Here is a 56,219-nt window from a genome sequence, read left to right on the forward strand (position 1 = left end):
CGGGTCTGGGCACGCCGGTGATCCTATGGCGGCGTGACACCATCTCGTACGTGCTCGACATCGGCTATGCCCTCTCCAACCGTTTCCCGGACCCTCCGCAGACGGACTACCGCCGCGCGGACGTCCACGCCCTGCGGCACGATCTGTTCTGCGGGGACGTCTATCTCGCCGACACCAAGGCGGACCGGGAGCTGTCCACAGCCTGGGGATGGGTGCCGGTGCTCGACTTCGCGTGGGCGCTGTGCGACATCGTGGAGCGCATCGACCGCGACCCGGCGGGCTCCCGCGCCTCCCGCCCCCAGCGCGCCGAGCTCGACTTCACCGAGTCGACCGACCGCATGCTCTTCGAGCGCCGCTTCGGGTGGGTGGACGTGGAGGCCGACTGGATGCCGGCGGAGGAACCGCCGCTCACCTTCTCCCACGGTGAACTGCGCCGCGAGGCTCGGGACTTTCTGCACGACCTGATTGCCGACCTGGTCGATCTGCATGAGTCTCTGGGCGAGAACCCGGCGATCTGGACGTTGCAGGCGCGGTTTCCCAGGGTGCCGTGAGTCTCGGTGACCGTCTGCTGGGGGCTGCCGCCCCCAGACCCCCGCTGTCGGCCTGAACGGCCTCGTCCTCAAACGCCGGACGGGCTGGATGGAGCTGACCGGCACCGAAGAGTCCCCGTCCCGCAGCCCTCCACCCCGATTCAACCCTCCACCCGAATCCCCACCTCCGCCGCCAACACCGGTGCCAGATCCATCAGTTGGGCCGGACTGATCACCGCCCCCGCCAGGCGGTCCACCCCGCGTGCGATGCCCAGCTCGGCCGCCGCTCTCAGGTCCACGTCCTTCAGGACCGCCGCGGTGAGGTCCGCCTCCTTCAGGACGCAGTCCACGAACTCCACGCGCTCGAGCCGGGCGCCCCCGAAGTCCGGCTCCACCAGCACGCAGCTCTCGAAGACGACGTCCTTGAGTCTGGCCGCACGCAGGTTCAGGTAGTCGATCTTGCCGCCGCGGACGACCACCCGCTCCAGGACCGCGCCGTGCAGCTGCACTCCGCCGAGGCGGGCGTCGATCACCTCGACGTCACGCAGGGAGGCCTCGGCGAGGTCCGTGCCGACCCCGCGCAGCCCCGTCAGGACCGAGTCGAGCACCCGGGCGCGCTGCAGCCCCGTCTCGTCCAGCGCGCACCCCGTCAGCGCGCAGTCCATGAAACGGGCGCCCCCTCCGTCCTGCCCCGCGAAGTCCACCTCCCGGAACTCCAGCCCGTCGTAGTCCCCGTCCGGCTCCAACTCCCCGCCGCCGAACGGCTCCAGCGCAGGCAGCCGCACCTCCGGCCGCCGCGCCCCCTTCACCGCCGTACCGCTTGAACCGCCCATCCCACCCGCCGCTCTCCTCGCCATGCCCCCATGGTGCATCCCGCCACTGACAATCGCCCCGACCAGCCAAAACGCACCCCATGTCACATTCCACCGCCGAAATCAGTCGTACTCACAGAAAGGCGCCCCCGGCCCAGGACCCAGGCCCACCCAAGGCCCCAGGCCCGGCCCAAGGACCCAAGGGAGACCCGACCCATGCACCGCATCACCGTCATCGGCGGCGGCTTCGCCGGACTGACCGCGGCCGTCACCGCCGCCGAGGCAGGCGCCAAGGTGACCGTGTTCGAAGCCCACCACACCCTCGGCGGGCGAGCCCGGACCGCGGAGGGCCCGTACCGGACGAACGACGGACCGCACGCCCTCTACAGCGGCGGCCCGCACTGGACCTGGCTCAAGCAGCGGAATCTGATCGGACCGCTCGCCCCGATCCCGCCCCTGGAGGCGGCCCGGCTGCGGCTCCGCCACCACGGCGCGCTCCGCCGCACCCCTCCCTTCGCCATGCTCAAACTGCTGCGCCCCGGCCTCCAACAGGCGCCCATCGACGTCGACTTCATGACCTGGGCCACCGGTGTCGCGGGCGAGGAGGCAGCCCGGGCCGCCGCCCACTACTCCGCCGTCGCCCTCTTCCATCACGACCCCGGCTCCCTGTCCGCCGCGTTCGTGCAGGAGCGGCTGCGCCGTGCCACCAAGCTCCCGCCGGAGGCGCACTATCCGCGCGGCGGCTGGGCGAACGTCATCGACCGGATGGCCGCCCGGGCGTGGAATCTGGGCGTCCGGATGGAGACCCTGTCCCGCGTCGACACCCTCGACGCCCTTGCGGCGACCGGCGGCCCCGTCATCGTCGCCACCTCCCTCGACGCCGCCCGTCGGCTCCTCAGGGACGACTCCCTGGCCTGGACGAGCGGTCGTACGACTCTCATCGATCTCGCCGTGCGGACCCGGCGCGGAGACGCCTTCGCCGTGTGCGACCTCGACTCCCCCGGCTGGCTCGAGCGGTTCACGGCGCAGGACCGCTCGCTCGCCCCGGCCGGCGAGCAGCTCGTTCAGGGCCAGGTCCCCATCGCCCCGCACGAGACGAAGGCCGACGGCGTCGCCCGTGCCGAGGTCCTCCTCGACCTGGCCTTCGAGGGCTGGCGCGGGCGCGTCACCTGGCGGCGCGAGGCTGTCGCGAACGGCCGTACCGGCGCCGTCGACCTGCCCGGCACCAGCTGGCGCGACCGCCCGGCCATAGACCGCGGCGACGGCGTGTACCTGGCCGGCGACCAGGTCGCGGCCCCCGGCGTCCTCTCGGAGGTCTCCTTCAACAGCGCCCTCGCCGCGGTGTCGCTGGCCCTCGGCCGACGAGCCTTCGACCCTCTTGACCTCAAGCAAGCTTGAGGTTGAAGAGTGGGTCTCCTGACAAGCAAACGATGGGGGATTCACCATGCACGCCATCCGTCTCCATGCCTTCGGCCCGGCCGAGAACCTCAGCTACGAGGAGGTGGCGGACCCGCTGCCCGGGCCCGGCCAGGTCCGTATCGCCGTAGAGGCGGCGGGAGTGCACCTGCTCGACACCGCCCTCCGGGAGGGCGAGCAGGGTCCGCTGCCCGAGCCGACACGGCTGCCCACCGTCCCAGGCCGCGAGGTCGCCGGCGTCGTCGAGTCGCTGGGCGAGGGCGTCGCCGCGCTGTGGCTCGGCAAGCGCGTGGTCGCCCACCTGGGCTTCTCACCCGGCGGCTATGCCGAGCTGGCCGTCACCGATGTCGACCGTGTGCACGAGGTACCGGAGAACCTCGACTTCGCCCAGGCCGTCGCCATGATCGGCACGGGGCGTACGGCGATGGGGATCCTGCAGTTCGCCGAGCTCGGCCCGGACGCGGTGGCCGTGATCCCGGCGGCCGCCGGCGGCATCGGCACCCTGCTGGTGCAGTACGCGAAGAACACTGGCGCCGTCGTCATCGGCCTCGCCGGCGGTCCGGAGAAGGCCGCACGCGTGCAGGCGGGCGGCGCCGACCTCGCCGTCGACTACAGGGAACCGGGATGGCCGGACAAGGTCCGCGCCTATCTGGGCGGACGCGCGGCCACCGTCGTCTTCGACGGCGTCGGCGGCGAGGTCGCCCGCGAGGCCGTCGCGCTCCTCGGACCCGGCGGCAGGCATCTCGTCTTCGGCTGGTCGGCCGAGGGCATCCGCGGCGGCAAGCCCCATCTCGTCGACGGCGTCTCGGAGGAGGTCCTCGGCCCGGTGATGATGCGCAAGGCCGGCGGCCCCAACCCCATGCAGACCCTTGAGCTGCGCGCTCTCGCCGAGGCCGCCGCGGGGCGCCTCACCCCCGCCGTGCAGCGCTTCCCGCTCGCCGAGGCGGCGGCTGCGCACCGGGCGCTTCAGACGCGCGGCACGATCGGAAAGGTGGTACTGGAGCCGTGACCAGGCACAAGGCATCCGAGGATGCGATACGTACCGATTCATGGTCTGCTGACCGGGTGAGTGCCACCCGGCCAGGTGAAACTCCCGTGGACACCGACCCCCGCCGCTGGTGGGGCCTGGTGATCATCGCGCTCGCGCAGCTCATGGTCGTCCTCGACGCGACCATCGTGAACATCGCGCTCCCTTCCGCACAGCGCGACCTGGGCATGTCCGACGGCAACCGGCAATGGGTGATCACCGCCTACACCCTCGCCTTCGGCGGTCTCCTCCTGCTCGGCGGCCGCATCGCCGATCTGGTGGGCCGCAAGCGGACGTTCATCATCGGGCTGATCGGCTTCGCCGCCGCCTCCGCACTCGGCGGCGCCGCCACCACCTCGGGCATGCTCTTCGGCGCCCGCGCGCTGCAGGGAGCCTTCGCGGCCCTCCTGGCCCCCTCCGCCCTGTCCCTCCTCACCACGACCTTCACCGACCCGAAGGAACGCGGAAAGGCCTTCGGCATCTACGGCGCCCTGGCCGGCAGCGGATCGGCGATCGGGTTCATCGTCGGCGGGCTGCTCACCGAGTACCTGGACTGGCGCTGGTGCCTGTACGTCAACGTGCCCATCGCGATCATCGCCGTCTTCGGCGCCTTCGCCCTGCTCCACGACCGCCCCGGCCAGGCGGGCGCCCGCCTCGACGTGCCCGGCGCAGTGCTGGGCTGCGGCGGTCTGGTCGCGATCGTCTACGGCTTCAGCGAGGCCGAACCGCGGGGCTGGACCGACCCCCTGGTGCTGGCGCTGTTCGCGGTCGGCGTGGCACTCCTCGTCGCCTTCGTGTGGTGGCAGAACCGGGCCCCGATGCCCCTGCTGCCCCTCCACATCGTCAAGGACCGCAACCGCGCGGGCTGCTTCCTGACCATGATGCTCGCCGTCATCGGCATGTTCGGGCTGTTCCTGTTCATGACCTACTACCTGCAGGTGGTGCTCGACTACTCGCCGGTGAAGACCGGCCTGGCCTATCTGCCGCTGACCGCCGCGATCATCACCGGCTCCACGCAGATCTCCGCCCGGCTGCTGCAGCACGTGGCGCCGCGCATGCTGATGGTCCCCGGCATGGTCCTCGCGTCCGGCGGCATGATGCTCCTGACCCGGATGACCGTCCACTCGTCGTACGCGACCGAGGTCATGCCCGGTCTGATCCTCATGGGCCTCGGCATGGGCCTGACCTTCATGCCGGTCTTCGCCACCGCGACCGCGGGCGTCGCCCCGCACGACTCCGGTGTGACCTCGGCGACCGTCAACACCTCGCAGCAGGTGGGCGGTTCGATCGGTACGGCCCTGCTGAACACCATCGCCACCACCAGCAGCGCGAGCTACATCGCCGCCCACCTCCACAACCCCGCCCAGAAGGCCCTGATCGCCAAGGAGGGCGTCGTCCACGGCTACACGGTCGCCATCTGGTGGGCCGCCGGGATCATGCTGCTGGCCGGGCTGGTGGCAGGCCTGATGGTGACGGCGAAGGCGCCGGGGCGCGGGGCGCAGGAAGAGGCGCCGGTGCCCGAGCCAGTGGGATAGGCCCCGGGGCGCACAAGCCGGGCCGGGGGCACAAGAGCGGGGAGGGGCCGCCCGGACCGCGGGCCCCTCCCCTTTTCCCTTCAGCGCAGTCGCTCAGCCGCTCACCTCAACCGTCGTACGTCGATCGCCCAGATCCCCCGCCCGTGCGTGGCCGCATACAGCCGCCCGTCCGGGCCGGTCCGCAGCTGCAGCACCGCCGTGGTCGGCAGATTGCCCCCGGCCGCCTTCCAGCTCGCCGAGCCAGGCATCCGCACCAGCACCCCGAGATCCGTGCCGAGCGCGATCGTCCCGCCCTTCAGCAGGGCCACCGAGTTGGCCGGTACGTCGGGCAGGTTCCCGGAGATGTCCTTCCAGGTGACCCCGCCGTCCCGGGTCTCGAACAGGTGCCCGACACCCGCGCCCGGCCCCTCCGTCCACTTCCGCGAGAAGCCGTTGACGGCGAGCAGGACGTGATCGGAATTCGCCGGGTCGATCGCCAGTCCGGAGAGGTAGCGGTTGGGCACCGTCCCGTCCACCGGCAGCGTCAGCTGGTGCCAGCCCGTGCCGTCGGCGTTGCCGACCGCGATGCCGCGCGTGAAGCCCTGGTTGTTGCAGGGCCCGCACCAGGCGGCGTACACCTTGCCGCCGGAGGAGGCCACCGCCGTGGCCGTGTGCCCCGCACCCAGGTCGTACGCACCGACCCACTCGCTCCCGCTGCGGATCGCGTACCCCTTGCTGTTGATCCACACATGCCGGCCGCCCGCGACCCAGACCTTCGGGTCCTTGATGTCGGCGTTCAGCGGGGCGATGAACCGCGCCTCGCCCGTCGCGTTGTCGGGCGGAGCGACGGAGTACGTCGTCGCCTTCGACGGGTCGGTGACCCAACTGCCGTCGTTCACTGCGCAGTTGTTGGTAACCGAAACGGCCAGGTACACATACTCCTGGGCGATGTTGCACCCGTTCGCCGGGTCGGTGATCGTGTCGCCGCCGTCGCCGCCGAAGTTGGAGCCCATCACACGGTCGCCGGACCGGAGCTCCGACTGCCCGTTGTCCTGCAGCCCACCGGTGATCGCGACACCGCGCCCCGCCGGGTCGTTGCCGACGCCGACCGAGTAGTACTGCAGGGCATCCATCGTGCCGTCGTTCAGGGACGTCCAGTCGGTCGCGTGTCCGTCGGCGTTCGCGCTGCCGTTCAGCGGCCGCTTGAAGACACCGCCGTCGTCACCGACGATCACGTACGGCGCACCGCCGTCACTGCCCACCGCCACCGAGTGCTGATCGGCGTGCGTGGTCGCCGGGCAGTCACCGGACTGCTTCGACGGATCGATGGACCAGCAGGGGAACCCGAAGTTCCAGTACGGACCGGGCACCGACCACGACTTGCCGCCGTCCTTGGTCTCGAAGACCTCCTCCAGACCGGCGTACACATGGTCCGGGTTCTTCGGGTCGACGGTGAGGAACTGGTCGTACCAGGACTGGATGCCCGGCTGGTATCCGGCACCGGTGAGCGCGGAGCCCGAGTCCCGCAGCTGCTTGTAGTCGGCAATCTTCGTCCAAGGGCCGGTCGGCGAGCCCGACTTGGAGACGAAGATCCCCTCCAGCCCGCTGTCCGGGTTCTCCGCGGTCTGCTCCGGCGACTGGTCGATCGCGTAGTACCGCGACCCGTCCGCACTGCGTGCGAAGGTCACGTTGCCGACGTCCTCGGCGTTGCTCGGCAGGTCACCGAGACCGGTCAGCCGCTGCCAACTGCCCCCGGACTTCACATAGAAGCCGTTGTACGTGTCCCCGCCCCGCCAGCCGACAGCGAGGACGACCTTGCCGGGGTCCTTCGGGTCGATGGCGATGTCGTTCGCGATGTTCTTGTAGGCGGCGCTCGGATCGCTCGCCTTCGAACCCCCCGGCAGATAGTCGGGGTTGGGCGCGAACTCCAGCTTCCAGGCGCCCTTCAGGGTCCTGCTGCTGTGGCTCCACACACCTCGCGTGGTCGCCGCCCACACCTTGTCCCCGGCGAACCGGAGCGCGTTGATCGACGTCGATTCGAGTTCGTCCCCGCCGACCCGGTCACGCCGGCTGAAGCTGTCGTCACGCGGGTCGTCGAGGACGTACACACCCGTCCCCAGGAAGGACGTGGCGCTGGTGTTGGCCTCACCCGTGGCGTACCAGAGCCGCCCCCGGCCGTCGAGCTGCAGATCACCCGTCGACAGCGCGGGCAGCCCGTCGGAGATGTTCGTCCAGTGACCCCCACCCGTACGCGACCGGAAGACACCGCCGTTGGCCGACCCGGCGTACACATACCCGTGCCGGTCCGCCGCGAGCCCGGTCACCCGGCCGGTCACCTTCCCCGACCCGCCACTGGAGTTGGAGTTGATGTCCCGGTACCGCGGATCGTCGGAGTCGTAGGGCAGCCGGGTCAGATCGCTCCAACTCCCCTTGGTGTGCGGCAGATCCGCCAATGCGTCGTACGCCGCCCCGTACGCCCCCGGCGCCACGATCCCCGGCGAGGTGCGCGCCTCGGCGTACTGGTCCGCCTGCTCGGCCTCCTCCTGTGCCTCTCCCCCGTCATCGTCGTCCGCCGCCGTGAAAGCCGACAGGCCCATCTGCTGATGATGCAGATGGGCCTGCGGCTGTGCCTGAGCCTGGGTCACCGTCAGACCCAGCGCAGCGGTGGTGGCAAGGACCACCCATCTCCGTCTTCTTCGCCAGCCGTTGGCCGCCATGAAGTGCCCTCCCCTGGGAGCAGTGGCGTACATGACACGAGCTGGCCAACAGCATTGGCGGGAATGCAGCGCTGAGAGGTTCCTGTGAACGCAATCAGAGGGTAAAAAATCGTCAGTGCCGCCCCGCCACCCGGTCCGCGAACTGCGCCAGCTTCGACGACTCGGCGCTGTACGTGGCTCGTTCCCGCCGGTCCGCCGCCCGGTAGGTGGCGTACATCCCCTGCACCCCGAGCCACCGAAACGGCTCCGGCTCCCACTTGCGCACCTTGTGCCCGACCCACGGCAGATCGGTCAGCTCGGTCCGGCCGCCCTGCCCCGAGTCGAACTGCACCAGATCCCTGAGCGTCCGCGCCGCGAGATTGGTCGTGGCCACCCCCGACCCGACATAACCGCCGGCCCAGCCGAGCCCCGTCGACCGGTCCAGGGTCACCGTCGCGCACCAGTCCCGGGGCACCCCGAGCACCCCGGACCAGGCATGCTCGATCCCCACGCCCGCGAGCGACGGGAAGAAGCGCACCAGAATCTCCCGCAGCGCCTCGACCGTCGCCGCCTGCGTCCGCCCGTCGTTGTCGGTCTTCGACCCGAAGCGGTACGGCACTCCGCGCCCGCCGAGCGCGATCCGCCCGTCGGCGGTCCGCTGCGCGTACATGTACGCGTGCGCCATGTCGCCCAGCGCCTCGCGCCCGTCCCACCCCACCGACTCCCACTGCTCGTCGGTGAGCGGCTCGGTCGCGATCATCGAGGAGTTCATGGGCAGCCAGGTGCGCCGCTGCCCCTTCAGACTCGCGGTGAACCCCTCCGTGCAGCGCAGGATGTAGGGCGCCCGGACCGTCCCGTACGGCGTCACCGCATGCTTCGGCCGGATCTCCGCCACCGGCGTCAGCTCATGAATCGTCACCCCGAGCGCCTCGACGGCAGCCGCCAGCCCCTTCACCAGCTTCACCGGGTGCAGTCGCGCCCCGTGCGGGGTCCAGGTCGACCCGACCGCGTCCGCGACCCGGATCCGCCGGGCGGTCTCCCCGGCTCCGTACAGCTCACGGTCCTTCTCCCCGTACGACAGCTCGAGCTCATGAAAGGCCTTGAGCCGCACCAACTGGGCCGGGGTGGTGGCGACTTCAAGCACCCCGCCCTTGTGGATGTCGGCCTCGATGCCTTCCTCGTCCGCCGCCCGGACGACCTCGTCCACGGTCTCGTTCATGACCTTCTGCAGCCGTACGGCGGCCTCGCGCCCGTGCAGCTTCGCGTACCGGTCGCGCCCCGCGATCCCGTTGTACAGCCAGCCGCCGTTGCGCCCCGAGGCCCCGTACCCGCAGAACTTCTGCTCCAGGACGGTGATACGGAGGAAGGGCACCGCCTTCTTCAGGTAGTACGCGGTCCACAGCCCCGTATACCCGCCCCCGACGATCACCACGTCCGCGGAGGCGTCACCGCCGAGCGGCTCCCGCACCGCAGGGAAACCGTCGTCCGCGTACCAGAAGGAGATACCGCCGTTCACGACACTGCTCACCGAGCTGCTCATGGCCGGAAAGCTAACCCCTCAGGGCCGAAACTGTCTCCCTCGGATCCCACGCCTTCCCCCGCCCCCTGACCAGCGGATAACACGCGAGCCCGATCAGCACTGACACAAAATGCCCGATGTCGGTGAAGGTCGGCGAGTCCGCGAGCGGAGCCCCGTACACGAAGAACACGCCCGCCAGATACAGATACCGCCAGGGCGCCGCGATCCGGTACGTCAACACCCCGACCACCCCCGCCAACGCATAACTCACCCCGAAATCAAGGGTGTTGACGACGGAGTGCGACACCATCCCGTCCCGCACCCGCTTCAGCAGCGCAGCCTCGCTGATCAGCGTCGCCAGCACATGCGCGGCCACGCACACCATCAGCCACCGCACCGTCCCCAGCCACCGCTCGGCCTGCGCATGGAAGACGGTGTACTGGACGGCGGTGTACAGGAAGGCATACGGAAACCAGTCGCCACCGTCGATCCACATCGCACTCTGCACCAGCACCCGCACGGGGTCGTTCGACAGCTCGTGGATGTTCGTGGACCGCTGCCGCAGGAACTCGTGCTCGAACTCCGGCGACATGTGGTGCAGCGCTACGGTCGTGACGAACAGAATGGCCAGCCAGATGTACGTGCCTGGAGCACTGCGGACGTACGCCCACACCCTCTCGCCGAGCCCCCGGTCAATTCGCATGAAGCGATTCACGCACGCAAGTATCGTCGCCCGGGTGATCGACATCCCGAGCGGGCTGGCGACGGCCCAGGAGAAGTTCAACGGCGAGGCGGGCCGGGCCTTCATCGCGGGGCTGCCGGACCTGGCGGAGGAGTTCCTTCACCACTGGGACCTACGGCTGGACGGGCCGCCGATGTACGGCATGTGCGCCCTGGTGCTGCCGGTCGTGCGGGCGGACGGCGTCCCCGCCGTACTGAAGCTGCAGCTGCTGGACGAGGAGACCAAGGGCGAGCCGATCGCCCTGCGCCTGTGGGACGGCGACGGGGCGGTACGGCTCCTGGACCACGACGGGACAACCGGCACGCTGCTGCTGGAGCGCCTCGACCCGGCCCGCATGCTCAGCCACCTCCCCGACTCCCGCGAGGCCGCCCTGATCATCGCCCGCCTGCTGACCCACCTCACCGCCACCCCTGCCCCACCCGGCCTGCGCCGCCTCGACGACATCGCACAGGCCATGCTGGACCGGACGCCCCGGACACTGGAGCGCATCCCGGACCCCGAGGACCGCCGCCTCGTCACCGACTGCGCGGCCGCCGTACGAGAAGTACTGGACGAACCCGGCGACCGACTCCTGCACTGGGACCTGCACTACGAGAACGTCCTCGCCGCAGACCGCGCCCCCTGGCTGGCGATCGACCCCAAACCGCTGGCCGGTGACGTCGGCTTCGAGCTGTTCCCCGCCCTCGACAACCGTTTCGAGGCCGACGAGATCACCTGGCGCTTCGACGCGATGACGGACGTACTGGGCCTGGACCGGGCACGGGCCCGAGCCTGGACACTGGGCCGGGTTCTGCAGCACTGCCTGTGGCAGACCGAGGCCGGCCGGCCGCTGGTCCCGGACCACCTGGAAATCGCCCGGCGCCTGCACAGCGCCCCTTCAGGGGCGCGGGGAACTGCGCGACCAGCCACAACGGCGCAGCAGACAACAGACGACCCGTCCCGGCGTAACCTCACGGAGTGATCCGCACCGCAACCCCCGCCGACATCCCCGTCATCCACGCCCTGATCCGCGAACTCGCCACCTATGAGAAGGCCCCGCACGAGGCAAGGGCCACCGAGGCCCAACTCCACGAGGCCCTCTTCGGCGACCACCCCGCCGCCTACGCCCACATCGCGACCGACGACACCACCGGCACCCCGGTCGGCCTCGCCCTCTGGTTCCTGAACTTCTCCACCTGGCGCGGCGTCCACGGCATCTACCTCGAAGACCTCTACGTCCGCCCCACCGCCCGAGGCGCCGGCCACGGCAAAGCCCTCCTCACGGAACTGGCCCGCATCTGCGTGGAGCGCGGCTACGAGCGCCTCGAATGGTCCGTCCTGAACTGGAACACCCCGGCCATCTCCTTCTACGAGTCCCTCGGTGCCCGCCCGCAGGACGAGTGGACGGTGTACCGGCTGACGGACGGCCCGCTCAAGGAGCTCGCTGGACAAAGCAGCTGACGGTGTGAAGCACATAACGGCATGAAGCGGATGACGTCGTGAAGGTGTGAAGGCACCCCGCATGACCCCTCACCGAATGGGCACGGCTTCCTGGCATGAGCACTACGAATATGCCGCCCTTCGTCCCCGGCCTCGAACTCTCCCGCCGCTTCTACACCGAAGCCGTCCGCTCGTTACTCGAGGAGGCCGCCCCCGGCATCCCCCACTCGGCCGCCCGTCTGGGCAGCGGCTCCGAAGTACTCGGCTTCGACACCCCGCGCCCGGCCGGCCACGAACGGGGCCCGCGCCTCCAGCTCTTCCTCCACCGCCGGGACGTCTCCCGCCACGCGGGCCGCATCAGACACATCCTCGCCGCCCACCTGCCGAAGACCTTCCACGGCCACCCCGTCCGCCACGAGGTCGAAGTCACCCACATCTCCGCCTGGTTCACCACCGAACTCGGCTTCACGCCCGCCCCGGACATCACCCCTGCGGACTGGCTCGCCACCCCCACCCAGCTCCTCGCCGAGGTCACCGCGGGCGCCGTCTTCCACGACGGCCTGCGCGAACTCACCCCCATACGCCACGAGCTGCGCTGGTACCCCCACGACATCTGGCTCCACGTCCTGGCCTGCCAATGGCAGCGCATCGCCCGGGAAGAGCCCTTCGTCACCCGGTGCGGCGAGGTCGGCGACGAACTGGGCTCCGCGGTCGCCGCCGCCCGCCTCGTCCGCGACCTCATGCGCCTGTGCCTCCTCATGGACCGCCGCTACCCGCCGTACGGAAAATGGCTCGGCAGCGCCTTCGCCCGCACCTCCGCGGGCCACCACCTCACCCCGGTCCTCATCGCCACCCTCGCGGCCACGGACTGGCGCACCCGCGGGAAACACCTCGAGCAGGCGTACGAGGCCGTCGCGGACCTGCACAACCAACTCGAACTGACCGACCGGGTCGCCCCGGTGAGCCGGCCGACACGGTTCACCGAGGCGCTGATCGCCCGCATCTCCGACCCGGCGATCAAGGAACTGCCGACGGCAGGCTCCGTGGATCAGTTCGTCGACGGCACGGAGGTCCTGACCCGCCCCGAGATCGCCCGTGCCGTGTACCAGGAAACGCGAAAGCCCAGGCCGGATTGCTCCTGACCTGGGCGAGAAGCGGTAGCGCGGCTACTCAGAGGGCCTTGCCGTTGCAGCCCATGTCCGAACCGAGGTGGGCCGGCTGCGCACCCGGGTCGCCTTCGCCGTTCAGCGCGCCGCCCAGCAGACCGTTGAGGGCGCCGAGGCTGCCGATGACGTCGACGTTCATGTCGTGCGAGCGACACTCGATGTCCTGCGTGACGTCGATGTCGTGGCCCGGCTCGTGTGCGAAGGCCGGGCCGGCCCCGAAGGAGCCGATGCTGCCGAGGACGGCGGCGGTCACGATGGCGACCTTCTGAAGCTTGCGCATTTCTTCTCCATTGATCGAGCGGAAGTGGTCTGCAGCAGATCGAGTTGGGACGATGGACAACTACGAACAGGCCATCAGCCGAGCCGGGGCAGTCCCAGGTTCCCGACGGGAGGCGCCGCGACCTGTCCGAGGCCGAGCCCGGGCACCTGCGGTGCGGCGCTGGCAGGCGAGACCAGCGGGTCGATGAGCGGGTTCACCTGAGGGTTGAACTGAGGGTTCACCTGCGGGGCGACGTGCGGTGCGGGCTCGGGGTTGAAGACCTGCGGCATGGCGACCTGCGGGGCGACCTTCGGCATGACCTCCGGCGACGACTGCGGGGCGACCTGCGGCTGGACCAGCGGCTGCTGCTGAGGAGCGGACTGCGGGCCGTACGACGGCGAGCCGGCCTGCGCGCCACCCTGCGACGAGGCAACGGCGGTGGCCTGGCTCGGCTGCGGGGCGGCCTGCGGGGCAGGAGCAGGCGCCGGGGGTGCGTACTGCGGCGCCGGCTGGGAGTACGACTGCGGACCACCGGACTGTGCGGTGCTGTCCGCGGTGGACGCGGCGATGGCATGCGCCGGCTGCGGCTGGGGCGCCTGGTAGTACTGCGGAGCGGGTGCCGGGTAGTACTGCGGCTGGGGCGGCGCGTACTGGGGGGCGGGCGCCGGGGGTGCGTACTGGGGCGCTGGGTAGTACTGAGGAGCCGGCGCCGGGGGGTAGTAGGGAGCAGCCGGAGCGCCACCGTAATACCCGGGGTACGTGTCGGCATGGCTGACGCCGGCGCCGATGGCGGACAGACCGCCGGCCGCTGCTACGACGAGCGCGGCCTTGTGAATCTTTCGCATGGAACCCTCGGCCCTTCAATACCTGTGCAGGGAAATCCGTTGTATTCAGTGCTGTGTTGCGTGCGCTCAGTCTGATTTTCGTACCGCGACCCAACAGGGGTAATCCTGGGCTGTCTTGTGGACTTCACGCCGGAGTCGACAGCCGATCCCCTTGCCCCTCTCACCGGTTCATGGTCGCTGCCCTCTCCCAGCTGGCAACGACATTTCCTCCGGTACGGTCACGGGATCCAATATTCCGTCACCCATTTGGCATTGATCGGATTAGCAGCCCACTGGCCGACGATTCACGCCCTCCGGCAAATGGGTGACCACACACCGACTCCCGTGACTGGCCCGGTATTTACTTCGTTCCCCACAGGGACAGAGCGATGACCCAGCACCCTCCGCAGCCGCACAGTGCAGCAAGAAACAGCCACAACTCCACTGGCTCATCTGCCATTTCAGTACGTTCCATGCACAGGTCAATGAAGGGCCGAGTTCCATGCGCAAGTTTCAGCACGTCGCGCTCGTCGTAGCAGCGGCCGGCGGTCTGTCCGCCATCGGCGTCGGTCCCAGTGTCGCCGATGCTCCTGTCACCTACGGCAATAGCGCACCGCCTCCGGGTCCCGCCATGGCCGGCGCCTTCACCGCGACTCAGGCCACCGCCCACACCTCCGGCTCGCCCACCGCCCCGCGACAGGCGGCCCCGCAGCAGCCCGCCGAGGTTGCCCCGCAGGTCAATCCTCAGTTCAACCCGCAGCTGAACCCGCACATCTCCTCGCCGTCGGCCCCGACGCAGTCCGGAGGAGGAGCGGCGGACCAGCTCAACCTCTTCCGCCCGGCCCAGGAGTGCAGCCCGCAGTCCGTGCTCAACGCGAACCTCCCGGTCGCCGTGCTCGCCGCCGCCGAGACCAAGGGCGTCAACTGCACCCAGGCCAACAGCCAGGCGAACGCCCTCGCCAAGGCCCACTAGGACCGCAGGCCAGGACCACCGGACGACTTCAAGGAGCTGCGGCAACAAGATCACACAACACGGCGCGTCGCTAGGTGATTGTCGGAAATTTCCTATTATTCTCCGTAACTGTAAGAAGTCGATCTGCCACAGATCGCAACGACTCACTCCACCGGAGATGACATGCACCAGCTTCGCAAGGCTGCCGTCCTGGTCGCCGCCCTCAGCACCGTCGGACTCCTCGGTGCCGGCACCGCTCAGGCTCACGACGACGGCGGCAAGGGCGGCAAGGGCGGCGACAAGTTCAACGTCCTGCAGAGCTCCAACTGCAAGTCGCACGACCTGAACGTCGACGTCCTCGGCCAGGTCGGCATCCTGAACGGCCTGCTGGGCAACGCGCTCAACGGCGAGGGCAACGCCGGAGGCCAGGACACCCACATCGGCTCGAGCATGGGCTGCAACAACAGCGCCTTCTAGTCGAATGGCCGTCACATAGGCGGCCGAGAGCGGGAAGCAGGTCCCGGCACCGAGCTCCAGACTCGGTGCCGGGACCCCATTTTTTTGTCACGGCGAGGTATTTCCCGACATCGACCAGGGCAGTGAGGATTCCCCCGAATTCGGCGCGCCGCACAGTCTTTTACGGGTATTTCTTATTAGCCTCCGTAACTGCACGAAGTCGATCCGTCACGGATCGCATCCACTTCACTCCACCGGAGATGTCATGCACAAGCTTCGCAAGGCTGCCGTCCTGGTTGCTGCCCTCAGCAGCGTCGGACTGCTGAGCGCCGGCGCCGCCCAGGCCGATCAGGGCGGCTTCGGCTCAGGCGAAGGCGGCCATCGCGGCGGCTTCAACATCCTGCAGAGCACCACCTGCCGGTCGCACGACGCCAACGTCGACGTCCTCGGTCAGGTCGGCATCCTCAACGGTGTTGCGGGCAACCTGCTGAACGGCGAGGGCAACCCGGGCGCTCAGGACACCCACCTGGGCTCGGACATGGGCTGCAACAACACCGTCGGCAAGTAAGTCGGAACCACCCTTGGTGCCCCGGCCGGTCGGCCGGGGCACCAAGGCTTTCATCCGCCGGAAAGCCGAAATGCCGGATCGGGAACAGTCCCGGTCCGGCATTCGCCGCTCGCACCTCAGAAATCGAAGTGGGGCGGCGTGATGTGCGGCTTCTTGAAGTGCAGCTTGAAGTGGGGCGCCTTGACGTGGGGCCGCTTGAACCCCTTGGGCAGCGGCGACGTGTTGGAGCAGTCCAAAACCGGCCCGACGTGCGTGGACCCGTTGTTCAGCATGCCGTCCTCCGGCAGCACCAGGCGCGGCCGGGCGGTCGTCGAGCAGTTCTGCGACTGCTTGACGACAAAGGTGCCGCGCTTGTCCTTGCGCACGATCTCGCTCTTGTGGACGCAGGTGGTCTCCCCCGCGGCGTTGGTCTTGCAGCCGCGCGGATCTTCATTCGCCTGCGCATGCGCGGCGCCGAGGCAGATCACGGCGAGACTTCCGATGATCCCCGAGACGGTTGCGATTTTCTGCCGACTGAACATGTGCTGTGTTCCTTTGCAATCGAGGCCCGGCATTGGTACAGCCCGGACGCGCACCCTGATGGGTTTACTGCGCGTCCGGGCTGCCTTTTGCCGTTGGGGGGTTGTTCAGCACGCCGTTGAGCAGCCCGACCCGGTCCAGGACTTGGACGTTCGGCTCGTGCAACTTGCATGAGGTGCCTACGGTGTTCTGACGGATGTCGTTGCGCCTGGCCGTTCGGGGTGCGGGCTACTACGCGATTACCTGCGAAACGGCCGACGGGGTGGGGCTTCTTTACCGGGAGCCGTAGGGAGCGGCGTACTGGGGGGCAGCCTGCGGCGCGTACTGCGGGGCGGCCTGGGGCGCGTACTGCGGCGCAGCCTGGGGCATGTACTGCGGCGCGTACTGAGGCGCGTACTGCGGGGCGGCCTGAGGCGCGGCCTGCGGGCCGTAGCCGTAGTCCGGCGCGTAGTTGAAGCCGTTCGTCGGCGCGAAGTACGGAGCCGCCTGCGGAGCCGCCTGCGGAGCCGCCTGCGGTGCGGCGTGCGGACCACCCCACCCGCCGCCTCCGTAGGCCACGGCGTTGGCCTGCGAGGAGGCCACCGCGGTGACCCCGTCGCCCCAGCCGTCGGTGGCGCTGCTGACGCCGGCCCCGAGGGCGGAGAGGCCCGCGACCGCCGCAATTACGGCCGCGGCCCGCTGAAACTTGCGCATGATTAGACCCTTTCCTAGCTGGGCGGGAAGCCCTGGCTTGACTACTTAATGTGAGCATATACACACGAAACGTAGCCATTTGGGATCTTGGGTCCTTCCATGCACCGTGTCGGCTTATGGCAAAGCAACCTTCCGCCCGCTCGACCGCGGACTTGGAGGGGATATGGGAGAGACAGGGGAGTTGGCGATGCAGTTCTGTCGCGCACTCGGCGCTCACCCGTAAAACGACGATTCCCCGGGCCGAAGTCACGGGCGGCGAGAGGCAGTCACCCATTTGCCGCCGGACGCAGAAACACAGACGTAGAGACACAGACGTAGAAACAGCGGATGGCCGGTCCGGGTCGCCCCGGTCCGGCCATCCGCTGCTGGGAACGTGCGGGCCTCAGCCGAACAGGCCGCCGGGCAGCTCCGAAGGGTGGTCGTTGTCCTGGGGTCCCGGATCATTGGGGGAACAGGTCACCTGGGGGCCGATCTTCGTGCTCCCGCTGTTCAGAAGGGGGATGACGGGCAGTTCCATGGGCGTCTGCGGCGTGCAGGTGTTTGCCCGGCGGACGATGTAGTCGTCCCCGTCTGCCGTCTTGCCCGCGAACCCCTGGATGCAGGTGACGTCGCCGGACGCGGCCACGGTGCAGCCGCCCGGGCCTGCTGCGGCATACGCCTGCGTGATGCCGGCACAGGTCACGGCGAGGCCGTACAGGAGCCCCGAGACGGCCGCGATCTTCTTCCTACTGAACATGTGATCCGTTTCCTTTGTGAGGGGCACCCGGGCGCCGTGCGCCGCGAACCGGCCCGTTTCGCCTACGAAGTGAAGGGCTGACCTGCTGAAGGAACTTCCAGAGCCATCACGAACGCATGCGGGCCACAGGAGCGGCCTCGCGCTCCGGGCGGCCACACGTGAACGGGCCCCTGCGGGGGGTGACCCCGAGGGGCTCGCGGAAAGCGTCGCGCACGATTACGCAGTGAAGGCGTTGTTGAACTGACCGCAGGTGGTGTCGAAGGTCTCGGAGAGGCCGAGCACGCTGACCGGGAGGCTGCCGTCCGCCACCGTCTGCGGACTGCACTCCTGGTACGGGCGGTAGTGCTCGGTGGCCTTCGGCCCGGCGCCGTTCGCGTGACCGTGCTCCTGGTGGGCGCGATGGGGCGCGGCCGCCTTCGGCGCACTGCGCTCGACGACCGTCGACACACTGCGGTGGCTGGCAGTGTGGCTGTGCCCGTGGCCGGCGCTGTGGCTCTGCCCGTGCCCATGGCTGTGCCCGTGACCGTGGCCATCGGCGTAGGCGGTGCCGGTGCCGGCACCGATGACGGAGAGACTGCCGGCCGCCACTGCTGCTGCGATCATGGCCTGTTGAAGCTTGCGCATGAAACCCTCGGTCCTTCATTGCCTGGATGTCGAGGCAGATTGCCTACTGTGACTGAACGAACACTAGCAGTAACAACTAGGCATTCCACACCGACGGATATCCCGTGTCCACTCGACTCGCGGTAACTCCGGCTTCCGCAAAGTCCGTTCGCCGGACCCGAATGAACTCCGTTTTCCCGAGCGCGACTTGTTCGTATGTTGAAATGCCCGGACCGGCAAATACCGAGGTCCGGCAGCCCGATTGGCTCACATCCGCCGATCACTCAATCCACTCAAAAGTGGGAACACATCATGTTCCGGGTATCTCCTTTCGCGGTCGCGGCATTCCCTTGATCGGGTCCGCCCGATTCGGGCTCCAACTGCGAACGGAGACGCCCGTGCGAATCACCGACATCCAGCGCTGCGAGGTCCGGCCCGGACGGCTCGTCGAGTGGGCGCTCAGTCCGGCGACCGTCACGGTAGCGGCGGGCCTTCCGGAGGACCCCCGGCCGCCGGCGTACCTCCAGGAGTCGCACATCAGGACCGCCCGGACGGTGCACGAGGACGGTCTGTTCGTGCCGACCTGGATCGGTACGGCATTCGACATCCCGGGCAGCGTCGACCTCGACGCGCTGCAGGACGCACTGCGCAGCTGGACACTTCGGCACGAGACGCTGCGCAGCGGTTTCCGCTGGGAGGGCGACGAGATGCGCCGCTTCACACTCGACGCCGACGACGTGTCACTGCATCGCGAGGACATCGGCGACTTCACCGACGCGGGCAGGCTCGTCCAGCACCTCCAGGACCGTTTCGACGCCGTCGCGAGCGCGCTGCGCTGGCCCAACTTCCTCTACGCGGCGGTGATCAGGGACGACGGCACCAGCCTGTACATTGCGTTCGACCACAGCAATGTCGACTCCTACTCCATCCAGCGCATGCCCGCCGAGATCCACGAGCTCTACACCGCGGCCGTCGAGGGCCGCCCCGTGGAGGAGCCGCCGGTCGGCAGTTACGTCGACTTCTGCGAGATCGAGCGCGCGGACGCGGACCGGATCGATGTGACCCACGAGATCGTCGGCCGCTGGCGGGAGTTCATCCGCAGGGGCGACGGACGGTTCCCCAACTTCCCTGTCGAGCTGGGCCTTGAGCCCGACTGCGCGCTGCCCAGGCAGAAGATGATGCGCGAGCTGCTCGTCGACTCGGATGCCGCCGCGGCCTTCGAGTCGTACTGCCGGCCCTTCGGGGGCAGCCTCGTCGGTGTCCTGGCCGCCACCAGCCTGATCGTCCACGAGATCGGTGGACAGCCCGTCTACCGCTCGGTCGTGCCGTTCCACACCCGGGTGAAGTCCAAGTGGTCCAACTCCGTGGGCTGGTACGTCGGCGGCGCGCCGATCGAGATCCCCATGGACCAGGCGCCCGACCTCGCGAGCGCCCTGAAAGCCGTGCGCGCCGAGTTGCAGGCCAACAGGGCGATGGCACGCATGCCCCTCGCCCGCGTACTGCGCCTGCTCGGCGAGGACTTCCGCCCGACGTCGCCCGACGCGTACTCGATCGTCTCGTTCGTCGACGCGCGGGGCATCCCCGGCTCGGAGCGCTGGGACGAGCTGGCGGCCTACGGCCTCGTCAGGGTGTCGTACGGCGACAAGGTGTGCATCTGGCTGAACCGGCTCCACGAGGGCCTGTGGTTCACCTGCCGCTACCCGGACACCGACATCGCGTACAAGAACATGCGGCTGTACGTCGAGCGGCTGCGGGACGTCATCCTCACCGTGGCCGCCGAGCAGCGCGCCAGCGAACTCGCGCCGCACGAGCTTGCCGGGTGAACGACACGAACAGGGGCAGCCCGCTCGGGGCTGCCCCTGTTCATCGAGCCCCCTGTGCGGCTCCGACAGCATGGACAACGCCGCCCCGTGACTTTTTCCTCGCCCGGCGGGTGTGGTGGGGCATGGCGTCGGTGATCCTTTCGGCTGTGTCCGCTGCCCTGGGCACGTAGTCCGCAGGCAACCTGATGGTGAGTGTGATGTGGTCGCTGTCGTCGTGCAGTTCAATCGTGAGCTGGGTGAGCTCGAACAATTGTCGTAGCAGCGGCTCGGGGGCAAGTGCAAGGTTCATTTCCAGGTAGGGCAGGGCGTTCAGGAGATCGACGGTGTCGGCCGTGGGGCGGGCGGGCTCGGCGGTGTCGGCGGCATCGAGGGCGCTGACGGCAGCGAGAGTGGTTTGACGCTCTCGTTCAAGGTCGTTGTAGCGGTCTCGGAGCCCTCTCGCGAAAGAGTCGCCGGGGTCGCTCTCCTCCACTTGCCGCAGGATGTTCGCCTGGCGGCGTTGGACGTCAGCGAGAGTGTGCCGCAGACGCTCTCGCTCGTCCTCTCGCTGTCTCGCTGCCCTGTCGTCCTGGCTCGCCAGATCCGCGGCGAACAACTCTCGGCGCTGGGGACCGAAGACCCGGTCCGCGAAGAACGCGCTCACGGCATCGATAAGCGCTGTCTCTCGGATGTAGACGGTCTTGGGATGATCCGCGAACGCCTGTGGCCGTCCGCGATTGTTTCCCTTCGGCCAGCACTGGTAGTAGGTGAGTCGTTTTTGTACGAGACCGCGCATGCGCCGATGGCAGAAGCAGTGCACCCTGCCACGGAAGAGGTATGTACGGCGCGTATCGGGATGCGCGTTGGGGGTGTTCTTGTCACGAGAACCACGCTTGGCTGCGCGCCGGGCGGCGAGTTCGTCGTACATCCACTTCGGGATCAAGGGCTCGTGTGCGGGCTCGGGGGACCACACCCAGAGACGAGGATCGTTGTACGCCCCGCCTCTGGATCGCGTACCGCGCCTGTTGAAGACCTGGTACCCGGTGTACTTCGGGTTGCGCAGAAGATCGCAGACGGTCGATTTGCTCCAAGCGCCCCGGGCGCGGGCCGGCCCGCCCGGTGGCTCAGGCGGCGGATAAAGGTCGAGGTCCGCGTTGAGACGCTCGACGATGGTGTCGTAGCCGAGGTCCTCGTAGTACCGCCAGTTGGCGATGGTCGTAACGGTCTCAGCACGACGGCCGTCGGGCTCGAGCCGCGTCTTCGTGGCCCCTTTGGCTGCCTTCAACGGGTTCGGGTGCTTGTACCGCTTGGCGGCGTACCCGTACGGAGGCTTGCCGATGTTCCAGCCCTCACGTACGTGGGTGCACAGTCCTCCCCAGGACAGTTCCAGGGTGTTGAGCACCTCGTACTCGGCGACGGACTGGTTGATGCGCCGTTGCAAGATCTGCTGGGCGCGGCCGCCGTCGAGTTTGATGGGCTCGTTCGAGGCGAACAGCGGGACGTTGGCCCGTTCCAGTTCGCGTTCGATGGAGAGGCCCTCGTACATCCTGCGTGCCGTTCGGCTGGCGTTCTCGCAGATCACGACGTCGAAACGCCTGTTGGGGTGCGAAGCCTCTTCGAGCAGGTCCGTGATGCCGCCATCGCGGGCGATGGGGATGTCGAAACGCTCGTAACCGGTCTTCCGGCCGCGCGCGTCCAGCTCCAGTCGGCCGGATTCGACGTCATAGAAGTGGCAGACGATCGCCCACGAGGCAGGGATGGCGCTCTTGCTGGTGTGCAGCTGGCGTATGAGCGACTGGCGGGGGTCCTGCTGGTCCTCGGTTGACGTCCGGCCCAGCCATGCGACCCGCACTTCGCCCTTCAGGAGGGCCGTGGGCATCCCGAAGGGGGATACGGCCAGGTCCGACAGCTGAGCAGGCGGCGCCTCAGAGATCGCAGCCCGCGCTCGCCCGCCGCTTGATGGTACGGGGGGATTTTTCGACGCCTCGTTGTCATTCGCCATGTTCACGCTGCAGTGTCGTGATCGCCCATCGGGGAGTCCTCGGCAGCGTCTCGGGCAGTTGCGGCCCACCTGAGCAAGTCATGGATGACGGTGGAGAGTTCGCCCCGTAAGCGTTCTCCTGCCGCGCCACCGAGGTATGTGACGTGTCCGGAGAAGTGGTGGACACGGCCTCGCTCGCTATGGCTAGTGTACTGCCAAACCCCCTGGTCAGAAGGGGTATTTTGCGGGCTGGAGGTATCGACCTCGGAGGGTGTCACTGCCTGTGCGTCGCGGCCTTTGCGGGGTTGTTCGGCCCTGGGGTCGTCAGGGTGCACGAGTACGCCTCCGTAGGTATGACGTGTTCAGGCGGCGTACCCCTCAAGTACGCGCTCTTCGAGGCCGGGCAGCGGGTCGAGATGCGCTGGGCGAAGCATGTTCTGAGGGCGGCAGTTGGCGGCCTGTGAAGCTGCCGCGTTCGAGGCCTGGAAGATCAGCACGTCCTGATGCGCGGTCAGCGTGATCGGCCGACCTGTGGAGCTTTGGTGGCGGGCCGCGCTGCGGCGTCGCGCCGTGGAGGCAGCCAGGATGAGGCGATCGCCCTGGAGTTCGGCGAGCAGGGCGATGCATTTCTCTACGGGAACCAGCCCGACAGCGCGTCCGACGGCCAGCACGTCGTCAGCCAGATTGAGCAGGTAGCCGCGGTGGCGGCAGGGGCGCACGACGACGATGACGTGGCCGCCCGGCTGGAGCAGAGGGTGACACTGTTTCAAGGCCCTTTGCAGGTGCTCGACCGAACGTCCAGCAGAGTCCGGGTCGGTGTCCGAGCTCGCCGTCCGCCGATGAAGTGGACCGTCGGGAAGCAGAGTTGTCAGGACCAGACCGATACATCCGGTCAGCCCGGCCAGCCGTGCGGCCGCCAGGTCCGGCGGGCCGTCGAGCACCATCCCGTCGGTCGCGGCTCCATCGCGTTTGGCTGCGGTGACATTGGCGCGCGCTAGGGGCCACCAGCGGCGAATTTCAGTGATCCCGACAGCATGCCGGCCTGAACGGAGGGCTTCGACCAGGACAGTCCCGGCGCCGCACTGCGGGTCCAGCACCGTGTCGCCGGGACGGGTGTATCGGTTGATCGCGTGCGCGGCGACGGCCGGGGGAATACGGGTCCGGTCCTGCACAGTGTCAGGCAGGTAAGGGCCCTCGGCGAGCTGTGCGCGTGCGTCTCGCTGTCCGGTGGCCCAGACCGAGGCGGGAGCATGGGGGTGCGGGCTCAGGTGTGGAGAGCCGCTCATCAGCCGTCCTCCCTTCGGCCGGATGCCTCGGGTCGTGCGAAGACCAACAGGTCCGAGTGGACCCGGACGTGACGCGATGCTGCGCTTGGGGTTGTCGGTGTCGCACTGGGCCCCAGGCGCCGGCGGCTGGCCAGGGCGCCGCCTCGGATAGGTACTTCGAGCAGCGCAATGCGATCGATTTCGGCCAGTCCTGCGTGGCGCGCGAGGTGGGTTAGGAGGCTGGAGGGGTCCGTCCACCGCCCCTGCACTTGGTCACCATGCGTGATGAAGGCAAGGGTGCCCGAGGGAGCCAGAAGGGCGTTCCAGGGGACGGCCAGGGGCCAGTCGGCGTTGCGCGGATCGACTGCGGTGACGATGGCGTCGAAGCGGTTCGCTGTGGACGTCGTCGACTCCCCCCGCCGCAGAGCTGGCCGGAGGTCGGCAGGCGCGTGAGGGGCCGACTCGCGTGGGGGCCGATGGGTCGGTTCCGCGTCGTTCAGCGGTTCGGTGTCGCCCCAACAGGCGCGGGAGACGAACCCAGCCGTTCGCACTTCGATGGTGCGGCCGAGTCGGGCGGCCGCCGCGGCAGCCTCGACCAGTTCGGGTAGTTGGCTGCTTGTGGGGCCAGGCCAGGGCGGGGGGAACTGATCGCGTTCGCCGCCGGGTTCTCCGGAATGCGTCGGGACGGCGAGCAGGAGCACGCGGTGCCCGGGTGTGGTGTAGGTGGTGACGATCGTGACGATGGTGGTCAGTAGCCAGCCCGGGATGTTCTGTGCCTCGGGGTGGTCCTGCTGGGCGACCGGCCATACGGAGAGCTGGCAGGCGGGGCGCCTGGGGCGGCGTAGTGGGGTGGGACGGGCGGCACGGCGGCCGGGGGGCGGTAGGGGCATATCGGCTCTCCTCGAGACAAGGCGCGGGCTTCACTGGCATCTCAAAAGGCCGGGATTTGGCGCCGTTTTGGCCACGGGACAGCCAAGATCTTTTTGGTGCAGTGCAGAGAGTCCCCTCGGAAAAATGGACCCGGCACGCAGCTCCGTCTACCCAGACGTCCACGGAGCCTGGGCTGCGCATCTGGCAGATCGCCTTACTCAAAGATTCTGCAGCGTCAACGGGTGGGGTCTTCACGGCGATATCCAGCAACGGGCACGCAGATCCATAATCAGCCCCGCTGTGAAGCCACTAAGAGACACCTAGATCACCATTAAAACCGCAGGTCAACAGCTACTAAGTCAGTACTAAAGCCTGCTCGCAGCACCGGGCTGCGCCGTGCCCGGCAACCCGCTGAAGCGACTCACACCGACCTATTTTTAAGCGGTTTTTAGTAGCCGGAACCGCGCTCCGTCCGTGCGGCCTTGTTCTTTTCTTGTCCTTTTCTTGTCGCGGGTCTGGCTCTCTGAGGGCGCCATCTCTTTCCCATTCGAGGAGGCGCATGATTATGGCTGTCCATCATCCCGGAAACGGCCACGCCGACCGCGATCCGGAACGTGTTCTTCCGCTGGATACGGCCCGGGAGTGCTTCGTCTTGCTGGTCGCCGGTCCACAGCCGCTGTCCTTGGACGGCCGCACGTTCCGCGGCCTGCCCAACCGACCCATCCCGTTGGATGAGCTGCGAGACCGGCTCCTGCGGCGCAACTGCCCGCGCCTCACGCGCAACGCGGTCTGGGCGCACCTGGTACGTCGTTCGCGACGGGAGGGTGCCACCTGGACGCTTGCGTGCGCCGGCATGGCGCTGCCCGCGCTGGCCGGAGTGGCGCGGCGACTGGCCGAGGGGTTCCCGGGCGACCCGTTCGATGTCCACGCCGAGGTGCTGTCGGGCTTCCTGGACTCGCTGGCAACCATTGATGTTGACCGGCCCCGGGTGCTGCCACGGCTGCGGTGGGCGGCCTACCGACAGGGGTTCGCTGCGCTGATGGAGGCGCTGGATGCCCCCACACCGGTCGCCCCAGGGTTCCGTTCGGCCGCGCCGCGACCGCCGTGGGGGCATCCGGATCTGGTGCTGGCGCGTGCGGTCCGGGAGTCGGTCCTGACCCGGACCGAGGCCGACCTGATCGGCACTACTCGACTCGACGAAAGCTCTGTCGACGGCTGGGCCGCCCAGCACCAGACCACGCCCAACGCGGCTTACAAGCTCCGTCGCCGCGCCGAGGCGCGCCTGATCGCTTTTCTCCGCGGCGAGGCCCTGGACCCCGACCCCAGTGATCCGGTTGCTCTCTCCGCCATGGGCAGCTTGCCCTCCGTCTCGGCGCTTCCTGCTCGCCGCAACGCCGTGCTGGCACTGGCCAGTTCGTCACCTTCGGTAATCGACAGCGAGGGGAGCCGAGTCGCAGACCGGGAGGAGGAATCTTCGATCGGCGTGGCCAAAAACGGCCCGGATTCCGGCCTTTTGAGGTGCGGGGGTTCCACACCCGCCTCGACGTCTCTGCCGGCTTCGGAGGTGCCCTGATGCGCCGGATGTCCCTTCCCCATCTCCCTGGGCGCAGCACCGCCCGCATCCGTGCCAGGCTGCACCGGGCCCTTGTCGAGCGGCGGCTGGGCCGGTTGCTGGGCTGGTGGCTGCTGCTGACTGGAGTGGCCCTGCTGGTGGTGTGCCTCCTGGGTGCGTCTGCAGCGCAGGCGGCTGAGCCCGGGCAGGTCCTGGCGCTTGCCAAGTCGGTCAACGCCGTGCTGGACAACATCCGGAACTGGATCATGGGGATCCTGGCGGGCTTGGCCACCGTGTTCCTGTCCCTGGGCGGCGTGCGCTACGTCATGGCCGGAGGCGACCCCGGTGAGGTCGAGAAGGCCAAGACCGCCTTCAAGAGCGCCGGTTGGGGCTATGGGCTGGCTGCACTGGCCCCGATGGTGGTCGAGATCCTCAAAGGGATCGTGGGGGCCTGATGACCACCGCCCAGGCCACCACCGCCCTGGCACATCGGCTCCCGGGTCCGGCTGTCTCCGGCCGGATCGGGGCCGGACGCCCGGCGCGATCGATCCGCCGCGGCCGGTGGCGCCGCTGGCGCCGCGCCCTGGTGCTCGGCACCGTGGTCCTGGCGGTGCTCGCCTCGGTGTTCTCCGCCTATGCCGACCCGAGCCCGAACCCCGGCCCGGCGCCGGCCCCAACCTCCTCCACCAAACCCACACCGACTCCGTCAGCGAGCGAGTCTTCGTGCCCGGCATCGGACTGCATCCCGCAGCCCGGTACATCGGCCTCCCCGGCCCCGACGGCGGAAACCTTGCCCCCGGCGCAGGTTCCCGAGGGTGACGGCACCGGCGGGATATCCGGGTGGATCGCCAAAGGCATCAGCAGCGCAATCACGGGCTTCTTCAAATCGGTGATCAAGTTCGCGCTCAATCCGCTGCTGGAGCTGCTCAGCGGGACGCTGCTGACTACGCCGAGTCCTGCGTCCATGCCGCGCGTGGGCGAGCTGTGGACGAATTCCTGGCAGATCGCTCTCGCCTGCTACGCCCTGCTGATCATGATCGCCGGGGTCGTGGTGATGAGCCACGAGACGGTGCAGACCCGCCATTCCATCAAGGAGATCGCTCCGCGGATCCCCCTGGGCTTCCTCGCCGCCGCCCTGTCGCTGTTCCTCGCCGGCAAGGCCGTCGACCTGGCCAACGCCCTCTCCCACGCGGCCATGGGCGGCGGCGCCGACGCGGACACCGCCGGGCCCGCTCTGCGCGACTTCGTGCTGACCTCCTTCAGCTCCGACAGCGGCAACTTGTTCGGTGTCCTGATGTGGGTCGTTGTCATTGGGGTCCTGGTGGTGCTGCTGCTGACCTTCGTCGTCCGCGTGGCCCTGACGGTGATGCTGATCGTCGCGGCTCCCCTGGCGTTGATCTGCCATGCCCTGCCGCAGACCGACGGGATCGCCCGCTGGTGGTGGAAGGCCTTCGGCGGGGTGCTGGCCGTCCAGGTTGCCCAGTCCCTGGCCCTGATCACCGGGGTGCGGGTGTTCCTGACTCCCGGCGGGTTCGGCCCCACCGGGCTGTTCGGGGTCACCAAGAACGGGCTGGTCAACGTGCTCATCACGCTGGCGCTCATGTACATCGTCTTCAAGATCCCGTTCTGGATTCTCGGGTCGCTCCGCTTCAGCGGCGGCCGGTCGTTCGTCGGCAGCGTGGTGCGCGCCTACGTGATGTACAAGACCTTCGGACTGCTGCGCGGTGGGAGTCGTACGGGTGCCGCTTCGCGCGGCGGCGGGCGCCGTCCGCCTCCCTCGGCAAGGTCCGGCGGAACGTCCCACCCTCCACGGCCGCCCGGCTCGGGGCCGTCCGCTGGCGGTTCGAGCCGCCGAAGCGGCAGCGGCGCCCCCGCGCCAGCGGGGCCCGGCCGCCCGGCTGGCGGCCCGCGGCGCCCGCCGGGGCAGCCGCTTTTCCAACAGCCGACTCCCATACCCCCCGCGCCGAACCAGCCGACCGGCCCGGCCGCCGGACCGCCGCCGATGCCGCAATTCCGGGCTCCCGGCGCTCCCCAGCCAGGCGCCACCCCCGGCCTTCCGCCCACACCGCCGGCACGGCCTGCCCGCCCGCCCAGCCCGCCTGTATTCCAGGCTCCCGGCGGCACTCGGCCGACCCCGCCAGCCAGGCCGACCGGCAGGCCCCCACTTCCCGGCCAGCCGCGCTTCCAGCAGCCCACTCCACAGCCCCCCACTCCGCCCCGGCGCACCACCCGGCCACCCGCACCTGCGACCTTCCGGCCGCCGGTGCCCCAGCCCCGGGTCACCCCGCGGCGGCACCCGCGCACCAGCGCCCCGCCCCCGGCTGTCTTCAGCTCCCCACCCCCCATCACCCCGCCCGCCAGGCGCACTCCGCCACCGCCACCGCGCCGTACCGGCGGCACCATCCATGGAGGTGACTCGTCATGACCCAGCCCGTGCGCATCCCCGCCGACGTCGACCGCGATGACACTGTCCTGGCCAACCTGACCGCCCGCCAGCTGATGATCCTGGCCGTCACCGGCATCGTGCTGTACAGGGCGTGGTCCCTCACTCACGCGTTCGTGCCCCTGCCGGTGTTCCTGATCCCCGCCGTTCCCATCGCGGCCGTCGCTGCCTTCGTGGCCCTGGGCAGGCGCGACGGACTGCCGCTGGACCGGTTGATACTTGCGGCCCTGCGCCAGCGCATAACGCCCCGCTACCAGGTCGCCGCCCCGGAAGGCATCCACCCGGCACCCGCCTGGCTGGCCCGGCAGGTCACGGCGGGCGAGGAGCAGCAGGCCGCCACTGCGGTCTCTCCGGCCGCGCTGCGGTTGCCTGCCGAAGGCGTCACGGAAACCGGTGTGATCGACCTCGGCACCGATGGGGTGGTGGCTGTGGCGGTGTGCAGCACCGTCAACTTCGCGCTGCGCACCCCCACCGAACAAGACTCTCTGGTGACCGCGTTCGGCCGGTATATGCACTCACTCACGGCCCCCGTCCAGATCCTCATCCGCGCCGAACGCCTGGACCTGTCCGCGCAGATCGCCGAGTTGCACGCGCACGCACCCTCCCTGCCGCACCCCGCGTTGGAGACCGCTGCCCGCGAACACGCCGACTACCTCGCCCACCTAGGCCGGACCACCGATCTGCTCCGTCGCCAAGTGCTGCTCGTCCTGCGCGAACCCCTCGGCGCGACTGCCCCGGTCGACGGGCTCGGCGGAGCTTCGCCATTGGCCGCGTTCAACCGCCGCAGGTCCGCCCAGCAGCCGACTCCGGCCGACGACGCGGCGCGGCGTGCCGCCGAGGCGCGCCTGGTGCGTCGGCTCGGCGAGGCGGTCGAACTCCTCGGACCCATCGGCATCATCGTGACCCCGCTGGATCCTGGACAGGCCACCGCCGTCCTCGCTGCCGCCTGCAATCCCGACAGCCTGTTGCCGCCGTCCTCGGCGCTCGCCGGGGCCGATGACGTCATCACCACGGCCACCGCCGGCGAGGAGAGCTGGTCCTCGTCCAACGCCGGTGCACAAGCGGATCAGCCCGTCGCCGGCGCGCACGACTGGCCCGGCGAAGACGACACAGAGGGTTCCTGGTTCGATCACTTCGAAGGAGGGCCAGCCGCATGAAGCGATCCGGCACCCGCATGCGGCAGCGGACGCAGGCGGGGGCGGCCCCGGGCGGGGCCGGAGCATTCAGCCCGGACGCGCTCGCGGTCGCACCCCGGCATCTGGAGGTCGGGGGCGAGTGGGTAGCGTCCTTCGCCATCACCGGCTTTCCCCGCGAGGTGCACCCAGGCTGGCTCCAACCGCTGCTGACCTACCCCGGCCGGGTGGACATCAGCCTGCACATCGAGCCGATCGACCCGGTCACCGCGGCCAACCGGCTCAAGCGGCAACTGGCCAAGATGGAGTCCGGCCGTCGCTACACCCAGGAGCACGGCCGGCTCCTCGACCCACAGGTCGAGGCCGCCACAGAAGACGCCTACGACCTCTCCTCCCGCGTCGCCCGCGGCGAGGGCAAGCTGTTCAGACTCGGCCTGTACCTGACCGTCCACGCCACCAGCCACGCCGACTTGATCGACGAGGTGGCCGCCGTGCGGTCGCTGGCCGCCAGCCTGCTGCTGGACGCCAAGCCCACCACGTACCGCAGCCTCCAAGGCTGGGTGACCTGCCTCCCGATGGGCCTGGACCAGGTGAGGATGCGCCGCACCTTCGACACCGCGGCGCTGTCCGCGGCATTCCCATTCACCAGCCCCGACCTGCCCCCACCCGACCCCACGTCGGTCGCCGCCCCCTCCGGCGTGCTGTACGGCTACAACATCGGCTCCCAAGGGCTGGTGCACTGGGACCGTTTCGCCCTGGACAACCACAACAGCGTCATCCTCGGCCGCTCCGGCGCGGGCAAGAGCTACCTGGTCAAGCTGGAACTGCTGCGCTCGCTCTACCGCGGCACCGAGATCTACGTCATCGACCCCGAGGACGAGTACGCCCGCCTCGCCGGGGCAGTCGGCGGCACCTACATCCACCTCGGAGCCGACGACGTCCGGCTCAACCCGTTCGACCTGCCCATCCACACCCGCCCCGACGGACGCCGCACCGCACCCAAGGACGCCCTGATGCGCCGTGCACTCTTCCTGCACACGGTCCTGGCCGTACTGCTCGACGCCGATCTGACGCCCACGGAGCGGGCTGTGTTCGACCGCGCGATCTCCGCGACCTACCAGCGAGCTGGCATCACCGCAGACGCCCGTACCTGGACGCGGCCCGCACCGTTACTGGCCGACCTCGCCGCCACCCTGCACCGCTCCAAGGACCGCACGGCCAGCGAGTTGGCCGCCCGGCTCCACCCGTTCACCCGTGGCGCGTTCTCCGGCCTGTTCGCCAGGCCCACCACCACTCGGCCCGACGGCCATCTCGTGGTGTTCTCCCTGCGGGACCTGGCCGACGAACTCAAGCCCATCGGCACGCTGTTGACCCTCGACGCGGTCTGGCGCCGGGTGTCCAACCCAGCGGTGCGCCGGCCACGGCTGGTGACCGTCGACGAGGCATGGCTGCTGATGAAGGAAGCAGCCGGAGCCGAGTTCCTGTTCCGCATGGCCAAGGCATCCCGCAAGCACTGGGCCGGGCTGACGGTGGCCACTCAGGACACCGCCGACGTCCTCAGCTCCGACCTCGGCAAGGCGGTCGTGGCCAACGCCGCCACCCAGATCCTGTTGCGCCAGGCGCCGCAGGCCATCGACGAGATCACCCGCACGTTCGACCTGTCCGAAGGCGAGCGTCAGTTCCTGCTGTCAGCCGACCGCGGCCAAGGGCTGCTGTCCACCGGAACCCAGCGCGTCGCCTTCCAAGCCGTCGCCTCACCCACCGAGCACTACCTGGTGACCACTGACCCGGCCGAACTCGCCGCCTACGCCGAAAGGGACACCTCCACGACGGCCGACGATTCCTTCCTCGACCTGGAGGCTGCCGATCCCGACGCGGAGGCGTTCGAGACCGACTCAGGTGGCCAGATCGATCTGGGCGCCTGACTGACACCGCCTCCGTCCCCGGCGAGCCTGACCCGCTCTCGCAACGCCTGTGGCCTGGGCTGTCCCGCTTCGTTTCCTCTCCCCGAGGGGAGTCTTCATGTCGCTTCCCGAATCGACACCCTCTCCCATATCGCTCCGTCCCGCGCGGTTACTGACCCAGAACCGTGAGCTGCGCGCGATCGGCGTGTGGAACTGGTCCCTGCCCGCGTGGGCGGGGCGGCTTCCTGATGGCCGCACCTACAACACCTGCCCCTCGGCCGGCATCTGCCGCCACGTCTGCTACGCACGCCAGGGCACCTACACATGGCCGGTCGTGCGAGCAAAACACCAGGCGAACCTTCAGTTCGTACTCGACGACCTGCACGGCTGGCAGCAGGCCATGATCGCGGAACTCGGTGCACGAAGGTTCCGCGGCACCTGGGTGCGCATCCACGACAGTGGCGACTTCTTCTCCGACGCCTACCTGCTCGCCTGGCTGCACGTCATCCGCGCCCGGCCCGAAACGAATTTCTACGCGTACACCAAGGAGATCAACAGGTTCCGCACTCTCGTGGAGCCCGACGCGCCGACCAACTTCCTGTGGGTCTTCAGCTTCGGCGGCACACAGGACTCCGCGCTCGATGTGGCGATCGATCGAGTGGCGGATGTCTTTCACGACGAAGAGGCGATCGCCGCCGCCGGATGGCACTCCCAGGAGGCCAGCGACCTGCTCGCCGTGCTCGGCCCTCACCTGGTCGGCATCCCGGCCAATCGGATCCCCCATTTCCTCAAACTCCTCGAGGGCCGTTCCTTCCGCTCCTGGCAGGCCGAAGTCGACGCCGAACGCCAGGCAGCCCGCCACAGGCGAGGCGCTCTGCGGCTGGTGACCAGCCGGGTACCGGACGCTCCTGGTCGTCCCGCGGCGACGCAACGCGACCGCGCCGCCTGACTGTTCGACACCGCCGTCGGCATTCTCCTCTCCACTTCCCGGAGGCCCCTCGACATGCTCATCGGCCATGTCCTCCCCTCATCTCGGCTCTCTGCTCCTGCCGATCCCGACTCCCCGCTGGGGAACTATCTCCGCGACCCGGCAGGCACTGTCCACACCCTCCTCGACCACGCGACGCGCTGGGCCGTCACCTGGGGACCGGTCGTTGGCCCAGCCGTGGCGATCGCTGCCGCCACGCTGGGCTGGGCGCACTGGTGGTGGCGCCGCCGCTGCCGCCAGAACCTCGCGCGCGACGCCCGGCTGGTCAGCGTGCTGCCCCCGCCCACCGCCGACCCGGCAGGCGCCGAAGCTCTATGGGCGAACCTGCTGGGGCTCATGCGGCCTGCCTGGCGCCGCCTCCTGACCGGCCAGCCCCACCTGGCCTGGGAATACGTCTTCGACCGCGAGACCATCCGCCTCCGCCTGTGGGTGCCCGGCGTGATCCCGCCCGGGATGGTCGAACGAGCCATCGAAGCCGCCTGGCCCGGGGCCCACACCCGCACCAGCCCCGCACCGCCCTTGGTCGCCGCCCCGGGCCAGGAGATCGATTCCGCAGGGGGCGAGATGCGGCTCGCCCGCAGCGAGGCCCTGCCCATCCGCACCGACTTCCCGGCCGACCCGATCCGCGCCCTGCTCGGCGCGCCCGTCGGCCTCGGCCCCCACGAGCAGGCCGTCATCCAGATCCTTGCTCGCCCCGTCACGGGACGCCGCGTGAAGAAGGCCCGCCGAGCGGCCCGGTACGCGCGCGCCGGCCGCTCCGCCCGCCCCGTCGGCCGACTCCTCGACCTGATCACCCCCGGACAGCCCACCCGTTCCCGCACCCGCCAGGCTGCCCCGGTGGTGGACCGGCAGACCGTGATGGCCGCTGCCGCCGAGGACAAGGCGATCGTGGCCAAGCAGCGCGGTGCCTCGTACGAGACCCGCGTCCGCTACGTCGTCACCGCAACCGTTCCCGAAGGCCTGAACTCCGAGCAGCGCGCTGCGACGCGTGACCGGTTGCGGGGCCGGGGCCACGCCATCGCCTCGGCGTTCGCCGCCTTCACCGACCACAACTATTACCGCCGCGCCCGGCTCCGCCGCCCGCTGCCGTACCTGGTCGAACGCCGCCTCGGCGGAGGCGACTTGCTGTCCATCCCAGAGCTGGCCGCAGTCGCCCACCTGCCGTGGGACGAGGCCATCCCCGCCCTGCAACGCGCCGGAGCCCGCGCCGTGCCGCCGCCACCAGGCGTCGCCACCACCGGCCCGGCCGTCCGGCCCATCGGCCTGACCGACTCAGGACAGTCCCGCCGCGTGGGCCTGCGAGTTCCGGATGCCCGCCACCATCTGCACATCCTCGGCGCCACTGGCTCCGGCAAGTCCGAGCTGATGGCCCGCATGATCCTGGCCGACGCGAACGCGGGGCGCGGCCTTGTGGTGGTCGACCCCAAGGGCGACCTGATCACCGATGTTCTGATGCGCCTGCCCGAAGAGTTGGGCGAGAAGGTGGTGCTCTTCGACGCCGACAGCAAAAGCCGCCCGCCCATCCTCAACCCTCTCGAAGGCGCGGACGCTGCCCGGACGGTCGACAACCTGGTATCGATCTTCTCCCGCGTCTATGCCTCCTCCTGGGGGCCACGCACCGACGACATCCTGCGCGCCGGCCTGCTCACCCTGCGCGAGCTCCCCGGCACCCCCGTCCTCACCGACCTGCCCAAGCTGCTGTCCGTCCCCGCCTTCCGACAACGCGCCGTCGACCAGATCCACGACGATGTGCTGCGAGGGTTCTGGTCCTGGTACGACGCCCTGTCCGAGCCCGCCCGCGCCCAGGTCACCGCCCCGCTGATGAACAAGGTCCGCGGCTTCCTGCTGCGCCCCTTCGTCCGGGCCGCTCTCGCCGGAGGACCCTCCACCGTCGACATGGACCAGGTGCTCAACGGCGGGATCTGCCTGGTACGTATCGCCAAGGACGCCCTGGGCACCGAGACCGCTCACCTGATGGGCTCCGTCGCAGTCGCCCGCACCTGGCAGGCCGCCATCCGCCGTGCCCACATCTCCCAGGGCCAGCGGCAGGACGCCGGGTTGTATCTGGACGAGGCAGCCAACTTCCTCAACCTGCCGTACGCGCTGGAGGACATGCTCGCCGAGGCCCGCGGCTACAGGCTGTCGATGACGCTCGCCCACCAGTACCTGCGGCAGCTGCCCAAGGAACTGGAGGAGGGCATCAGCACCAACGCCCGCACCAAGATCTTCTTCAACGCCTCGCCGGAAGACGCCCGCCACCTCGCCCGGCACACCGAGCCGCGGCTTACCGCCCACGACCTGTCGAATCTCGACGCCTTCCACGCCGCCGTACGCCCGGTCATCAGCGGGGCCGAAGCCCCGGCATTCACCGTGGTCACCGAACAGCTTCCCCCGGCAATCCCCGGCCGGGCCAAGCAGATCCGTGCCGCCGCCCGTCGCAACGCCCGTCCCCAGCCGGTCTCCACCCGCAAGGAGTCGGGCGGGCAGCGCGCCGCGGATCCGCGCCGCCCGATATGACCACGAGGCTCAACCACCCACAGCCGGGGGCCACGCGCTGCGCTCCCCTGCGGGCTTGAACGGCCTGCGGCTCCCTGCTCTCCAACTGGAGGTGCACAAACCCGTGATCAACCATCCCACCCCTCAGCGCGCCCTGCGCGGCCACCGGCCCAAGCGCCTCAGCCAACGCGCGGCCACCACCGGCGACTACATCGCCCGGCTCTCCGAGCGTCTCACCGACCGCGACCGCTGGCTGGCCCGCATGCTCTACGAGCACAGGGTCCTCACCACCCAGCAGATCGCCGAAATCGCCCATCCCTCCACCCGTGCCGCCAACATGCGGCTGCTCCAGCTGTACAAGTGGCGCCTGGTGGACCGCTTCCAGCCCTTCATCACATCCGGCAGCGCCCCCATGCACTACGTCCTCGACGTCGCCGGCGCCGCCGTCCTGGCCCGCGAAGACGGCCTCGACCCCCGCGACCTGAACTACAAACACGAACGGGCCATCGGCATGGCCCACTCCCTGCACCTGGCCCACACGGTCGGCACCAACGACTTCTTCACCGCCCTCATCGCCCGCTCCCGCCAGCCCCAGGCCCCCGGGCAGCTCACCGCCTGGTGGTCCGAAGCTCGCTGCCGACGCCACTTCGGCGACATCGTCCTGCCCGACGGCTACGGCCGCTGGCACGAACAGCACACCGCGTTCGAGTGGTTCCTGGAATTCGATCTCGCCACCGAACGCCCCGACCGCGTCGCCGCCAAACTGCCCCGATACGCGCGACTCGCCACCACAACCGGCATCACCACCCCTGTCCTGATCTGGATGCCCACCACGCGCCGCGAGGCCCGCGTCCGCCACGCGCTCGCCACGATCCTCGACACCCTCAACAACCCGGCACTGGTCCCGGTGGCGACCTCCAGCGCCGACTGCCACGCACACGGCTCCTCCTCCGACCCCTCCGCCGCCCGATGGCAACCACTGGATCCCCGCCAGCCCGCCCCCCGACGTCTCCGGCTTGCCGAACTCAGCCGTGTCTGGCCGCACCTGACGCCGCTGAGCCCCTCCTCGTCGGCCTCAACCACGACCGCCAGCGGCTCCTCCACCGATCTCCTTCCACCGTCCCCGCTGGCTCCTGGTCCAACCCCCCGCCGCCCCGGGCGGTGACGCACCCATGGGAAAGATAGGCGCTGTGGTCCTGGGGGCCCTGGCTCTGATCGTCGTCCTGGCCGCCGCCGGCACCGGCGGCATGCTCTCGGCCTTCGGCAGCGGCAGCACCCAGCCCAGCAGGACCGCACTCACCGACATCCCGTCCGATTACCTCGGCCTCTACATGGACGCCGCCACCACATGCCCCGGCCTCGACTGGTCCGTCCTGGCCGCCGTCGGCAAGACCGAATCGGACCACGGCCGATCAACACTCCCCGGCGTACACAGCGGCGCCAACTACGCAGGAGCCCGCGGCCCCATGCAATTTTTGCTGCCCACGTTCCAAAGCGTGGTCGGCAAGCATCAACTGCCGAAAGGCGGAGCCAGCCCGCCGTCGCCGTACAACACGCACGATGCGGTCTATGCCGCCGCCGCGTACCTGTGCGACTCCGGCGCCCGAGACGGCAAGAACCTTCCTGGCGCCATCAAGACCTACAACCACGACGATTCGTACGTCTCACAAGTCCTCGCCCAGGCCCAGACATACGCCAGCAGCGAAGGCTTCGGCGCCGACACCGCCCCGACCGCCGCCGCTTTGCAGGCGATCAACTACGCTCAGGGCCAGCTCGGGCTCCCCTACGAGTGGGGCGGCAACGGCCCCTCGGTGACTGAACTTCCATCGGGCGCGGCCCGGGTCAAGGGCGGATTCGATTGCTCTGGGCTGACGAAGGCGGCGTACTCCGCGGCGGGGATCACGCTGCCTCGGGTGGCTCAGGATCAATACGATGCCGGTCCCCACGTCCCGGCCGGGGCACCGTTGCTGCCGGGTGACCTCGTCTTCTACGGGACGCCGTCGCACGTGCACCACGTGGGCCTTTATGTGGGCGAAGGGAACATGATCGACGCGCCCAGGCCACACGAAGTGATACGCCTGGAGTCGACGCGATTCCGCGGTGATGACTATCTCGGGGCGACCCGGCCTGCGGCGGGGCGATAGCGCGAGTCCGTATTCCGACAACCTGGCGCACCGGTTGCCGCCTTCGCCATGTTGCGAGCTGTGCGGAACAGCCGGAGGCTACGGCCTACAGCGGGACTTGCGGGTGGTGGCGGGAGAAGGCTTCACCCCCGCCATCCCCAGGCCCGTCGTCGTTGTGCTCACGCGGCTCCTCGCACATGCCTCCCCAGGTCTCCACGTCCCATCCACGCAAGTGGCAAATCGCAGTTCCGGTAGAAGGGCGGGGGGGGGATCCATGCTGGAGCGCTGCGGGTCGCTGCCGGTCCCCGTCAGGCTCCGGTGTGCAGGTGGGCGGCCCACAGGAACGGGGTCCGGGGGAAACGGTCACGCAAGTCCCGTACGGCCGCGTGGATGGCCTGGGCGCTGCGGCCGGTGTCCGCTGTGCCGTCCGGTGACAGGAGGTTGCAGTAAAAGCTGTCCGCCAGTTGTGCCGCGACGCGGTCGTCGACGGGCCACAAGGTGCCGATGACGTGCGGGTATCCGGCGAGCTGGAACGCCGAGGCGAGGTGGATGGCCTCGTCCGCGAGTTCGGCCGCGGATTGCTCTGCGGTACGACATGCGGAGAGGTAAGCGAGGCGGGCCCCCGGGAGGTCCATGGCGGCCATGTCTCCAACGGTGAACGGATCGTCGGGGTGATCGAGCAGGAGGAGCCGGCTGCGGGTCGGGTCGTCGGGGTGGTTGGTCGCGTGGCAGGCGAAGTGGACGATCGCGCTGCCCGGGAGCCGTTCCATGACGTTGCGTTTGGTGGCCGACCCGGCGCCGTCGGCTCCGAGGACGAGCGCATCCGGCAGCCGCGTCCGCACGGACTGGGCCTCGTCGAGAGCGTGGGGCAGCGGTCGGGCGCCGGGCGCGTGCGGCACGGCGACGACCATGGCGTGCATGCGAGCGGGCGCGGCGTCGTGCTGCTGCCGAGCCCGTTGCAGGGCTCGGACAGTCGGGGTGTACGAGGAGACGACCCGGTCCATGACGGTGCGCCGCCCCGCCGCTTTGCTTTCATGCGTGTGGTGACCGGCCGCGTGCAGGGGCAGTTGGCCCAGCAGGCCGCCGGGCACCCACCACACGCGCGGCCAGGGCGCGCCAGGCGCCGCCGGCCCGTGGTGGCCCAGCGCCGTCAGGACCGGGCCCGCGCAGGCGTCCCAGAGCCATTCCAGGATGTCGCCGAGCGCTGCCTGCGCCTGGCGCCTGCGGACGGGCTGGGTGGCCAAGGCTGCGTCCTCAAGCGCGCCGTGGAAGGTCTGAACGGCGCGGGTGAGGGTGGCGTGGTCGAGGTCGGGCAGCGGCAGGGCGCGTACCCCCGATTCGGTGAGGAGCAACGCGTCGCTGCGCTGGAGGCCAGTGCTGAAGGACACCACGGGTCCGTGAGCCGCCGCTTTGAGCAGATCGTCGGCCGTGGGTGGCAGGCCGAACGCGGAGAATCCGGGCAGGCAGCGGATCTCGGCCAGGGTGGCGTGGTAGGCGCGGGCGGCGCGCCGCTGCTCGTCCGGTTCGACGGCGAGGGCGTTGGTTGGGGCGTGGTTGAGCCGGTCGCGCTGCGTAGCGAACCGTTCGGCCAGCCCGGGGTAGGCCGCCCTGAGTTCCGTGAGATCGCTGCGGGCCTCCAGGGCCTGCCCGAGCAGCACCGCACGGCCGGCCTCCAGCAGCCGCAGGGCTCGCTGGGCACGCTGGTCTTTGTCGCCGCGGGGGTCGGCCAGGGCCACCGCCGCCGCCTCGGAGGCCAGCCCGGTCAACCCGGTCAGGGCGCGCTGCCGGTCGGCGGGCAGGATCTCGTGCGAGGCGGCGTCCGGCATGCGGTGCACGGCCGACTCCATCAGGTCGGCGGCACGTTCCGGTGCGGTGTCGGCCAGCAGCCCGGCCGCGTTGCGGGCCGCCTCGATCCGGGGCGCGGGGGGCGCCGCGTCCGTGTTCGCGAGGTCGGTCAGCACGGCCGCTGCCTCGTCCCGATCGCTGGGTCCGCCGGTGTGTTGGAACCGTAGCCGCAGCGCCTCGCCCAGCGCCTGCAGCGCCAACGGCGAGCGGGACTCCGCGGTCGTATGGCCCGGTGCGGTGGCCTGGGCCGCGGTGCGGGCGGCCGCCACAGCCGCGTCCAGATCCGCGGGTCGGCCGGTCCGCACGGCGCGCAGCTGCTGCGCCGACGCGAGCAGGGCCAGGGCGTTGGCACGGTTGGGATCCCCTGCAGGCAGCTCCTCGGCGGCCCGACGGCCGGCATGCACCGCGCCCTCCAGATCGGCCAGGTGACCGTGGTTCGTGTAGCGCAGCCGCAGCGCGGCGCCGAGCAGGGACCACAACAGCCAGGTTCGGTCGGTGGGCTCGCCTGCGGTGTCCGCGGTGAGTGCGGTGCGCAGGGCCTCGACCGCGTCGTCCACGTCGTGGGGCTTTCCGGTCCGCTCGCTCTTGGCGTAGGCCAGCACGGCGGCGGTGGTGCGGACCAGGTGGCGGTACTGGGCGTCCGGCGGTGTGGCCTCAAGCGCCCGGTGTGCGGCGCGTTCGGCCTCCGCCAGGTCGGCCACGGCGTCGCTACGGCCATATCGCAGGCGCAGCGCCTCGGCGAGCAGGGCGAGGTAGAGGCCGCGCAGCGGATGTCCGGCACGGGCGGCCTCCGCCGAGGTACGCCGGTGGGCGACGGCCGCCTCCAAGATCTCGAGCGCCCCGCACTGCGCGTAGCAAGCCTCCAGCACATATGCAGAGTTGTTGCGGCGGCCCGCCTGGTCGGGGGCGGGGCCTGCCTCCCGCAGCGCGGTGAGCACGGCCAGCACTTGAGGCACCCTCCCGGTGCGCGCCATCTCCTCGGTGACCGTCTCGGTCAGGGCGGCCAGGCGCTCTTCCCACTCGGGCGTGTCGGGCTCGGTCGCGGCCAGGGCGCGGCACCAGGCGTCGGCGGTGGCCGCCAGGTCCGCGGCTGAGCGGGTGAGGGCATAGCGTCGGCCGCACGCCGCGGCCAGGTTGTGCAGGTGCGCGGCGCGCACGGGATCGCCGGGTGCTGTGGTGTCGGCCAACTCGCGGACCAGCTCGATCAGCGGGTCGAGATGGACGACGTTATCGGTGTGGTGGGAGCGCGACAGCAGGGCTTCGTAGAGGGCGGTGAGGTCAACCGGTGTGGCGGAGCGGGTCAGTTCCGGGGAGCGCAGGGCCGCGACGGCGGCGTTCAGGTCGTCGTCCGAGCCGGTCCTGCGGAACCGGTCCAGGAGGAAGGTGCCCAGATTGTTGAGGAACCCCGGCCTCAGCGGGTGATCCCCGGGCGATTCGGCGACGGCGAGCCGGAAGACGTCGATCGCCTCGTCGAGGTCGTCGGCCGAGTCTGTGGCGCAAAAACGGATGTAGAGGGCGGCACCGAGGCAGGACAGATAGCCGAAGCCCTCCGGGTCCGCGACGGGCGTCGCGTCCAGGATCCGCCGCCACAGACCGACCGCGGCATCGCACGCCGCCGGGTTTTGGGTGGCATGGGCCTGCTTCAGGATCTGGCTGCCGATCGGCGCGGCCTCCCGGGCGAGGCTGGGCAGCAGCGGCGGCGGCAGGGAGCCCACACCGGCAGTGAAGCAGTACAGGAAGGCCCGGGCCGCGCCGTCCACGTCGGCGGATCCGGGGCCTGCGGGTGCTGCCTCGTGACGCAGCCAGTACAGGGAGCCCAGCAGGTACCACGCCTCAACCTCCCGACCGTTGTCGCCCAGCGCGGCTTCGAGGCGGCGGGCGTCCTGCACCGCCGCCGGCCCGGTGACGGCCGTGTACGAGCGGCTTGCATGGGCCGTCTCCAGCCGCCGCCGCACCGCCGCAAGCGCCTCAGCCCGCTCACCCGTTTCCTCCGGCTCCGTCACCGCTCGCCCTCCCGTGTGAGCTGCTTGAGTTTCGCCAACGCGGTCTGGGCTCGGGAGCGTTCGGTATCGTCGGCAGGCGCCGCCTCGAGGGCCTCCGTCAGCAGGAGCGTTGCCCGCGTCAAGTCGACCCTGCCTCGGTGGCGTTCGTAGCGGCGGCCGTACGCGGAGCCGACGTTGCACAGCCACTGCGCCCGGCGCGGCTGGTCCGGTCCGATCCCTTCCAGGGCACGCTGCGCCGCCTCGATCGCGGCGTCCAGGTCGACGTCGCTGCCGGTGAGTTCGTGGCGTTCCCAGAGAAAGATGGCCAGACCTTCCACTGGTCGCCCCGGGCCAGCGTCGCCCGGACGTGCCCGCAGCAGTGCGCGCTGGTTGTCGATGAGCGCGTCCAAGTCCAGCAGCGCCCTGGTGTGTGTGAAGCGCAGCTTCAGCGCCCTCGCCAGGTTCCGCAGCCGTTCCCCGTACCCGGGATCGCCGGGCGCGGTCAGCTCCACGGCACGCCGGCCTGCGTCGACCGACACCTCGAGGTCATCGAGCAGCCGGGTGTGCTCGTACCGCAATCCGGCCGCGATGCCCAAGTTGGACCACATCGCGGCAAGGGCCGGGTGATCACGCGGAGCGGCAGTCAAGAGGCGCTGCCACAGACGGGTGTTGTGGGCGACGTGCTCGGGTTCCGGGTTGTTGATCACCTGGTGCAGCAGCTGCAGTGCGTTGACCGCGATGGTGTCGACCACCTCGGGCAGCAGCGGATCGGGAACACCGTCCAGGCCGGCCAGAAAGCTCACCGAGAAGTGGTAGAGGGCGCGCCGCCGGGCGTATTCGCCGGCCTCCGAGCCCACCAGAGCCTCGGCGCAGTACCAGTACAACCAGCCCAGCAGGGAGGCATCTTCCGGATGCCGGTCGTCGAGGCGCTCGCAGGCGTCCAGCGCCTCGGCGTCGGCCAGCGCTCCCGGATCCCGGGCCGAGCCCACGTCCCCCGTCGCGGTAATGTCCGCCACCCGCCGCCGCACGGCGGCGAGGTGGTCGTTGTAGAGCTTCTGTCGAGTCGCTTTTCGTTGGGCAGCCCCAAACCGCATGATTTCCAGGGTAGTTGCTCTGGTGGAGAAGGCCAGGTGCCGAGGATGCCGGGAGGGTCCGTGACAGAGTTGTCGGACGTGCACGCCGATGCGATGGCGTACGTCTGCGCACACCGGGACACGCTGCGCGAGGAGTTGCACCGCATCGGGGCCGGCGACGAGCAGGTGCTGGACCGGCTGCTGGCCGAGGCGGCCGCCGGCACGGACGCCTGGCCGCCGCTGCTCGACCAGTTGAACGAGGCGATCCTGGCCGATGGCGACGCACTCGGGCTATTCGGGCGCGGCACGCAGGGGACGGCCACCCGGGAGCTGCGCCCGGCGGGGATCGCCGTCACGCCGGTGAGCGAGGTCGTCTACGTCTGCCCGGCCACCCGCTGCTCTCGCTACTGGTGGCCCGATGCCGGCGCCCAGACGCCGGAGTGCGCGGTCGACGGCGAGCCCTTGTTGCGGGCGCGGCTGTAGTCGTGGGCGGATTCCTCTCGGAGCTGGGCAAGCGGCTCGCCGAGCGCTGGCTCTCCCTGCTCGCGCTGCCCGGGGCGCTGTACCTGGCGGTGGCGGCGCTGGCGGTGGCGCTCGGACACGACCATCCCTTCGACGTGCCGCGGCTGACCCGCAGGGTCTCGGACTGGGCGGCCGCGCCGGCGGCCCACACGGTCGGCGGCCAGCTGGTGTTCCTGGCTGCGACGCTGGCGGCGGCCGCCGCGGTCGGTCTGCTCGCCCAGGCTCTCGGATCGCTGACCGAGCGGGCCTGTCTCGCCGCCGACTGGCGCGGCTGGTCCGCCGCCCCGCGCCGGCTCGCGGCCGCCGTGGTCGACCGCCGCCAGCGCCGCTGGCGACAGGCTCAGGCCGACTACCAGCGGCTGCGTGACACGGCCGCCCGTCGCCTGGCCCGCGGCGGCGGCCGGGTAAATCCGGCACCGCGGCACGCGGCGTACCGGGCGATGGTCCGCGTCTCCGTGGAGTGCCCGGACCGGCCCACGTGGAGCGGTGATCGCGTCCACTCCGTCGCCGTACGCCTGGAGCGCGACCTCCATATGGACCTGGCTTCAGTCTGGCCCCCGCTGTGGCTGACGCTGCCCGACACCGCCCGCGTCGAGATCGCCGCCGCCCGGCAGGCGCTGACCCGGGCATGCCTGCTGCCGGCCTGGGCCGCCTTGTACCTGCTGCTCGCCGTGTGGTGGTGGCCCGCGACATTCGTCGCCCTCGGCCTCGTAACAGCCGCCCGGCTCCGGATCCGCGTGGCCGTCGACTCTTACGCGCTGCTCCTGGACGCTTCCGTACGGCTGCACGCGGGCAACCTCGCCCGCACCCTCGGCCTCGACCTCAACGGCCCGCTCGACCGCGACACCGGCGACCGGATCGGCCGACTGCTGGGCCGGTAACTACGTTTGCTCGTCGCGGAGTGCCCGGACGGCTCGAACGCCTTCACGGCCCCACGGCAGATCGCTACCTTCTTCAGTAACCTGAATGCACCTATTGCGCCTCGCCTCGCGCGGGTTCAACACGGCAGTGCACACGCAGCCACGTCACCCTGTCCGGCGGAAGCGGAGGAACAATCGTCGGTGGGTCGCGGCGTGGCTCGACGAAGCGCTCGCCTTTTTCGCACGGGGGGTGTGCCCCGCAGAGGCCAGCGCTGTTTCGAGCGTCTCCGCGTCTCCGGTGGGGCGGTGGCGTTCGACGGCGGAGAGGAGTTCACCGGCCGCCTCGAGTTGGTCCGCCTGGCACAGCTCTGTCAGTAACCGGTGGAGGACAGGCAGGTTGTGCCCCGTGGCGACGTGCTGTGAAAAGAGACTCCGCCACTGGCGGAGGTTTTCGGAACCCATGATCACCAACGCTGGTGCGAGCCGGTCCGCGGGACATTGCTCGGCGTAGGCCGTGATGACCTGCCCGCCATCCTCCGACAAGCCGGCTTCGGCCAGTTTCATCGCGTGACCGACCAGCAGGAAACTGTCCTGGGGCTGCTGGATGACGAGGTGGAGCAGCCGATCCGCGTAGGAGGAGGGGAAGCGTGTAGGCATACGCAGTTCGCGCAGCAACTCGGCCGGGGTGGCCGCCGGGTTGTGGGCGGCCACGACAAGCAGACGGTCGATGTCGTCGTGTGCACGAGCCGCGTGCATGTCCTGTACAAGGGTGGCCACCTTGCGCGCATCGAGGCGACGTACCAGGTACGTCAGGACGGCCTGGGCCTTCTTCGCCAGGTCCGCATCACGCAGGGCCTTCAGCAGTCGCAGTAGGTCATCAGTGGTGCGGCATTTGAAGAATCTCCACACCAAACGCTCGTCCAGGCGGCGGTTCGCCCCGATGACCTTGACCAAGGCGGGAATCAGTTCTTCGGCCGGGGAATTCCGCATCGCCCACTTCTGTTCGGAGGCACCGGTCGAAGTGTCAACTGCCAAGAGCTGCAAAGGCAGTCGGTTCAACACCAGCTCAAGCGCCTCCGCTGAAGCAGTACCCTGGTCCGTCTTCCGCCACGCCCCGGTCAGCTTTCCCATCCCGCCCGAGCGAGCAATCTCTTCCAACAGGTCCTGGGCGTTCGCATCCCACTCCACCTCCTGTGCCGCCTTCAACGTCTTGCACAGTTCCTCGGCCGACCGCGCGGTGACGTCTCGCAGGACCTGCGAGGCGAGCCGGTTCAGACCGGCTTCTCTCAGTCGGCGTGCCCATACGACGCCGTCGAGCGGCGAGAATTCCCGCACAGCGGAAAGGAACGCGGCCTCCAGGCGACTCGTCGAGCCGCTGGCGTCTGCGTCGTCGGTGATACCGGCGCTCTGCAGCAGAGAGACCAGATCCTCGAGCCTGCCGTGCTCGCGAGCCGCGACCAGGATGCTCACGGCTTCCCGGTTCATGTCGTCCGCGAACAGGGCCTCCGCCATCTCCGCCATGACCGGGACGGGACAGTACATGCCCAGGCTCTCCAGCACCCAGTCGCGGAGCGTGGCATCCCTTTGTATCGCGAGAACCAGCAGGTCGGTGGCCTGCCGGCTCCTGGCCGCCGAGGACATGACCCGCTCCCGCTCGTCGTAGGGCGGGGTGCTCTCCTCCCCCAGGAACAGGGCCAGTTCGGAAGGATCACGCACCGCGCCGAGTGCATCGGCGGCCAGGTCCGCAGCTTCGTCAACTCCCGCCTCACGCAGGTGGTGCAGCAGCCGTCGCAGGTCGTCGAAGGCGCATAGCCCGGCTGCGGCGCGCAGCAGCCGGCGTACGGCATCGTGACGGCCGTTCTCCAGCAGTCTGCGCACCGCTTTGAGGACGATGCGCGGGCTACGGACCGCCAGCTGCTCGAGCAGCCGCTGCGCGGCAGCATCGGCCCCGGCATCGAGCAGTTCGGTCACCAGGGCGATCACGTCGTCCAGCGGGCGGCGTGCGGCGGCGAGTTCGGCCAGGCCGACAGCTGTCTCGGGGCTGCCGTCAGTCGTCAGTTCTCGTACGAGGGTGGCGACCACGCCGGTCTCGTGCCGCTCGCCCACCATTGCGAGCACGTCCTCAGCCTGCTTCTCCCGTCCGTGGGTACGCAGCGCACGGACGAAGAGGCTCAGATCCGCTCCGGTCCTGTTGCCGACCACGACGCTCTGCAAAAGGACCACCGTCCCGGGCGCATTCCCGCCGTACAGCGCCTCAACCAGCGGACCCAGGTCCTGGGCGGGACGACGAGCGCCGACGGTCCGGAGCAGCTCCTGCCACTCTCCCCCAGCCCCGGCGGCGTGCAGAGTCAGAACCAGATCGGCCAGGTCCGCCGAGGGAAGCCGGTCTGTCGCCTCCTGCCGCAGCCAGGTTCCCAGGGCGGCGTCCCCCTGGTCGGACAACGCCCGGGCCAGCACTGCGAGATCGGCAACAGGCCGCTGTCGTAGGGCCGTTCGCAACACTGCACGGCTGTCCGGAGCGCCGAGGCGACGGGCCGGCTCCGTTGTGGACAGTGCCCGCAGCGCCGGCAGCACCTCGAGGACGGACCGGTACGGATCCGCGACCGCGGCTGTCACCGCCCGCCGTAGTTCCGCCCCCGCTCCCACCCGGCGCAACGCCGCACACGCCTCGGACAGGTTCTCTTCCGGCCGTCGGTCGACGACCGTCCACACCAGTTGCTCGGCCCGCACCCCCAGCCCGGCGTCGACCAGCGCCGTGAACGCCGTGGACACCGTCTGCGGCGGTCGGCGCGCGGCGACGGTGGCCAGGACGAATGCGCACTCGGCCTCGTGGCCGGTCTTGGACAGTTCCTTTACCAACTTCGGCAGTTCGGTCATGGGACGGTACTTCGTCCACAGCCCGAGGAGCGCGCTCGCCTGCCGGTCGAGCCAGCGTGCGTTCAGGGCCCGCATCAACCGCACGACATCCGTGCAGTCGCGTGCCCGCACCATGCCGTCCATGAGGAGCAGTTGAGGGAGGACGGCCTCCGGTCCCTCCTCAGCCCACAGGCGCAGGAGTTCGGTCAGGAGGGACACGGGCAGACGCGCTGCCGCGGTGTCCAAGAGCAGCGCTGCAGCCGCGGTGTCCTTACCCTGGATCAGCGCCTTGGCCAGCGGGGCGACGGTGTCCGTGCCGGCCGTGACCGCGCGGGTCAGCAGGCTGGCGGCGTCGTCATGCTGTCCCACAGCACGCAGTTCCGTCAGGCACCCCACCTGTTCCGCCGTGGGGCGGCCGGCAACCGCGTCCAGAACACGCTCGGTGTCCGACCGGCGTCCGGTGCTCCGCAGCAGGGCCAGCAAGGCGGGCACGTCGCCGACCTGGCAGTGACGCCCGCAATGGGCGAGGACGTGGTCCGCCGCGCGCATCAGACCGGCTCTGCGCAACGCCACTACCAATGACGGGAGTTGATCGACGGAGCAGCGGGCAGTGCCGTACAGGAGTAGTCCCGCCTCGGTCGCCAGGCCGCCCTGGAGCAGGGAGTCCAGAAGGGACACGACGGCCGGCGCCGGGTATGTCCTCGTCACGTGACCCACGATTCCGCTTACCTCATCGGCATCGAGGTCCCGCAACACCTCGTGCGGCGCGCGGCGGCGCAACGCGTCGTTCAGGAGCGAGAGTTCCAGTGCCGACTCCCCCGCCTGCCGCAGCACGCGGCGCAGCTCGCACAGCGCAGCCGCCGGCCTTCGCAAAGCGCACGTGGACCAGATCTGCGCCCGCACTGACTCGGGTACGACGGCGGCGAGTTGTACGACGTCCTGAGCCGGCCCGTCGACCGCGAAGTCGAGGAGCGGCTCCGTGTCGCCGTGCAACTGGAAGCTGTACAAGGCCCGTGCGAGCCGTACGCCAGGGTCGGTGTCGCCGTCGGCATCGGGGATTGCGGAGACAGCGCCGACGGTCCCGACGGCGGTGCGGACGGACAGCGCCAGGGCCGCGTCGTCGCCGTCCGCCTCCGGTGCGGGCCCGACAACCGTGAAGTCGTCCGGGTCGCCGGCCGCGTGCATCACCACGCGCAGCTGCTGCAGGTCTGTCTTGCCGTACGCGCGGTGGAGCTCCTCTACGCGGGCCTGGACGTGCCCCTGGAAAACGCTCAGGTTCAATGCGCCAGGATGGTGCAGCAGGACGTCGCTCACCGCTCGAGAGAAGAGGCTGAAGGACTCCCCGGGCCGCGTGCCGCAGTCGGCGCCCTCCTGGACACGCTCGGCGGGGCCCACGAAGCGGGCGACCTGGCCGGGTGAGCAGGCGTAGACGTAGGCGACCTTGCGGCGCAGTGCCATGCCGACCTTGCGTCGGCTCCAGCCGGTGATCCCGCTGAGGGCCTGGGCATCGCGTTCGATTCCCTCGCGGCAGGCGTCCACGAGGATGACGATGTGGTCGGCGAGCGATCGCTCCAGGTCCCGTTTCCAGTCGATGGCGACACAGCCGTCCTCGAAGGGCTCGATCTCGGGATGCGCGTCCTCGGGGACGAAGTAGTCCTGGCCGGCGGAGTGCACGCCGTGGCCGCTCAGGCAGACCAGCAGTGCGTCGCCCGTGCGAGCCCGCTTGAGAAAGCGCGCCATCTCGACGTTGACGAAGTTGCGGCCGACCTGTCGTTTCGGTGTGGGGACGGTCACCTCGAAGCCGCGACGTTCCAGGGCCTCGCCTAGGGCAGCCAGGTCGGCGGGGACGAAGGACAGGGAGGCAATGCCCGGCGCCTCGTAATCACTCGCTCCGATCAGGAGCGCTCGTCTCCGTCCCATCGCGCGTGCGAGGGTCTACTGCCGGAAGACCAGCGTGAGCGCGCGCGAGCCCTGGAGTTGGGATGTGCCGACGAGTTGGACGCCACCGCTCGCGGTCACCTGGAACTGGAGCTGCGCCTCCCGCAGCGGGAGCGTGCCACCCTGCGCGGCCACGTCCGCGAAGACCTGCTGGAGCGCCGCGACGGTTTCGGCGAGGTTCTTGCGCAGCGGCCCGAGCGGGACCTGCCGCAGCACGGCATCGGCGTCCCGGCCGAACAGCCCCATCGCGTCCCCGCTGCCGTCCTCGTTGCTCAACACCCAGAACGGCAGTGTCCGCCCGTCCCCGTCCGCGCTGGCAAGCTCGGTCTCGGCGTCAGCGTCGCTCAACTCACCCTCCCCACATGACTGTTCCGTCCTGGACCCGGACCATCTCAGCGTATCCCAGCAGAGGTCAGATCAGGCTGCTGTCCACCGGCTCTCACCGACGGGGACGGTGCGCGAGCAGCTTCACCGGCCTTGCGTCAGGGCTCGCAGCAGGTGGCGCCCCGGGTACTCGTCGTACGGCTGGACCGGGACGGTGATTACCGTGTGATCGTCGAAGACGGGCTCGCCACTCGGGCGGCGTACATACGGAAGATAGCCGTAGTCCACCCCGTCGTCCGCGTCGAAGCTCATCCAGGCGATGAGTTCCTGCTCGCCTTCTCTCAGGGGCAGGTTGGCAACTGCCCGGCCGTACACGGTGTCCGGGGCGAAGAGCCACACCTGAGGGACGACGAAGGCGAAGCGGACGGCATGAATCTGCTGCGCCTTGTCCGCCGCGCGGTGTTCGAATGCCTGGGCGGTCGGATCATCTCGCAGATAGTCGTAGTCGGAGAGCACCAGGGTCCGGTCTCCCTGCAGCGCGACCATCGCCGGGCAGTCCCGCTCGCAGATGGCTCGCTCCAGCCGGCCCGTGACGTCGCGCAGCAGGACCTCGGTGACATGGATCATCCGGCTGCTCACTTCCCGGCCGGCCGGTCCCCGTCCCAGCGCCTGAAGGCGTAGAAGACCTCCATGACCTCCACAGAGCTCTTGTCACAGAGGTGGGCAAGGTACTGCAGGCTGCGGCTCACCTCGGTGCGCTGGCGCGATCCAGCACGCGTCGGCGCTTCGTCCACCACCGTGCCGTCGAGCTCCTCCAGCCGTTCGGCTAGATCCTGCACGGTCTGCCGCACCGCGCTCAGGTCGATCTGCACCGGTCCAACCTCCAGGCTCACTGGCAGTCTCCCGCGTCCGAAAGGCCCGAAGGTATTCGGCACGGCGGTCAGCTGCCGTGGCCCGGCATTTTCCTCGCCGCGACATGGTCCGACAGCTGCTGAACGAGGAGGTTAGCCGTCTGGACGGCTTCATGCAGGATGGCCATGGCGGCTTCGACTCCAGACGCTTCCGGTTCCCCGAGCACGGCCATCGCCTCGGACATCGTTGCCACCTTCAGCGGCGTCGGTGCCACGACATCCAGGAGCCACCGGAAGACTCCTTGGTCTCCATCATCGATGAACTCGAAGGTGATGGTCATCTCCTCCGAACCAGCGACCACGCCGACCTCCTGCGCCGCACGGACCAGGAGGAACACGCTGTCCTCCTCGCCAGGGTCCATAGGCCTCCAGGCCATCCCTATCGGCGGGGAGTCCGCGCTCCGTTCGGAGCCCATCTCGCCAAAGCTCATGTCGATTTCGTGGGCGACCACAAGGTCAGTCAGCCACTTACGAGCCTCCTCTTCATGAACGATGAACCGCTCCACGAGGGCCTCTCCCTTCTTTCTCGTGTTGATCGCCGCGAGGGTGAATGTCGGAAATGTGCAGGGCAACGCAAGGGCTACCGCTCGCCGCCGTCGAGATTGCTGCTTTACGAGGGGATAGTGGTCAGTCCCAGTCTTCGGCGCGCTCGCCCGGGTGGACCACGGCCTCTGGCGCGCCGTGGGCAGGTATGACGTCACGCCCCCGCCGTTCACAGCAGGCTGTGCGTCGATGGGCAGGCGACACCGGTCGTCGTCGGGGAACTACCCGTCCCGGTCAGGCCAGAGGGCCTGACAGACCGACGGGCTGATCCAAGGGGCGCGTCAAGCTGCGGGTGGGGCGCCCCTGGCGCGTTCAGTGCGTGTGCCCGCCCGGCTGCCCCGCGTCACCCAGGTCGGGTGGCTCGCAGTAGTCGACGCCCGAATCCGGGGACACGATGTCTCCTGATTCGATGTCGGTGCAGTAAGCGTCGAACACCTCGCCAGCGGTGAGGGGTTGGAGTCCGTCTCCGCGCAGTCGCCAGCCATAGACCCGGTCGGTCGTGCCGGGGGCACTGGTGCGCATCACGAGTCCTCCAGCGCGGTGTATGGCGATGCCGAGGGCGAGGACCGTGGTGAATTCCAGCGCTTCGCTCTCGTCGAGTTGTGTGTCGCCGTCGGCATTGTCGTCGGCGTGCAGGACGGCGACGAGGGTTTCGGGCGCGGCGGAGACGCTGCATACGAGGTGGTGGTCACCGGGGGCGGCGGTGTCGAGGATGCGCACGAGCAGTTCCGAGGCGTGGGCGAAGGCTGCGCGGCCGATGTCTTGTCCACAGGTGGCGCAGGGGCCTATGCGGGCGAGCGCGGTGGACGCGTACTCCCAGGTGGCCTTGCGGACAGCCTCGTCAACGAGGTCGGGGAGCAGTTCGGACAGGGGTTGTCCTTCGTAGGGAAGGGTGGGGCCGGTGGTGGCGAGTTCGGCGGTGAAGCGGGTGCGGCTGGCCGAGGCGTCGGGGTCGAGGCCCATCTCGGCGCAGAACTCTGCGTATTCCTCGGGGTCGAAGAGCGCGATGGTGGTGTGGCCGCCTTCGGCCGCACGACTCCGGAGCACGGCTTCCGCCTCCTGTAGATAGGACTCGTGGTCGTCAAAAGGGAAGGTGCGGTAGCGCCGCATTGCAGTGAAGTCCTGCTCGTCGGTGAGCAGGCCAACGGTGCCGACGATTTCGCGGCGCAGGGCGTCCCGCATCGAGTGCTGCTTGGTGGATGCCATGGTGGCCCCCTGTACGTGCAGTTGATCAGTACGTGGATGATTCCGAGGTCTTCTGGACGGGACCCGGCGCAGCCGGAGCGCGAGGCCTCAGCTTGGAGTCCGGGGGTGTGTTGCACCGGCCCGACTCAATTCGTATAGACCTGAGGGCCAGACGAGCGTCACGTTCTCGTGGGCCAGCAGATCGATCAGGCCTTGGCTCGGCCAGTCGGCAGCAGCTGGACGGCTCGGCCCGGCTTTGGGCTGAAGAACCCTGCAGCGTCCAGCCGTTCCGCTAATGCCTGCGGTCGGCTGGGTTTCGCCCTCGAAGGGGCCGGGGAGCTGGGCGCGACGCGCGTCGCGCTTGCACACCGAGCGCGAGGCGTTGGCGCGTCCCCCTCGGCCCTCACAGGGCTGCCAATCCAGTTCATTGAACTCGTGGATCGCGATATCCGTGTGCCGAGCCCGCCCCTGGTGGCCGCCTCGGAAGGCGATCTTCTCGTCGCGCATGCGGTACCGGCTGCCCGCACTGACGCGTCCCGCGGGGGCTGAGGCGCTGCTGGGGATCAGCCCTGTTCTGGATCGCCTTCGTGGAGGCCGACCTCGTGCCGTTCCTCGTGTTCCCTCGGGAGGGGCGTGGTGGTGGCCCTCGGTTCCGGGGTCACGCGTACGTGGGCTGTCGCCGTGAAGCGGGTCTGAGATTCTCGGTCGTAGCCTTGGATGACAACTTCTCCCTGCCGCTGGTCGGCATGGTCGATCACCAGGCCGGCCTGGGAGACCTGGCCGTCGCCGCAGCCAGTGAAATGATCAGCGATCTCGCCGATCAGGGTGGTCTCGATCTGCTGCTCCTCGAGCATGGCTCCTCCCTTCTGGATCGAGACGGTTCATGTGGGCACCGGCCCACTGAGGCTGGCGGGCGAGGAAGGCAGCAAGCCGCGGGCCGGTGGACGAGGAACGGCTCCAGGAATCTGGGTCCTGGTTCAGCGGCGCTGAGCCTGCCGGGTTGGTGCGGGGCGTCTCAGCGCGTCGCCGTGGCGTTCTCGTCCCGCTCGTTGAGCCACTTGCTGGCCTCGCTGGCCGCATCGCGCTGGCGGCCGGTCCAGAACTGGTTCTTGAACTGGGCGGCTGTCTTCGGCGTGACGGAGGCGTTCTTGTAGCTGATCTGGGCGTGCGCGAGTTCGGGGGTGAGGACGAAGCCGTTCGCGAACAGGCCGTTGGCCGAGTACATCTTGAGGCGGAAGTGCAGCTCGGTCCAGTTCTTCTCCGTGACCTCCTGGACCCCCATGATCTCGAAGACCATGTCGTCCAGGTACGTCTTCTTCTCGGGGGTCTTGTCGGGGACCTTGGGGAGCAGGGTTTTTGCTGGTCAGGTCGGTAGACGGCTGCGCCTGAGAGGTCGACAGCGGTCGTCGTTGGCTGTTGCCGAGCAGCGTCGGACGGCCCAGAGACGGCCCAGATAGCCGCCGGCTCAGACCTCGCTCATGCGGTACGGCTCAGGCAACGGCGACAACGGCACGTCGAACACGCGTCCCAACAGCACTCGTGCAACGGCGTCGCGCTCCCAGTCCGGTTGGCCTGCCCTCATCGAAAGGATCACACGGCCTCGGGTGACCACGACAGCACCCGTGAAACTTGGGTCGGTGATCGAAGACTCATCGAGCGTGACGTCCAGCTCCGCGAGAAGCTCGAGCAGGGGGGCGTCGAGAAGGCGTTCAGGACTCAGCGCCAACTGGGCGTAGCCAGCTGGCAGCTTCGACATCTGCACTTGGTCGGACCTCGTCACGGGACCATCTCCTCAGCCAGCCTTTGATGGGTCGCCAGAGTGCCGTCATAGGGCTGAGCTAATGCGACGCCACGCTGAACGCTCTCCCTCTGCAGTGAGGACCGAGACACCAGTACGAGGGCCACGCGGAGCACATCAGCTTGGGAAGCTCGTGTCTTCTGCCCTGGGTTGCCCTGCTGGCCTGTGGCTAAGGGCGCTGGCGCCCGGGTGGGCCATCGTTCGATGCCCCGGTGTTCCCCGTGGTTCCCCGCTGGATCTGGCACGCGTCTGGCACGGACCTCTTCGTTCCGAACTACTGGCTGGGAGGTCATTGAGGGCTGGTCAGTCAGCCATCGAAGGCGTTGGTGGTTGGCTGCGGTCGTGGTGGTTGCTGGACTTCGCTGCAGTACGGCCCGCAGCACCTCAGGGGTGTTTCAGCGTCCCCAAGACTGTACTGCCGCCCGTGGGCCAGAATGATCAGCGTGCTGACGAACATCCTGCCAGGGCTGCGTGATGTACGGACCCCGTTGACCACCGGTTTCATATATTCCTTCACGGCCTGGATCCTATTCGGAAAATACCTTCCCCCACGAAGTGAAGTCAAGGGGTTATTAAAGTCGATCTACGACCTATACTTATTTACCGGAAAACCTGCAGCGCTTGCCGCATGCTCCTTCATTGCATACTTGATGGGGATCCTTTCAGGGCTATTCCTGAGATGGCTTTTCGAATGGATAAAGATGCCCTTCACGCCGCCCGTCCTGGTTCTGAATATTAGCGAAATGGCTCGCGCGGATTTAGCGAGCAATATATTTTCTCAATTGCATGAAGTCTCTTATGGGAGAGTTCGATACGGGGATTTCTATGCCTCGCTTTCGGATGAGCCAGAAGCCCGCATAAGGGCGCTTTGGGCAACACAGAGGGGAATCCCTTCGGAAGAAGGAAGGCTGTACAAGGCTATAGAGACTAGACTGGCCTATGAGCAGGATCAGTTGAGAATTAAGCTCCTGGTGTCAAATCCCGAGATTTATGCCGAGCATGATAGGCATCGAGCTGAGGCTGAATTTCGGGTTGGCGTGGGGGCTGCTTTGACGGTGCTACTGATCGCATTGTCTGTATCCCAGTCGCCATTTTGGGGTACTGCTCTCCTTGTTCCCGCGGCTTGCTTGCTGGCGGGTGTGGCAAAACGGAGGGAGGCAAACGATGTGCTCATCCAGGCAGTTGTTGCCGGAGAATTGGTCCCTTCGCTAATCGGGGAGACGATTGAACAGTGGAGGACATTGCGCCAGCAGCCACCGTCGCCTATTCCCGAGCCCGGAATAGTGAATGATCTATAGCCCAACCAGGAAATCCTAAATCTGGCGACCAGGAAGCCATTGGCGTTTGGGCGGTATCACCGAGGCCAAGGTTGTATCAAAATCAACCCGATAGTGTACGACGCGATCGTCCAGAGGGCCGCTCAGCACTTCTTTGCGTTCCTCGAACGCAACAGAGTCGTCTTTATTGCGTCCAGCTGGCTGGATTGGCCCTTGGACCACTTCCGCTTCCCACACGGTGGCCATTCGTTGTCTCATACGCGGCTCACAGGTGATACGGAACCCGGAACGCTTCACCTTCCTTTCGCGTTTCCAAACGAATGGTTCGCGTCGGAGTATTGCTTGAATTATCTCGAATAATGTCAGTCTTGGTATCTCAAGCCCAGGGTCGTTCCATATGTTTCTGGAATGGAGGCTATGGATAGCGATCCATTCTTCCCTGGGTCTGCGGTCAATCCACAGGAACGTGGTCTCTTGTTCCGGCGGCAAGACAATTGTGCCGAGCTCTAGTTCACGACCGCCAACGATGAATACCGACTGATTCCGATGGCTGTACCACACCCTCCTCCCCGAGTTCTCGTGATCGCGACAGGTCAGGAGAATTTCATGAGGGAGGACATTTATGATTCTCCCTTCAATGACTACTTCTAGGCTGTCCTTATCCCATTCTGTTGCCCACTTGCGGGATTCCGCTCCCAGCATGCTTCCTAGTTCGCGGGGCGTAGGAGGCCGGTACTCTATCTTTGTCAGAAATAGATTGACTGCCGGGGAGTACGCAGTTTTCGTGGACTCGTACGATGTTTGGCCTGTCCTGCGCGCCAGCTCAAGCGCCCTCCGTGCTGTTTGACTAGAGCGGCGGACGAAGAAGACCGACGTTAGGGCAATAATTGGTGAAGCTATCGAAATTGCTTGCTGCCAGGCGATATTCATAGATTCATTTCCTTCGTCTAATTCTCCCTAAATGACGGCAGGCAATCTAGCGCAGTAGCCCTGAACAATGCAGCGTCAGAATGGCGCCTTCACGGCAGCAATGTTCCCGAGGATGGGTCCCCCGATACGGCGAACCCCCGTTTTCAGAGGAAGACTTGAGGATTGCTGCGTGTCGGCACTCGCGAACGGCGCCCCGTCCATCTCGGAGCCTGAGCGCCCTCGCCGGAGGCTCGTTCTGAGCATCGCAGTACCTGCGGCGCACTCTCACGGTCTCGGCGACATCACGCGTGAGCGCGGCACGGGCGCCGGCCGGGCTGGAGCGCGGCGGAGGAGCGCAGGCCCGGCCGGGGGCCGTGCCGCGCGCGGGGAGCGGAGCGAGCCGCCTTGAACCCGGAGAGAAAGTTGTAACTCAGTCGGCGACTCGACACGGCGACTCGACACGGCGACTCGACACGCGACTGGCAGACGAGTGCTTCTTGCTGGTGTGCGACGACGTGCCCCACGACGTAGTGCTCACCGACCCTGGCATCCGCGTGCTGGAGGTCGCTCAGGTCGTGCGCCGGCTGACGGGGCTGAGCCTCTGGCGCAGCAAGGTTCTGGCGACGCAGGTTCCCGCCGTGATTCTCGACGGCGTATCCCAGGAAGACGCCACGGCCGCCGTCGTAGCCCTCCGCAATGCCGGAGCGCAGGCAGAGACGAGAGAACAGCCGGAGCCGGACTTCCTGAAGTCCTGAGGACGGCCCGATCAACCGGCTGACGGCCCAGAGACGGCCCCAGCACAGCAACAAGGCCCCTGCCAGCGGATAAACCGCAGTTAGGGGCCTTGATCGTTCCAGCTTATTTCTTCTTGCCCTGGGCCAGTCACCGTGCCTCCCGCCGCGATTGAGGAAGCTGGGTGGGACGGGCGTCGATCCAGGCCCCACCGTCGGTGTCGGGGAGCGTGAGGGGAGCGCCCCGGAAGATCAGCGTGCGGCGGAAGCCGCTGGTGATCTCGGTGGCCTCTCGAAGGTAGTCGCGGGCCTGCATCTCGGCCTCCTGGTAGCCGACACCTTCGGCGGCAACGACATGAGACTGAGCTTCTTCGAGTTGGCCTCTGATCAGGTGACGGCTCAGGAGCGCAACGAGCGAGGCCCCCGAGCTGTTGATCGAGATGTCTGACGTCTCAAC

General features: G+C 68.9%; 48 protein-coding genes and 1 pseudogene (1 of these 49 cut by a window edge). 24 read left to right on the top strand and 25 right to left on the bottom strand.

The features are described from left to right. Positions 1–43, bottom strand: the beginning of a protein-coding gene (locus ACFY10_RS21140) for a M1 family metallopeptidase (protein WP_390666748.1). 1,424 nt of this gene lie to the left of the window's left edge; only the first 43 of its 1,467 coding nucleotides appear in the window; its start codon is at positions 41–43; its stop codon lies beyond the left edge, outside the window. Between the two features lie 7 nt (positions 44–50). On the opposite strand from ACFY10_RS21140, the gene ACFY10_RS21145 reads away from it, so the two are divergent. After that, positions 51–551: a hypothetical protein gene (locus tag ACFY10_RS21145; RefSeq protein WP_390666681.1), complete on the top strand. Its 501-nt coding sequence runs from the start codon at positions 51–53 to the stop codon at positions 549–551. Between the two features lie 140 nt (positions 552–691). Here the strand turns inward: ACFY10_RS21145 and ACFY10_RS21150 are convergent, their stop codons facing one another. Continuing rightward, positions 692–1,387, bottom strand: a complete 696-nt coding sequence (locus tag ACFY10_RS21150) for a pentapeptide repeat-containing protein (protein WP_390666682.1) — start codon at positions 1,385–1,387, stop codon at positions 692–694. A gap of 171 nt (positions 1,388–1,558) precedes the next feature. Here ACFY10_RS21150 and ACFY10_RS21155 point away from each other — a divergent pair, with 171 nt between their 5' ends. From ACFY10_RS21155 to ACFY10_RS21165, 3 genes are read left to right on the top strand one after another with little or no spacing between them, the layout of a single operon-like run. Continuing rightward, positions 1,559–2,740, top strand: a complete 1,182-nt coding sequence (locus ACFY10_RS21155) for an FAD-dependent oxidoreductase (RefSeq protein WP_390666683.1) — start codon at positions 1,559–1,561, stop codon at positions 2,738–2,740. A 46-nt stretch (positions 2,741–2,786) separates the two neighbouring features. Next, the gene (locus ACFY10_RS21160; protein WP_390666684.1) at positions 2,787–3,767 is read left to right on the top strand and encodes a zinc-binding dehydrogenase; all 981 of its coding nucleotides are present in this window, start codon (positions 2,787–2,789) and stop codon (positions 3,765–3,767) included. Positions 3,768–3,823: 56 nt separating this feature from the next. Beyond that, entirely contained in the window at positions 3,824–5,320 is a 1,497-nt protein-coding gene (locus tag ACFY10_RS21165; RefSeq protein ID WP_390666685.1) for an MFS transporter, read from the top strand. A 101-nt stretch (positions 5,321–5,421) separates the two neighbouring features. Here ACFY10_RS21165 and ACFY10_RS21170 read toward each other — a convergent pair whose 3' ends face one another. The 3 genes from ACFY10_RS21170 to ACFY10_RS21180 all read right to left on the bottom strand — a co-directional run bounded on the left by ACFY10_RS21170 (position 5,422) and on the right by ACFY10_RS21180 (position 10,217). Beyond that, entirely contained in the window at positions 5,422–8,016 is a 2,595-nt protein-coding gene (locus tag ACFY10_RS21170; RefSeq protein ID WP_390666686.1) for a glycosyl hydrolase, read from the bottom strand. A gap of 112 nt (positions 8,017–8,128) precedes the next feature. Then, a complete protein-coding gene (locus tag ACFY10_RS21175; RefSeq protein WP_390666687.1) occupies positions 8,129–9,535 on the bottom strand; it encodes an NAD(P)/FAD-dependent oxidoreductase in 1,407 nt (468 codons plus the stop codon). Positions 9,536–9,545: 10 nt separating this feature from the next. Then, positions 9,546–10,217 (bottom strand): rhomboid-like protein, encoded by a 672-nt coding sequence (locus ACFY10_RS21180; protein WP_390666688.1) that lies wholly within the window; start codon positions 10,215–10,217, stop codon positions 9,546–9,548. On the opposite strand from ACFY10_RS21180, the pseudogene ACFY10_RS21185 reads away from it, so the two are divergent. The 3 genes and pseudogenes from ACFY10_RS21185 to ACFY10_RS21195 form a co-directional block, all read left to right on the top strand. Next, positions 10,216–11,079, top strand: a pseudogene (locus ACFY10_RS21185) (aminoglycoside phosphotransferase family protein); the annotation flags it as partial. The gene ACFY10_RS21180 and the pseudogene ACFY10_RS21185 overlap by 2 nt on opposite strands. A gap of 134 nt (positions 11,080–11,213) precedes the next feature. Beyond that, positions 11,214–11,696, top strand: coding sequence for a GNAT family N-acetyltransferase (locus ACFY10_RS21190; RefSeq protein WP_390666689.1), 483 nt, complete (start codon positions 11,214–11,216; stop codon positions 11,694–11,696). A 95-nt stretch (positions 11,697–11,791) separates the two neighbouring features. Further along, the gene (locus ACFY10_RS21195) at positions 11,792–12,817 is read left to right on the top strand and encodes a DUF4037 domain-containing protein (protein WP_390666690.1); all 1,026 of its coding nucleotides are present in this window, start codon (positions 11,792–11,794) and stop codon (positions 12,815–12,817) included. 28 nt (positions 12,818–12,845) lie between these two features. Here ACFY10_RS21195 and ACFY10_RS21200 read toward each other — a convergent pair whose 3' ends face one another. Beyond that, the gene (locus ACFY10_RS21200; protein ID WP_390666691.1) at positions 12,846–13,121 is read right to left on the bottom strand and encodes a hypothetical protein; all 276 of its coding nucleotides are present in this window, start codon (positions 13,119–13,121) and stop codon (positions 12,846–12,848) included. A 74-nt stretch (positions 13,122–13,195) separates the two neighbouring features. Beyond that, complete coding sequence (locus tag ACFY10_RS21205; protein WP_390666692.1) at positions 13,196–13,945, bottom strand: hypothetical protein; 750 nt, start codon at positions 13,943–13,945, stop codon at positions 13,196–13,198. A 481-nt stretch (positions 13,946–14,426) separates the two neighbouring features. Between ACFY10_RS21205 and ACFY10_RS21210 the strand changes: the two genes are divergently transcribed. The 3 genes from ACFY10_RS21210 to ACFY10_RS21220 all read left to right on the top strand — a co-directional run bounded on the left by ACFY10_RS21210 (position 14,427) and on the right by ACFY10_RS21220 (position 15,900). Then, positions 14,427–14,897 carry a hypothetical protein gene (locus ACFY10_RS21210; RefSeq protein WP_390666693.1) on the top strand — a complete coding sequence of 157 codons (471 nt, stop codon included), beginning with the start codon at positions 14,427–14,429 and terminating at the stop codon, positions 14,895–14,897. A 162-nt stretch (positions 14,898–15,059) separates the two neighbouring features. After that, positions 15,060–15,353 carry a hypothetical protein gene (locus tag ACFY10_RS21215; RefSeq protein WP_030941334.1) on the top strand — a complete coding sequence of 98 codons (294 nt, stop codon included), beginning with the start codon at positions 15,060–15,062 and terminating at the stop codon, positions 15,351–15,353. A 244-nt stretch (positions 15,354–15,597) separates the two neighbouring features. Then, positions 15,598–15,900, top strand: coding sequence for a hypothetical protein (locus tag ACFY10_RS21220; RefSeq protein ID WP_390666694.1), 303 nt, complete (start codon positions 15,598–15,600; stop codon positions 15,898–15,900). A gap of 116 nt (positions 15,901–16,016) precedes the next feature. Here ACFY10_RS21220 and ACFY10_RS21225 read toward each other — a convergent pair whose 3' ends face one another. The 4 genes from ACFY10_RS21225 to ACFY10_RS21240 form a co-directional block, all read right to left on the bottom strand. Beyond that, positions 16,017–16,421 carry a hypothetical protein gene (locus ACFY10_RS21225; RefSeq protein WP_390666695.1) on the bottom strand — a complete coding sequence of 135 codons (405 nt, stop codon included), beginning with the start codon at positions 16,419–16,421 and terminating at the stop codon, positions 16,017–16,019. 271 nt (positions 16,422–16,692) lie between these two features. Beyond that, on the bottom strand, positions 16,693–17,112 hold the full coding sequence (locus tag ACFY10_RS21230; protein WP_390666696.1) for a hypothetical protein: 420 nt from the start codon (positions 17,110–17,112) through the stop codon (positions 16,693–16,695). Positions 17,113–17,494: 382 nt separating this feature from the next. Continuing rightward, positions 17,495–17,848 carry a hypothetical protein gene (locus ACFY10_RS21235; RefSeq protein WP_390666697.1) on the bottom strand — a complete coding sequence of 118 codons (354 nt, stop codon included), beginning with the start codon at positions 17,846–17,848 and terminating at the stop codon, positions 17,495–17,497. Positions 17,849–18,064: 216 nt separating this feature from the next. After that, on the bottom strand, positions 18,065–18,472 hold the full coding sequence (locus ACFY10_RS21240) for a hypothetical protein (RefSeq protein WP_390666698.1): 408 nt from the start codon (positions 18,470–18,472) through the stop codon (positions 18,065–18,067). Positions 18,473–18,849: 377 nt separating this feature from the next. Between ACFY10_RS21240 and ACFY10_RS21245 the strand changes: the two genes are divergently transcribed. Beyond that, complete coding sequence (locus ACFY10_RS21245; RefSeq protein ID WP_390666699.1) at positions 18,850–20,274, top strand: condensation domain-containing protein; 1,425 nt, start codon at positions 18,850–18,852, stop codon at positions 20,272–20,274. A 40-nt stretch (positions 20,275–20,314) separates the two neighbouring features. Here ACFY10_RS21245 and ACFY10_RS21250 read toward each other — a convergent pair whose 3' ends face one another. Further along, a complete protein-coding gene (locus ACFY10_RS21250) occupies positions 20,315–22,324 on the bottom strand; it encodes a recombinase family protein (RefSeq protein ID WP_390666700.1) in 2,010 nt (669 codons plus the stop codon). Positions 22,325–22,596: 272 nt separating this feature from the next. Further along, complete coding sequence (locus ACFY10_RS21255) at positions 22,597–23,520, bottom strand: TRM11 family SAM-dependent methyltransferase (RefSeq protein WP_390666701.1); 924 nt, start codon at positions 23,518–23,520, stop codon at positions 22,597–22,599. 1,408 nt (positions 23,521–24,928) lie between these two features. Between ACFY10_RS21255 and ACFY10_RS21260 the strand changes: the two genes are divergently transcribed. From ACFY10_RS21260 to ACFY10_RS21300, 9 genes are all read left to right on the top strand, one after another. After that, positions 24,929–25,942, top strand: coding sequence for a hypothetical protein (locus ACFY10_RS21260; RefSeq protein ID WP_390666702.1), 1,014 nt, complete (start codon positions 24,929–24,931; stop codon positions 25,940–25,942). Further along, positions 25,942–26,376, top strand: coding sequence for a pilin (locus ACFY10_RS21265; RefSeq protein WP_390666703.1), 435 nt, complete (start codon positions 25,942–25,944; stop codon positions 26,374–26,376). The genes ACFY10_RS21260 and ACFY10_RS21265 overlap by 1 nt, the downstream gene beginning before the upstream one ends. Then, on the top strand, positions 26,376–28,346 hold the full coding sequence (locus ACFY10_RS21270; protein ID WP_390666704.1) for a hypothetical protein: 1,971 nt from the start codon (positions 26,376–26,378) through the stop codon (positions 28,344–28,346). Before ACFY10_RS21265 ends, ACFY10_RS21270 begins: the two co-directional genes overlap by 1 nt. Further along, on the top strand, positions 28,343–29,521 hold the full coding sequence (locus ACFY10_RS21275) for a PrgI family protein (protein ID WP_390666705.1): 1,179 nt from the start codon (positions 28,343–28,345) through the stop codon (positions 29,519–29,521). The genes ACFY10_RS21270 and ACFY10_RS21275 overlap by 4 nt, the downstream gene beginning before the upstream one ends. Further along, positions 29,518–31,422, top strand: coding sequence for a VirB4 family type IV secretion system protein (locus ACFY10_RS21280; RefSeq protein ID WP_390666706.1), 1,905 nt, complete (start codon positions 29,518–29,520; stop codon positions 31,420–31,422). The genes ACFY10_RS21275 and ACFY10_RS21280 overlap by 4 nt, the downstream gene beginning before the upstream one ends. Before the next feature lie 97 nt (positions 31,423–31,519). Then, a complete protein-coding gene (locus ACFY10_RS21285; RefSeq protein ID WP_390666707.1) occupies positions 31,520–32,350 on the top strand; it encodes a hypothetical protein in 831 nt (276 codons plus the stop codon). Positions 32,351–32,404: 54 nt separating this feature from the next. Continuing rightward, entirely contained in the window at positions 32,405–34,906 is a 2,502-nt protein-coding gene (locus tag ACFY10_RS21290) for a type IV secretory system conjugative DNA transfer family protein (protein WP_390666708.1), read from the top strand. 103 nt (positions 34,907–35,009) lie between these two features. Then, positions 35,010–36,050, top strand: a complete 1,041-nt coding sequence (locus tag ACFY10_RS21295; protein ID WP_390666709.1) for a replication-relaxation family protein — start codon at positions 35,010–35,012, stop codon at positions 36,048–36,050. Positions 36,051–36,057: 7 nt separating this feature from the next. Continuing rightward, positions 36,058–37,029: an NlpC/P60 family protein gene (locus ACFY10_RS21300; protein ID WP_390666710.1), complete on the top strand. Its 972-nt coding sequence runs from the start codon at positions 36,058–36,060 to the stop codon at positions 37,027–37,029. Between the two features lie 287 nt (positions 37,030–37,316). Here the strand turns inward: ACFY10_RS21300 and ACFY10_RS21305 are convergent, their stop codons facing one another. Both ACFY10_RS21305 and ACFY10_RS21310 read right to left on the bottom strand, forming a co-directional pair. After that, positions 37,317–40,856 carry a CHAT domain-containing protein gene (locus tag ACFY10_RS21305; RefSeq protein WP_390666711.1) on the bottom strand — a complete coding sequence of 1,180 codons (3,540 nt, stop codon included), beginning with the start codon at positions 40,854–40,856 and terminating at the stop codon, positions 37,317–37,319. Further along, positions 40,853–41,929 carry a hypothetical protein gene (locus tag ACFY10_RS21310; RefSeq protein WP_390666712.1) on the bottom strand — a complete coding sequence of 359 codons (1,077 nt, stop codon included), beginning with the start codon at positions 41,927–41,929 and terminating at the stop codon, positions 40,853–40,855. Before ACFY10_RS21310 ends, ACFY10_RS21305 begins: the two co-directional genes overlap by 4 nt. Positions 41,930–41,989: 60 nt before the next feature. Between ACFY10_RS21310 and ACFY10_RS21315 the strand changes: the two genes are divergently transcribed. Both ACFY10_RS21315 and ACFY10_RS21320 read left to right on the top strand, forming a co-directional pair. Continuing rightward, the gene (locus ACFY10_RS21315) at positions 41,990–42,391 is read left to right on the top strand and encodes a hypothetical protein (protein ID WP_390666713.1); all 402 of its coding nucleotides are present in this window, start codon (positions 41,990–41,992) and stop codon (positions 42,389–42,391) included. Positions 42,392–42,393: 2 nt separating this feature from the next. Then, positions 42,394–43,311: a hypothetical protein gene (locus ACFY10_RS21320; RefSeq protein ID WP_390666714.1), complete on the top strand. Its 918-nt coding sequence runs from the start codon at positions 42,394–42,396 to the stop codon at positions 43,309–43,311. A gap of 144 nt (positions 43,312–43,455) precedes the next feature. On the opposite strand, the gene ACFY10_RS21325 is transcribed toward ACFY10_RS21320, so the two are convergent. From ACFY10_RS21325 to ACFY10_RS21365, 9 genes are all read right to left on the bottom strand, one after another. Then, positions 43,456–48,066, bottom strand: a complete 4,611-nt coding sequence (locus ACFY10_RS21325) for a hypothetical protein (protein ID WP_390666715.1) — start codon at positions 48,064–48,066, stop codon at positions 43,456–43,458. Positions 48,067–48,081: 15 nt separating this feature from the next. Then, positions 48,082–48,432 carry a hypothetical protein gene (locus ACFY10_RS21330; protein ID WP_390666716.1) on the bottom strand — a complete coding sequence of 117 codons (351 nt, stop codon included), beginning with the start codon at positions 48,430–48,432 and terminating at the stop codon, positions 48,082–48,084. A gap of 120 nt (positions 48,433–48,552) precedes the next feature. Next, positions 48,553–49,035 (bottom strand): hypothetical protein, encoded by a 483-nt coding sequence (locus ACFY10_RS21335; protein WP_390666717.1) that lies wholly within the window; start codon positions 49,033–49,035, stop codon positions 48,553–48,555. Positions 49,036–49,043: 8 nt separating this feature from the next. Further along, positions 49,044–49,280, bottom strand: a complete 237-nt coding sequence (locus ACFY10_RS21340; RefSeq protein WP_390666718.1) for a hypothetical protein — start codon at positions 49,278–49,280, stop codon at positions 49,044–49,046. Positions 49,281–49,348: 68 nt separating this feature from the next. Then, positions 49,349–49,825: a hypothetical protein gene (locus tag ACFY10_RS21345; protein WP_390666719.1), complete on the bottom strand. Its 477-nt coding sequence runs from the start codon at positions 49,823–49,825 to the stop codon at positions 49,349–49,351. A gap of 349 nt (positions 49,826–50,174) precedes the next feature. Continuing rightward, on the bottom strand, positions 50,175–51,068 hold the full coding sequence (locus ACFY10_RS21350) for a hypothetical protein (protein WP_390666720.1): 894 nt from the start codon (positions 51,066–51,068) through the stop codon (positions 50,175–50,177). A 542-nt stretch (positions 51,069–51,610) separates the two neighbouring features. Beyond that, on the bottom strand, positions 51,611–51,901 hold the full coding sequence (locus tag ACFY10_RS21355; RefSeq protein ID WP_390666721.1) for a hypothetical protein: 291 nt from the start codon (positions 51,899–51,901) through the stop codon (positions 51,611–51,613). A gap of 161 nt (positions 51,902–52,062) precedes the next feature. Beyond that, positions 52,063–52,344, bottom strand: a complete 282-nt coding sequence (locus ACFY10_RS21360; protein ID WP_390666722.1) for a hypothetical protein — start codon at positions 52,342–52,344, stop codon at positions 52,063–52,065. Positions 52,345–52,512: 168 nt separating this feature from the next. Then, the gene (locus tag ACFY10_RS21365) at positions 52,513–52,827 is read right to left on the bottom strand and encodes a hypothetical protein (protein WP_390666723.1); all 315 of its coding nucleotides are present in this window, start codon (positions 52,825–52,827) and stop codon (positions 52,513–52,515) included. 461 nt (positions 52,828–53,288) lie between these two features. Here ACFY10_RS21365 and ACFY10_RS21370 point away from each other — a divergent pair, with 461 nt between their 5' ends. Beyond that, positions 53,289–54,143 (top strand): hypothetical protein, encoded by an 855-nt coding sequence (locus ACFY10_RS21370; protein ID WP_390666724.1) that lies wholly within the window; start codon positions 53,289–53,291, stop codon positions 54,141–54,143. 1,367 nt (positions 54,144–55,510) lie between these two features. Then, on the top strand, positions 55,511–55,786 hold the full coding sequence (locus tag ACFY10_RS21375; RefSeq protein WP_390666749.1) for a ribosomal protein L7/L12: 276 nt from the start codon (positions 55,511–55,513) through the stop codon (positions 55,784–55,786). Between the two features lie 127 nt (positions 55,787–55,913). Here the strand turns inward: ACFY10_RS21375 and ACFY10_RS21380 are convergent. Further along, positions 55,914–56,219, bottom strand: a 306-nt coding sequence (locus ACFY10_RS21380) for a hypothetical protein (RefSeq protein ID WP_390666725.1), incomplete at its 5' end; no start/stop codon positions are given.

Origin of the sequence: Streptomyces sp. NPDC001401, from assembly GCF_042895385.1 — a bacterium.
Taxonomy (GTDB): domain Bacteria; phylum Actinomycetota; class Actinomycetes; order Streptomycetales; family Streptomycetaceae; genus Streptomyces.

Excerpts from the sequence above, each read along its gene's own strand:
- ACFY10_RS21150 (WP_390666682.1), bottom strand. The coding sequence starts at position 1,387 with ATGGCGAGGAGAGCGGCGGGTGGGATGGGCGGTTCAAGCGGTACGGCG.
- ACFY10_RS21155 (WP_390666683.1), top strand. The coding sequence starts at position 1,559 with ATGCACCGCATCACCGTCATCGGCGGCGGCTTCGCCGGACTGACCGCG.
- ACFY10_RS21160 (WP_390666684.1), top strand. The coding sequence starts at position 2,787 with ATGCACGCCATCCGTCTCCATGCCTTCGGCCCGGCCGAGAACCTCAGC.
- ACFY10_RS21170 (WP_390666686.1), bottom strand. The coding sequence starts at position 8,016 with ATGGCGGCCAACGGCTGGCGAAGAAGACGGAGATGGGTGGTCCTTGCC.
- ACFY10_RS21175 (WP_390666687.1), bottom strand. The coding sequence starts at position 9,535 with ATGAGCAGCTCGGTGAGCAGTGTCGTGAACGGCGGTATCTCCTTCTGG.
- ACFY10_RS21180 (WP_390666688.1), bottom strand. The coding sequence starts at position 10,217 with ATGCGAATTGACCGGGGGCTCGGCGAGAGGGTGTGGGCGTACGTCCGC.
- ACFY10_RS21195 (WP_390666690.1), top strand. The coding sequence starts at position 11,792 with ATGAGCACTACGAATATGCCGCCCTTCGTCCCCGGCCTCGAACTCTCC.
- ACFY10_RS21200 (WP_390666691.1), bottom strand. The coding sequence starts at position 13,121 with ATGCGCAAGCTTCAGAAGGTCGCCATCGTGACCGCCGCCGTCCTCGGC.
- ACFY10_RS21205 (WP_390666692.1), bottom strand. The coding sequence starts at position 13,945 with ATGCGAAAGATTCACAAGGCCGCGCTCGTCGTAGCAGCGGCCGGCGGT.
- ACFY10_RS21210 (WP_390666693.1), top strand. The coding sequence starts at position 14,427 with ATGCGCAAGTTTCAGCACGTCGCGCTCGTCGTAGCAGCGGCCGGCGGT.
- ACFY10_RS21215 (WP_030941334.1), top strand. The coding sequence starts at position 15,060 with ATGCACCAGCTTCGCAAGGCTGCCGTCCTGGTCGCCGCCCTCAGCACC.
- ACFY10_RS21220 (WP_390666694.1), top strand. The coding sequence starts at position 15,598 with ATGCACAAGCTTCGCAAGGCTGCCGTCCTGGTTGCTGCCCTCAGCAGC.
- ACFY10_RS21225 (WP_390666695.1), bottom strand. The coding sequence starts at position 16,421 with ATGTTCAGTCGGCAGAAAATCGCAACCGTCTCGGGGATCATCGGAAGT.
- ACFY10_RS21230 (WP_390666696.1), bottom strand. The coding sequence starts at position 17,112 with ATGCGCAAGTTTCAGCGGGCCGCGGCCGTAATTGCGGCGGTCGCGGGC.
- ACFY10_RS21235 (WP_390666697.1), bottom strand. The coding sequence starts at position 17,848 with ATGTTCAGTAGGAAGAAGATCGCGGCCGTCTCGGGGCTCCTGTACGGC.
- ACFY10_RS21240 (WP_390666698.1), bottom strand. The coding sequence starts at position 18,472 with ATGCGCAAGCTTCAACAGGCCATGATCGCAGCAGCAGTGGCGGCCGGC.
- ACFY10_RS21255 (WP_390666701.1), bottom strand. The coding sequence starts at position 23,520 with ATGAGCGGCTCTCCACACCTGAGCCCGCACCCCCATGCTCCCGCCTCG.
- ACFY10_RS21260 (WP_390666702.1), top strand. The coding sequence starts at position 24,929 with ATGATTATGGCTGTCCATCATCCCGGAAACGGCCACGCCGACCGCGAT.
- ACFY10_RS21265 (WP_390666703.1), top strand. The coding sequence starts at position 25,942 with ATGCGCCGGATGTCCCTTCCCCATCTCCCTGGGCGCAGCACCGCCCGC.
- ACFY10_RS21270 (WP_390666704.1), top strand. The coding sequence starts at position 26,376 with ATGACCACCGCCCAGGCCACCACCGCCCTGGCACATCGGCTCCCGGGT.
- ACFY10_RS21275 (WP_390666705.1), top strand. The coding sequence starts at position 28,343 with ATGACCCAGCCCGTGCGCATCCCCGCCGACGTCGACCGCGATGACACT.
- ACFY10_RS21280 (WP_390666706.1), top strand. The coding sequence starts at position 29,518 with ATGAAGCGATCCGGCACCCGCATGCGGCAGCGGACGCAGGCGGGGGCG.
- ACFY10_RS21285 (WP_390666707.1), top strand. The coding sequence starts at position 31,520 with ATGTCGCTTCCCGAATCGACACCCTCTCCCATATCGCTCCGTCCCGCG.
- ACFY10_RS21290 (WP_390666708.1), top strand. The coding sequence starts at position 32,405 with ATGCTCATCGGCCATGTCCTCCCCTCATCTCGGCTCTCTGCTCCTGCC.
- ACFY10_RS21300 (WP_390666710.1), top strand. The coding sequence starts at position 36,058 with ATGGGAAAGATAGGCGCTGTGGTCCTGGGGGCCCTGGCTCTGATCGTC.
- ACFY10_RS21310 (WP_390666712.1), bottom strand. The coding sequence starts at position 41,929 with ATGCGGTTTGGGGCTGCCCAACGAAAAGCGACTCGACAGAAGCTCTAC.
- ACFY10_RS21325 (WP_390666715.1), bottom strand. The coding sequence starts at position 48,066 with ATGGGACGGAGACGAGCGCTCCTGATCGGAGCGAGTGATTACGAGGCG.
- ACFY10_RS21335 (WP_390666717.1), bottom strand. The coding sequence starts at position 49,035 with ATGATCCATGTCACCGAGGTCCTGCTGCGCGACGTCACGGGCCGGCTG.
- ACFY10_RS21350 (WP_390666720.1), bottom strand. The coding sequence starts at position 51,068 with ATGGCATCCACCAAGCAGCACTCGATGCGGGACGCCCTGCGCCGCGAA.
- ACFY10_RS21355 (WP_390666721.1), bottom strand. The coding sequence starts at position 51,901 with ATGCTCGAGGAGCAGCAGATCGAGACCACCCTGATCGGCGAGATCGCT.
- ACFY10_RS21360 (WP_390666722.1), bottom strand. The coding sequence starts at position 52,344 with ATGGTCTTCGAGATCATGGGGGTCCAGGAGGTCACGGAGAAGAACTGG.